The sequence below is a fragment of the Anaerobacillus arseniciselenatis genome (genome assembly GCF_001865995.1).
Classification (GTDB): Bacteria; Bacillota; Bacilli; order Bacillales; family Anaerobacillaceae; genus Anaerobacillus; species Anaerobacillus arseniciselenatis.
On the sequence record NZ_MLQQ01000006.1, the window covers coordinates 1 to 57,671 of the forward strand.

Below are 57,671 nucleotides of genomic sequence, written 5' to 3' on the forward strand. Positions count from 1 at the left end.
CCATGAAGCTCCAAAGATTATCCGGTATTAGCTTCGGTTTCCCGAAGTTATCCCAGTCTACAGGGCAGGTTGCCCACGTGTTACTCACCCGTCCGCCGCTAAGTTTTAAAAGCAAGCTTTTAAAACTCCGCTCGACTTGCATGTATTAGGCACGCCGCCAGCGTTCGTCCTGAGCCAGGATCAAACTCTCCATAAAAGTGTTTGATAAAGCTCAAAATAAAACATTGACGAGATTTTTATATCTCTTTTTAAAGTTTCAGACCTCACTATTAAGTGCTGTCTTCCACCTTTCTTAATTCGCTTGGCTGTGTGTTCAGTTTTCAAAGGACGATCTGGTAATTTATAAGCTTCAAATCTCTTCGCTTCTAAATCCACTCGCTGTCATTTTCAACAACAAGAATTTTATTATATCAGGATAACTTAATTGCGTCAACAACTTTTTCGAGTTGTTTTCAAAATCAATTCAATCACTTGTTTTAGCGACAAAAATTATTATAACAAAATATTCAATTCTACGCAAGTAGTTTTTTAAAAGGTTTTTAAAAGCTCCCGAAAAGAAAAAGCTACTATGTTCGCTGCTCAATCAGCGGTAAAAAATAATATACCATAATAAAAAAAGTAACACAACATTTAATTCCAAGTTTTTAAGGTAATAAATAGAAGAAACTCGAATTAAGTATTTCGTTTACAGCTATTATTATCTAATTTGATTAATTTATGACACATTCCCCATTGCGTAGGGTGAGAATCCTCTTTTAAAAGAACAGTCACTTGTCGTTTCTCTCTAAGTTTAATGAATTTCGTAATTCAACTCAAATATTCAGGTGATAATTCATTGCCAACAAGAGATGCTTTTACTAATTCTGCAAAACATTTAGGCATCGTCTAATCGTTTTAATTCCGACTTATTTGCTACAACATATTTATAATCTTCGTTTTCCTTCTTTATCTCTACTTGACCGTTATTATAATCATGAGCAATTATGTAAATATTATCTTTGTACAAAACCTTTACCCCTACATCCAAAACTCATCTCTCCTTTCTTGTACAAAATTCATATTTATAAATGAAGTTAAGTGAGTCAATGAATGAATTTCATAATTCATTATTTCCGCCACCGAGATCGATATATTGAATTATGAAATTCATTAAATTATAAAATTCACTCGAATAGGTTCGTAAACATTATTTTATCTCCTATCTGTCCAAACTTCCTTTATACTACCATCTTTATGATAAAAGGGATGTGAACCGTCTAAGTCGTTTAAAGCTACTACCTTGTTATCTATTAAAGAGCAATATAATACTAGACCTGTATGTATTAGTTTTGTGTCTACTTCTTTTTTTGGAACTGGGGTATTTACCTTGTATAACTCTCCCATTCTCTCGATCTCTTCACTTGATAATTTTCTTTCTGCCAATACTAACGTAAACATTTTTCCACCCACTCCTAACTCCTACACATCTATTATTCCAGACGCAACTTCTCTCGAACAGCTTTGTGTAATAATGACACTTTTGTATATTTTACCACCGATAACCACAAACGGGGGTTAAGGCCACCTAAAAATAACTTAAACTTTTGTTAAACGCCGGATCGTGGCACAAATACCTTAACTTATTACAATGTGTTGTGGACAGACAATTATGCTACCCGATTATTATTTTCATCAAGAATAACCTAAAATTAATGTCAAAAAATCCCTTTTTTGCGTTAGTTACAAAAAAGGGATTGATTTCGTATTATACTGTAGGAGTTAACTTACCTAATGCTTTTAAAACCTTTTCCGGAGTTATCGGTAAATCTGTAATTCTAACACCGATCGCATCATATACTGCGTTGCTAATCGCGGCGGCTGTAGGAACGAGTCCGGACTCTCCGACACTTTTTTGTCCGTGTGAAGATGATTTAGCTGCAGCTTCAACTACAACGATATCAAAGTCTGGCATGTCTTCCATTGTGAAGACTTTATAGTTTACTAGGTCTGGATTTAAAACTCGACCGGTTTCTTGACAAATTTGAACTTCTTCCGTTAAGGAATACCCTAAACCGTGTTGAATCGCACCTTGGATTTGCCCGTAAACAAGGTTCGGGTTGATCATTACGCCCGTATCATGGGCGGCCACAAAGTTAACCACTTTGATTTCCCCTGTTTCGACATCCACTTCAACTTCAGCAAAGTGAGCCGCATAAACGGGGGGATTTCCTGGTGGGTTTTCACTGCATGCTCCCCAAATTTGTTTACCGTCATGTCTAAAATGCGCTTCAAGGTTGGCGTCCGCATGTGTAACGAATTTTTCTGGATCTTTCTTTACAAAGATCTTTCCTTCTTTTGCATCTAGTTCGTTCGGATGAACTCCTAACATGGCAGACGCTACTTGAAGTAATTTTTCTTTTGCTTCAGCAGAAGCTTTTTTAACAGCGTGACCTGTAGAGTAAACTTGACGACTTGCGTGTGACCCTATATCAAACATCGTATAATCAGTGTTTACATTTTCTGGGACAATGACGTCCTCATAATTGATCCCTAATTCCTCTGCGCAAATTTGCATTAAAGCGGTATTACACCCTTGGCCAATTTCGGCGGACCCAATTAATAAATTAGCCGTGCCATCTTCATTAAATTTAACGAAAGCGCTTGATAGTTCGTGAAGAATTGGCTTTGCTCCACTTACATGCATCATTGTAGCGACGCCCAAACCTCTCTTTTTGACACCGTCGTTTTGTTTGTTGGCACGCTTTTCTTTCCAGCCGATGATTTCTTCCCCTTTATCGAGACATTCTGGTAGCCCACAGCTTTCAATTGGATAGCCAGACCAAGGCCAAACATCTCCTTCTTGGAGCATATTTTTTCGTCTTAAATCAATCGGATCGATATTCAGCTTTTCAGCGATTAAATCCATTTGTTGTTCAACAGCCCAAACCGATTGCGGATTACCATATCCTCGATACGCTCCGTTGTACATTGTATTTGTAGATGTCGTAATTCCTTCATACCGAACATGAGGCGTTTTAAACATCGTTAGTCCCCAAAGTCCAGCTAATATTCCGATTGATGGACCGTGTGTTGCATAAGCACCCGTATCTACGATTGCTTTCATATCATGACCAATCAACGTTCCATCTGCTTTTGCTGCGGTTTTTATTTCATAAGTGATTGGGTGTCTTTGCTCCGTATTTTCTAAAGATTCTTCCCTTGTATAGATGATCTTCACGGGTTTCCCTGTCTGCTTCGATAATAAAGCAGCAATCGGTTCACAAGCAACAACTCCAAGTCTGCTTCCAAAGCCTCCACCGACGTGAGGTTTGATCACTTCAATATCGCCAGGTCTAACATCTAACGCTTGAGCAAGTATTCGGCGAACGAGATGTGGCATTTGCGTCGGAGAATAAACAACGAGTCTTTTCATATCATTCCACATTGCAACAACGCCACTCGATGGTTCGATCGAACACTGGTATGCTTTTTGAGTTGTGTAGCGATTTTCAACGATGACATCAGCTTCTGCAAACGCTTGGTCAACATCTCCCCACGCTAACGGAAAACGACTGATGACGTTTCCATCTTCTTTGATTTGAACAGCATCATCTTTAATCGCTTCGTGCCGATCAATCACATGAGGTAACACTTCATACTCAATGTCGATTAATTGAAGTGCTTCTTCTGCCACTCTCTCGCTTACTGCAGCAACGGCACAAATCGGATCGCCTACATAAAGCGGATGGTCTGTAAGGATCAATTGGTCTTGCGGAAGTGGAAAGTCTTCACCTGGTGGAAAGCCCGCCATATTAAATTTTGTTTCTGGACAGTCTTCAGGAGTAACAATTCCAATAACGCCTGGTAATTCTTTTGCCCTCGTTATATCAATACTAAGTACCTTCGCATGAGCGTGTGGGCTCCTTAATATTTTCCCGTATAACATATTGTCAAACTTAAGGTCGGCAACGTATTTTGCCGTTCCTTTTGCTTTCGGCAACCCATCTTGTCTATGATAATTTTTTCCTATCACTGAGAAGTCCATTATTTTACCTCCTCTGCTTTTAAGCTTTTTACTGCTTCAAATATTTTCGTATAACCGGTACATCTACATAAATTGCCCGATAATCCTTTTTTAATTTCTGTATCTGTCGGATTCGGTTCTTGATCTAAAAGAGCTTTCGTTGACATCATCATACCTGGTGAACAGAACCCGCATTGAATCGCCCCTTGATCCATGAAGGCTTTCTGGATGTCATGAATTTCACCTGGTTTTGAGGCTAATCCTTCAATGGTTGAAATTTCTCTTTCATCCATATCAACAGCAAGAACTAAACAGGAATTAATACTTCTCCCTTCGACAATCACGGTACAGGCTCCACATTCCCCTACTCCGCAGCCTTCTTTCGTTCCTGTTAAATTTAAATTTTCTCTTAAAACGTTGCTTAACGTTTGATGAGTGTCTACTTCACCTCGATATACATTTCCATTAACATTTAAAGTGATTTCTTTTTTCATATTAATAGTCTCCTTTACCACAACATGCTAGAATTGCTCTTTTCGTTAACACACATGTTACATAGCGGCGATATTCACCCGTACTACGCACATCATCAATCGGCGAAATTTCTGATGAGATAGCCTCCAAAATAAATGCCAGGTCTTCATCTCCTTGAACCTTTAAACCTACTAATTTTGTAGCTGTTTTTTCCGCTAAAATAGGAGTCGGCCCCACCGATCCACACGAAATATGCGCTTCCGTAATTTTTCCATTTTCATCAAAAGAAAGATTGACAGCAACACTTACGATAGAAATTTCGAGAGCTTTTCTTTTTCCATGTTTAATAAAAAGACTTTTACTATTTTCATTTGGGAAAGGTAAAATAATTTCAGTGACAATATCCCCTGGAACTAATACTGTTTTTCTCGGACCTAAGAAGAAGTTACGTAGTTCAACTTCTCTCTCCTTGCCTTGATTCATAATTTTTAATGCCGCACGATAAACAAGTAAAGGCGGAGCAGTATCAGCAGCAGGCGAAGCATTACATAAATTCCCAACAACCGTTGCACTGTTTTGAATATGTCTAGAACCTACATTTTCTGCAGCTTTTAATAAGGCTGGGAAATTCTCACGTATTAAATCTGATTCAATTAAATCTGTCATCGTTGTCGTAGCACCAATTCTAACAACATCTTCATCTTGCTCCACATACGATAGACCCGGAATTCCTTTGATACTTACCATTTTTTCAGGGGAAATCAATTTTTTGCGAAGCGACGGAATAATATCTGTACACCCAGCAGCAATTTGCGCTCTCCCTTTTTCCTTAGCTAAAATTTCACTTATTTCTTCCAAACTGTTTGGCTTAATAAAGTCAAAATCTTTATAAGCCTTTTGTAAACTGTCTGTTTTCATGGAAACTTCCATAAATGCCACCTCCGTTAGTCTAAATATTCTAATATTTCTAAATAAACTATAAATAAAAAAAGCCCCTTATTTTTAAATAAGGAACAAAAAGGCTACTATAAGGAATGAACGGTCTATTATTCTTATAAAATATGCTTAGGTAATTCCAATCGACATTTAAAACGTTCATCAGTTAAAGAGTAATTCACCTGGCCCTCAAGCTTTTCTACTAAATTTTTGACAATTTTTAAACCTTGGCCTCTACCTTCACCTTTTGTAGAAATCCCTTTATTGAACGCTTCTTTTAAAGAAGGGGATATTAGACTACTATTTTCAATCGTAATTAAATAATCAAGAGGATCTTCACTTATGTGTATACATAGTTTTTTATCATTGGAAACTTCACTAGCATCGATGGCATTGTCCAATAAGTTGCCAATAATCGATATTAAGTTGATGATATTCCTCTTTTTTTTACAATGAAAATCTGTCGTACATTTTAAAGTGACAGTAATATCTTTTTTTTGCGCAAGATTAATTTTAGAATATAGCAATATGTCCAGTTCTTTTAAACCAGTATCAATTGAAATCGGAACTTTATTAATTTCATTTATGTACTCGGCTAAATACCTCTTAAGTTCAGTTAACTTCTCTTCTTGAGCTAGTACACCTAAAACATTTAAATGGTTCAATAAATCATGTTTATGACGTTGGTGAATTTTACTTTGCTCTTCGATGTGGGAATACTTTAGTTTATTCACTTGATACATATGCTTCTCTACCGCTTTTCGATACAGCTTCTTTACAACAAATATAGAATTTAAACAAAAGGAGAATATGATAACGACTAGAATAATCTCGATAAATTCATTTGTTTTTGAAGGGACATAAACATGGTCTTTCATAAAACTATGAGTGACATAAACGGAAAGAAGCATCAATTGCACCGTAAAAAGTAATATAATTTTATAATACTCTTTAATCACGTTATCTTTCTTCAACATCTCGCCCCCTCTTGTACATCGTGAACTATTCATCAAAAATAGATAACTTAAAATTTCTAATGATATGGTAAATACATAAAGCTAATAAAATTTGTACGGCAAAAATGCTAATTCTTAGTGGGGTATTTTCTAATGTGATCGGGTCAATGACCATGTTTAAAGAAAGAATTTTTAGACAAATGTATTCAAGCATAAGCACAATACTAAATGTAATCGCTGTACAAATGGATATTTCATAAAAATCTGCCGCTTTAATAAGTTTCAGCCCACCAACCACTAAACTGTAAAGCACTAATATGACAATGATGTAATTTCCAGTGAAAACCCCTACCGTATACATGACCGTCCCAAAAACAATTCCCATCGGCAAGATCTTTTTCCATTCCACTTTCACCCCTAAAAGTGCTAACGGAATACATAAAGTAAGAAGCGCTTCTGGAATATAAATAAACATCGTTATTAATACATGTTTTGTTAGCACAGCATCCACCCTTTGGGCTAAAAATATTTTTTTATACTACTTCTGAATTCTTCATAGCGATTTTTGGATAAATAAGCGACTAAATCCTTATTTTCAAAGTTAATTTGATAAGATGTTCTCGATACAGGTTCAATCCCTCGAACTTTCTTTAAATTAACGATATGAGAGCGGCTTGATTTAAAGAAATAGTCTTCTTCAAGGAGGTCTTCCACTTTTTTCAGCGAATACGTCGATTCAATTTCACCCTTGTCCGAAACTACGATCGTTTTCTTTTTATACGCTTCCACATAAAATAAATCTGACGCCTTGACCAAATGAATCGAACGATCGAATTTAAATTCTATTAATTTATCATCTGTTAAAATTCGCTTTTTGATCCTATCTAAAGTTTCTAAAAGCCTCGTTGTGCAAAGAGGTTTTTCAATAAAATCGAAGGCATATAGCTTGACAGCTTGTTTAATAAATTCGTTAAACGATGAAATAAAGACGATTTCCGTTTCTGGTATTTCTTCTCTAAGCGCTTTAATCGCTTCAACCCCTGTCATTCCAGGCATATCGATGTCTGTGATAACGATATCGGGTTTGTATTTTTTTAATAAATGAAACAACTCATTACCGTTATTGGTAGAATAGATGACTTCAAATTCATCTAAAGTGGATATTAAGTCAACGAGTTGAAACCTTAAAACATCTTGATCCTCTGCTACTACGACTCGTAACAAAAAACTCCCCCCAGTAAAAATATTGTAAAATAAGATTGCAACTATAACATTCTGACCGTCGAAATGTTACTATATTAATAGTTTATCGTTTATTGTAAGCGCATTCAACAACGTATACTAAAATTGTCGAAGATTGTTATAAGCGAGGTTTTTAAATATGAACTTTTTTCAAGCGTTAAATATAAAGAAGCAAACGTTAATTTCATTGGTAGGTGGTGGTGGTAAAACAACGACCATGTTCGCCATCGCCAAAGAAGCAAAATTAAAAGGGTATAAAACTGTGCTCACAACGACGACAAAAATTTTTTATCCTGACGAACAAATCCACAATGTTTTACTTACGGAAAGTTCTTTCAATTTATTGGCCGATATTAAAAACAAACTTAGGGCTTCTAATGAAATCGTTGTTGGTACTAGTCGAACAGACGATGGTAAATTACTGGGGATTAACGCGAATTGTATGTCGTTATTTTTTGAAGCTGGTGCTGACATTGTATTATGTGAAGCGGATGGTTCTGCAGGTAAATCTTTTAAGGGTGAAGCCGACCACGAACCAGTCATTCCATCTATTTGTGACACGATTATTCATGTCACCGGTGTCGATAGCTATAATCAACCGATAAGCCACGAATACGTTCATCGTCCAGAAATTATCGCCAACGTTGCCAACGTTCCTATCGGAGCCCCTCTTAACGATGAGGTCATTTCTACATTATTAGTTCATTCTAAAGGATACAAAGCCAGTTTAACTAATCAATGTCAGTGGGTGCCGTTTATTAATAAAGTTGAATCATCCGATCAGCTCGTAACTGCTCAAAAAATCGCTGAGTGCCTAAGAAAAAAAACCGTCTGTAAAGTGTTAATTGGTGCCGCCGTCAATAGCGATCCAATCATCAAAGTTTTACGCTGAAAATGAATATGTCTTCTACTCTAGTTTCACTCTAAATATTATAATTGTATTTAACATTTACCTTCAAAACATCGGAGGCTGTCCAATAAGTTTCGGATTGCCTCTGTCAATTCACTCCTAAAAAACACACTTTTGTTCTCCTCTTTTCATCTGCAAACCTTTTCTAGTATAGAATATAAATATACTTAATATTCTAATTATTTATACATCTCTTGGGGGTGACCTCTTCTGATTACAGCCATTATTCTTGCAGCAGGTAAATCTAGCCGTTTAGGAAGCCCGAAACAACTTCTTCCTTTTCATAAAAAGTCTTTAATTCGTGTAGTTACAGAAAACTTGCTTGAAACCAAAGTAGATAAGGTGATAGTAGTCCTCGGTCATCAAGCGGATACCATTTCAAACGAATTACAAGGTCTCCCTGTTCGTGTCATTATTAATCCCGAATATGAATTAGGCCATAGTTCATCGATGATTGCGGGAGTTAAAGCTGCCAATCTCAATTCTAGTCTTATGTTTGTTTTAGGAGATCAACCTTTAATTAAATCTGAGACAATAAATCATCTTGTTGACTTGCATATGGAATCAAGAAAAATAGTCGTTCCATCTTATCAAGGCAAGAATGGACATCCCGTTATATTCCCTAAAAAATTTAGGTCAAAGCTACTTTCCCTTCAAGGAGACATTGGCGCAAAACATATCATAGCTGCAAATCGAAATGAAACTTTATTTAACGATGTAAAAGATCAAGGAATTATTCTAGATATAGATACCTGGAATGATTACCAACTTCTTAGTAGGAGGTTTAATCTATGTCTAACGGACTAGTTGTCATTAAAGGAGCAGGAGATCTTGCCACAGGTGTCGCTCATCGACTTTTTCAATGTGGCTTTTCTATACTAATGCTTGAAGTTCCAAAGCCTACAGTCATACGAAGAACAGTTGCATTTGCAGACGCTGTCTATAACAATATAACAACGGTTGAAGGAGTGACTGCGGTTTTAGCCGAAAACTATGATGAAATCAATCAAGCTTTATCCTTAAATCAAATCCCTATATTCGTTGACCCTGAGTGGAAATCAATTCAGCACTTTCAACCGATCGTTGTCATCGATGCGATCCTTGCTAAAAAAAACTTAGGTACTTCATTACAAGACGCTCCACTCGTGATCGGTTTAGGACCTGGATTTACCGCTGGAGAAGATGTGCATGCAGTAGTTGAAACGCAAAGAGGCCATTATTTAGGCACAGTCATTTACTCTGGCGAAGCAATTGCAGATTCAGGAGTCCCCGGTGAAATTGGTGGATATAGTAAAGAACGACTAATTCGCTCACCCGCTAAAGGAGTTTTCGATTCAGAGAAACAAATTGGAGAAACAGTAACCGCAGGAGAATTAGTGGCAAAAGTAGGTAATGACCCAGTATACGCTCCTATTTCTGGAATTTTACGAGGACTACTTCACTCAGGATTAGAAGTAAAAAAAGGGACGAAAATTGGCGATATCGATCCTCGAGATGTAAGTGAACATATTGATAGTATTTCTGATAAGGCCCGTTCGATTAGCGGGGGTGTATTAGAAGCCATTTTAAAAACGGCGAAAAATAAGGGGGAAGAAAATTGGATACTAAATTTACTAAAATATTAAAGCATGTTTGTAATGAAAATATAGCTGCTGCATTAGTAACGATTATCTCAGCAAAAGGGTCTACCCCTCGTAGTCCGGGGGCGAAAATGCTTATTTTAAACGACGAACGAATCTTTGGCACGATTGGAGGTGGTTGCGGAGAGGCCTATATTATCGATGAAGCCAAAACTGCCCTTATGACACTTACACCGACGCTTCGAACCGTTGATATGACCGATGATGTCGCTGAAGGTGAAGGAATGGTTTGTGGTGGGATTATGGAAGTTTTTATAGATATCCTCTTACCTGGAAAAAATGATTCCAATCATATATTACTAAAATATATTGATGCATATGAAAAAAAGCAATCTCCCGTTCTTTTAGTATCTGTAAATGAAAATCACCCTACTTGTCCACTTGGCAGTAAAATGGTGATCACCTCTAATGGTGAAAAGTTCGGAAACCTATTAGGAGACAACGACGAGGAACTACTCCAATTTTTAGAAATAAATAATAACACAAAAAATAGTAAGATCGTCAGTTTTGGTGAACATCAACTTTTCATAGATCAACCTGACACTACCGTCAATCTTCTCATCCTTGGTGCAGGACACATTGCTCTTCCGCTTTCCAAGATGGCAAAAATGATTGGTCATCATGTAACCGTCGTTGATGATCGACCACAGTTTGCGAACCGCGAACGCTTTCAAGAAGCAGATGAAGTCATTTGTAATCGATTTGAAGATAGTTTACAAGAAATCGAATTTACACCGAACACTTACGTTGTGATCATTACTCGTGGTCATCGTTTTGATAAAATATGCCTTCGAGAAGTGATCCAACAACCGACAGGATATACGGGAATGATCGGTAGTCGTCGTAGAGTTAGAGCTTTAAAAGAAGAACTCGTCGATGAAGGATTTCCTCTCGATCACTTAAACAAAGTTTATTCACCTATCGGGTTAGATATCGGTTCAGAAACCCCTGAAGAAATAGCAATCAGTATTTTAGCTGAGCTTATAAAAGTTCATCGTGAAGGAAAAGTTCCATCACTGAAATTAACGATTGATGAGCGGCACGAGCCAAGGAAAGCAAAAGAATTATTGTACACTAAATGATATGATTTAATAAACAAAACTAATTTAACTTTCTATACAGAATCAAACTTCTAAAAACCTCGTTTCGAAAACTGCTTTAAAACAAAAAGTCAGGTGCCTCCCGATGCTTTAAAATGCTGAAGGGGGCACCTTTCATTGTTTTTTAGCAAAGTTTAACAAGATTCGGGACAAAACAAAGTGTGAGACACCGCTAGGCACCAAATATAGACATATGATAAATCTGTACGTCTTTATTTAGTAGGACCGCGTGGCGTCAGACACTTTTGTCCCACCCTCTTTTAACTATAAATTTCACAAAAAAACAACACCCTAAAAATTTAGAGTATTGTTTCAGAGTTTATGCTTCTACAACGTTGCGTAGTCCATTATTTAGAAGCCCTTCCCAGCCCATGTCCATCGTATTTCTAATTTGTAAGTTTGTCATATCCGGGCCTGGACCTGGAATTTTCTCATCTGGCGCTCCCCAACCTGAGTGAACTAACGTAACTTCTGTTTTGTCGTCACCTAAATCTTTTAATTCAAAGGAAACGACCCAACCTGCTTCTCCCCACGTAAGTACAACTTCGTTCGGTTCTTCGATTTTTACAACTTTACATGCAGTTGGTCCAAAAGGAGATTGAATCGTAAATTCATGCCCTTCTGTTGGTTGAAAATCATTTTCCATAAACCAAGAACGAATGCCTTCAGGCGTAGCAACAGCATTCCAAACTTGATGTATATTCGCATTTAAGGTAATCTCTTTTCGAATTTCTGGTGTTCCCATTTAATACACTCCTAAAATTTTTTATATGTATGAGAGTGAATTTCATAATAACCAGGTAGCATCTTAGTCGCGTTAATGAAGCATTATGAAATTCTCTAACTAAAAATACTTTACGTATTTTTAGCTAAGTTGTCAAAAGAATACAGTTGGTTTCCAAAAAAAGTTTGAATTTCTACACCGACTCGGGTTGCATTATTGGTTGTTCGGGATCATCAGTTAGCGCATCAGGTATCTCTATTTCCATATTTCTTACTCTAGGATGAAGATAGATTAACATAGTTACCACTACAAATAACGAACCAATAAGTATAAATAATAAGCCGATCCCACGACCATCCCCTGATCCGATCAATTGACCGATACTATTAGCTAGTATTCCATTTTCCGCCATTAGCGGATTAAATACTTTGTCAACTAATGGTCCAGCAATAATAATTGCAAGCGGATATAACGAAATACTAAACATCCTTCGAAGTGTAAAGACTCGCCCTTGGATGCTAGGCTCAACTTTACTTTGCCAAACAGCCTGGCTACAGGAATTGACCAATGGTATTAAGAATAAAAATAAGCTAAAACATACTGTAATAAACACAATTGACGTCGTAAAACCAGCAAGAGATATCAATATTCCTGCCATTCCACATCCGTAGAATATTCCCTTAATTCGTTGTTTCGGACCTCCCCAAACGCTTATAAAAATTCCCCCTAACAGCATCCCAAATCCTGATATCGACAATACGACCCCGAGAACTTGTTCTGAAGATAAGGTGATGATTAGCGGCTGAAGTAACACATTAACAAAACCTAGCAGTAAGTTAATACTCGCTGAAAAGATTAATAACCACTTAAAACCAGGTCGACTCATAATATAGTTCCAACCTTCTTTTGCTTCTACAAGGAACTGTTGGATATTTAATTTTGTTGTTGCCTTCACTTCCAATTCAGGAATTTTTGCGAAAAATAAAGTTGTCACCGCAATAAGAAAAGCGAATAAATCAATGAAAATGATTGCTTGTAATCCATGTAAATAAAGGAGAAGTCCTGCGACAGTTGGCGCAATGATTATTGACGCTGATTCACCTACTTGGATCATTCCATTTGCTCTACTTAACTGTTGCTTCGGTACTAATAAGGAAATCACCGATTGATAGGTCGGCATCAGGAATGTGTTAAAAGTCGACGCTAACGCTGAAGTCACGTAAATATGCCAAACCTCCAGACTATTTGTTAAAACTAAAACGAGAATTATACTTGTTGAAAAAGCAGCAACACAGTTACTCATCATCATTAATTTTTTTCTAGAAAAACGATCGATAATAACTCCAGCAAAAGGAGAGATAATCACGGTAGGAAGAACGACAGATAAAATGATCATCGAAAATTGTGTAACAGACCCGGTTTCCGTCAACACCCAAAACCCTAATGCAAAAGAAGTTAAACTCGTCCCGATGACCGAAATGAATTGCCCTGCCCATATTAAAAGGAATGTTCTAAAACTTTTATTGTGCATTTTTAGTACCTGCTTTCAATTTATTATTTGTCACAAAAAACAACAATCGATTTGTTACCTTTATGATATATTTCTAACAGCAGTAACAAAACGTGCTAAAGCTTGATTTATATTCCGCCTCTAGACTGAATTTTAGGGTTCGCCCTTTGAAAAAAACGTCTCTTATTAATGAACGAACATATAATGGTGCGTGTAACATCACTTATTAACCCATTTATTTCCAAGATAATTTCAAATTACTGGACTCCCTAAGTAAGCAACTGCTCAAAATAAAGTGACAACCCCCGTCACATAAGGTATCATTTACTTCAATGACAATTTGAAGGAGTAAAACACCATGAAAAAATTCAACAAAGTTTATGTTGAAATTACAAGTAGTTGTAATCTCGCATGTTACTTTTGTCCACCGACGGAAAGGGCAAAGCAGTTTATCGAAGTGGAGCAGTTTAAACACGTGTTAGATCAAATCAAACCACATACGGACTATATTTATTTACACGTAAAAGGAGAACCCCTCCTTCACCCAAAAATCGATGAACTATTAGACATTAGTGCCGAAAAAGGGTTTAAAGTGAATATCACGACAAACGGAACACTCCTTAAAAAAGCAAAAAGTAAAATTTTTATGAAAAAAGCTATACGTCAAATGAACTTTTCATTGCATAGCTTTGATGGTCATCCTCATTCGACGGATCGTCTACAATACATTACAACTATTCTCTCGTTTGCAAAAGAAGCGGTTGCACAAAGTAAAATGATCGTATCGTTACGACTATGGAACTTAGATCAAAACAATGCTACGAACGTTGAGAAAAAGCGGAATCGTGAGGCACTTGAAATTATTGAAAAAGAATTCGGGCTCGATTATCAAATTGAAGAAAAAGTGGTTCCTGGTAGTGGTGTAAAAATAGCGGAACAGATTTATTTAAACCAAGACCATGAATTTAAGTGGCCTGCTCTCAACGAGCAAGAGGATGAGGGGCACGGATTTTGTCACGCGTTAAGAAATCAAGCAGCAATCCTTACTAACGGCACCGTTATCCCTTGTTGTCTTGACGGAGAAGGTGTCATCAATTTAGGGAACGTGTACGAAATGGATTTTTCCGAAATTATCGAAAGTAACCGCGCAAACGAGCTTTACGACGGATTTTCGCGTAGACAAGCCGTCGAAGAATTATGTAGAAAATGTGGGTATCGGAAACGCTTTGGCTAAAAAAGAGAACAGCTATAACACTGTTCTCAACAAAATCTAACATTGATTCACTTGGGCTATTTCCGCTTAACCTCTTTTGCCCACTTTTCGAGTCTTTCAGCAATTCTCCAGTTGACGCGCTTTTCTAATGATTTTAAAGAATGTACCGCTGATTTAAGGGACTCATTCACACTTTGTACATCGACGAGTTTCGTTTCATACTCAATTACAAAATTTTCAGCATCTTGGTTAATATAATCGATTAACTGAAATTCTCCCTTACTCTGTATTTCTTCAAGTAAACATTGGATAAAACATTGCATCGACACAACCTCATGTGACCAATACTTTTTGTTAAAAGTACTCTCTATATTGGCGATCATCCCGTCTTCTGCACGAATTAAATGAAGGTCAGGAAATGAAGGGATGATATACTGTTCATCTTCTTTGTCAATCGGTTGAATTCTTTCATTCATTGGTAATTGTTCAATGGATAATTTTTTCAGTTCAAAAATCGGCACGTGAAATCCACCATTCCAATCGTATTGCTTACCGTTCACAATCCAAGATTCTATTTCTCCAAAGTGATCAAAAATTAAATCGTCATCCATTTTTTATCACTCCCCCTAAAAATCATTGTTCTATCATAAGTGAATTTCATAATTACAAAAATGAACCATATTAATTGCTATTTAGTTGCGAGTGATTTTACGCATTTCCATATAAATACTTAATGAAGTGAATTTCATAATTACGAAAAATGAGCCACATTAAACAATATATAGTTTGCTAATGGTTTTGACGTAACTATATATTGATCGTAGTGGCGAAAATAACGAATTATGAAATTCATTGAATGGCAAAAATATTGAATTATGAAATTCATTATCTCATAAATGTTGCAACTGCTATCAGATTGCAAGCGATAATTGTATCCTATTATATTAATTGACTACGGTTGATAGAACAAATTGCGGTTAATTTTCTTATTTCAGGCCACAAGGTTACTACAACTAGTTGAGCTAAATCGTTCTCAAACACGCCCACTTCATTACTTATGTTACTATAATACTATACATATTTTTTATGGGAGAGGATGCACAATGAAATTAACAAAACTTCGCGAAAAATTAAATGCCGAAAATCTGGACGGTATTTTAATCACAAACCCTTATAATCGAAGATACATGTCTGATTTCACAGGAACCGCTGGCGTACTGCTTATTTCTTTATCAGAAGCAAAATTAATCGTGGATGGTCGCTATATTGAGCAAGCCCACGCGCAAGCACAACCATTCGAAATCGTCGAGCACCATAAAAACCTTTTAGAAGTCATCGCACAGCAAGTAAAAAGTATGAATATTACAACGCTTGGGTATGAAGCCGATCATACGAGTGTAACTCAATTTAACCGCTATCGTGAAAAACTAAATATCGAATTACAGAATACTGCAAATCTAGTAGAATCGCTAAGAATTATTAAAACTGAGGACGAATTAGTGCAAATGCGAGAAGCGGCCAAAATTGCAGAAAAAGCATTTCAACACATTTTAGGCGTGATTAAGCCTGGAGTAACTGAACGAGAAATATGCGCAGAATTAATTTTTAAAATGCAAATGCTTGGTGCTGGTGGTTCTTCTAATGACCCAATTGTCGCTTCCGGGTGGAGGTCAGCTCTTCCCCACGGACGAGCTACCGATAAAGTGATTGAAAATGGTGATATGCTGACATTAGACTACGGAGCCGTTTACAACGGATATCTTTCCGATATGACACGCACTGTCGCAATTGGTGAACCACCTTCAGAGCTAAAAAAAATATACGAAGTCGTCTTCGAAACTCTCGAATTTTCCAAAGAAAAAGCAAGACCGGGCTTATCAGTGAAAGAATTTGACCAACTTGGTAGAGATTATATTGAAAAGCACGGCTACGGTAAGTATTTCATCCACGGCATCGGTCACGGCCTCGGTCTAGAACTTCACGAAGCGCCAACTGTCGTAGCAAACGAACGTTTAGAAGAAAACATGGTGTTCACCGTTGAGCCAGGCATCTACATTTCCGGCTTAGGTGGCGTCCGTCTCGAAGACGATGTCGTCATTAAAAAAGATGGCGTCGAAACACTGACACCATCAAGCAAAGAACTGATTATTTTATAGGGGGTGCCTGTTTGTCACGCCCGAGATCCTCAATTTGGCATTGAAATGTTTCGCATAACTATCGCACCCGTTCAAGATGGATATTGTACAGTATGGGGGGAAGTGCGCAATAGTTGGTCCCTTATGGGAGGCACTTCGTTCGGTAACGCGAGAAGTTCTCGCGCGACCTTTTGACGAGTGTGGTACTCGGTTGGGGCACTCGTGAAGGGCTCGCGTGACCTTTTGATGAATGTGGTACTCGGTTGGGGCACTCGTGAAGGGCTCGCGTGACCTTTTGATGAATGTGGTACTCGGTTGGGGCACTCGTGAAGGGCTCGCGTGACCTTTTGACGAATGTGGTACTCGGTTGGGGTACTCGTGAAGGGCTCGCGTGACCTTTTGACGAATGTGGTACTCGGTTGGGGTACTCGTGAAGGGCTCGCGTGACCTTTTGACGGGGGTCGTGCTTGGTTCAGTCACTTATACCGGGGTGAAGTAACCGAATTTGAATGAAACATTTGTTTTGATACGTACGTTTTACAGTTACTGTAATATCTGTGCGTCAATTGGCGTTTTGATACACGAATTTTACAGTTACTGTAATTTATGTGCATCAATTGGCGTTTTGATGCACGTATTTTACAGATACTGTAATTTATGTGCATCAATTAGCGTTTTGATACACGCATTTTACAGATACTGTAATTCATGTGCATCAATCTGTGTTTTGATACACGCATTTTACAGATACTGTAATTCATGTGCATCAACCTGTGTTTTGATACACGTATTTTACAGATACTGTAATTTATGTGCATCAATCTGTGTTTTGATACACGTATTCTACAAATACTGTAGTTCCTGAACGTTAACTGATGTTGTGTTGGGCACTCTCCCATTTTTGCGGATATGAGAGGTCTTATTTCATAGATTTGTTGAGTTTTGGCTATTTGGAGGACACTCCAGAGCCCCGATCCCCTCTAAATCAGCATTTTTTTACTTCGTTTTTTGACAAATAAGGGCTCTGTCCGTTAATTCTTAAAATCATGTTCCTTATTTACCTAACTGAATTCTACCTGTCCGTTCATCCATATTTCGTCACTAACCTAGACTACGGTTATTGTAACAAAGTAAGCTCATACCCCTTTTCCCTAACTTGGTCAATCAGTGTAGGTAAAATAGACACTGTCTGCTCTAATTCATGCAACAAAATAATAGACCCTTCTGAAATATGATTAACCACATTGCAGACAATTTTTTCTGGAGTATCTTTATTCACCCAATCGTAAGAGGATATATCCCACATAATCGGTGTAAGACCGAGTTCATGTAAGATCGTCATCGTATCTTCGTTATATTGACCGAACGGTGGTCGAAAATAGGTGACCTTGTTATTCGTGATCTCTTCAATTTGCTCGACACTTTTATTAATCTGTTTGTATTGCTCTTCATAGTTTAAGTTCACTAAATTTTTATGTTTTAAGGAGTGTGCACCGATTACGTGCCCTTCATCTAAAACTCTTTGCCAAGGCCTTTCTTTATAAAGGAGCTTTGATTGCCAGAAAAAGATTGCCGGAACATCCTTTTCCTTTAAAATGTCTAAAATCGCCTCAAGGTTTCGGCTAGGTCCATCGTCAAATGTTAAAATGATTTTTTTGCGAGTGGCTTTCAGTTCATTCGCATTTTTAATCCATCTGTCGTCTTTAAGATCGTACACGACCTCATCATTAACTACTCATGGGCTTCGCATCAAACTTCACCTCAACTTTTATATTTAATTTGATCTTCAAAAACTAACTGCTGATCAACATAAACTATACTCAACTGCGAAAATAATGATAAAAACCGTAATCAGTATTAATTTTTAGTTCGCCCCATTGATCGTGATCAGAACTAAATCATTTTCAGATAACGAATATTGTTCGAAGACACTCTCTTAATCTACTGCAAATATTTAACCATACGATAGTATTCCGTTTTATAGCCTAGCTTTTCGTTTAGTTTGATCATATTTTCATTAGAATTTGTGCTATAAAATTTAAGATATCTACATCTTTACTCGTCAGTCTTTTCATTTTTCTTTGTCCTTTCATTTATTAGAATGGTCTATCATTGATACAGTACCATATTTCACTTGATATTTTAACATAATTATCCAGTGTTTTCTCTGTTATTCTCTATACATGACATGCCTCTTAACCATGCTAAATCTTTTGCTAATTCAAAAGGGAAAATATTTTATATATAAAATATAAAAAAAGTAGGAGGAATTGAAATCCTACTACTTTTAACAGCTGCTTTTTATCGATTTTAAAAGGGATGCTATAATTTTAATGAAATTTACATCCATGGGCTTCGCATCAAACTTCACCTCTATTTTAAAATTTAATCCATCCTCCAAAAATAATGTTACATTTTATATAGATTTATTTCTCTCGTTTACTTTCCTTTTTTAACGATAGTTTCCAATTTTTCGATAAGATTTTTATGATTAATAAGTTGAATTAAGTCTAAAATCGCTGTTAGTAGCCGCTTTCTCTCAAGAGAATCACGCTTTCCTAAACCTTTACCTACTCTACGTTTTTTTTGATGTTGTTTTAATAAACATACGATTTTTTCTATTAATGCTTCAATTTTTTCTTCTATTTGTTGAAGAAGTTCTCTTAGAGTATCTAGATCAATTGTATGTGGCAAAATCGTCTCAGTATTAATATTTAATAAAGATTTTACGTCAAGCTGATTTCCTAGATCTAAGTTTACTAGATTGGCGTTTCTAGAACCTTCTAATAAAGACTCGAGTAAAGAGCGGACTTTCGTATCAGACTGCCCCCCTAGTAATTTTAATATTTCTTGAACAGTTGCTTCTAATCTTTCCTCCATTTCATTTTCTCCTTCCTAAAAAAACATATATTTTTTACTAATGTATTCAAGCTTAGTAACTTTGTTCTGAAATTGATTACTTTGCCTCCTAGTAAGAGAACTACTTTCATGGGACCACCTAAATACATTAATCAACTCTTTTTGTTAAATAATAAATTTAACGCTTGATATAAAGAGGTTTTTAACATGACATTCGAAGATTATCGTAAAGAGGCAACAAAAGGGAATTTACAGATAGGAATTAGTAGTTCGGTTGCACGAAATTTTTTTCTTCAAGCGAATATTAAAAGTTTGCAAAGAAAATTTGGCGGAAGTTTTTTATTCGAAAAAAACATCGTCAGTGCGTGTAACCTATCGGCACTTCTTTTTTTATTATTAAACACAGTTTTGTATCTCGTTGCAATAAAATGGTGGAGTATCATCGTCATACCATTAACTTTTTATTTCTTCTTAATATGTGAAATGTTGGCTTTTAAAGGTGAAAACAATTTTAAAATAAGTTCCTGGATAATTATAATTGCGATTTCGGGTGCGTTTGCCTTTAGCCATCATGGAATAGTAGTAGTTTTATGGATAGTATCGATACCTTTACCAAACTTTTTTCTTTATGTTAGTTATTTTCTTGCATCAAAACTCCTTAAAGATTTATCAGTTAAAAATAAGAACCTTTATGAATGGCTTAAAGGAGAAGAGTATCTATATATTTTTTAGTCGATCTTGTGATGCCAGGTAAAATGTTTCACAAAGGTGGGGCACTGTGATTATTTCAACTTACCGGACAAGATGTCCGCTCCGCCTTTTAAAATAGGCTTTTTAAAAGAAATAAGGGATCTCATGTCCGCGCGTGCTCACAACGAGCGATATATATAACAAAGACATTTATGGCGCTTATGTTCATTGTGACGCTCCTATTTGCTGACCAGCGCACCTAAAAGTTAAGTAAACCGTCGTAGATTTTTACAAGTGCGCCTGTATGTCCTTTTAAAACACGCCCTTACTTATCCTCCATTTACGCCTTTATCAATATTCATCGTATATGTCGTCGGCATTTTTGAAACGAATTTCTTCTGAATTTAACGTTCCCATTTTATCACTTCGGTCTTCCCTATCACCTGGCAAAGTGCCTTCTGGAACTAAATCTTGATTATCTCTAAATACTGTTTTTTGTCTTTTCTTATCATTTGGCATGATTTTTCCACTCCTATTCATTGTCATTAAAATTATTATGCCCAGTGCTTAAAACTCCATCCTTTCCAAACGCTACTCTCGATCCAACTAATGGGGCATTAGCCAAGCTAAAGGGATCCTACGTTATAAGCCAGCAACGTTTTTTTCCTCACACCAAAAAAGCGACCACCTTAATTGGCAATCGCTTTCGTCCTTTAAATGAAATTAATCTATATTCAAGAAATTTCCAGATGCTTTAATTTACAAAAACTAACCTAAAAACTTAATAAAGGCCATTTCTTTACAAATCGATCGCCATGATCGACAAAACCTAAACTACGGTATAAGTTATGAGCGCCTATGTTTTCTGTATCGTAGCCTACGACAATTTTTTGGGCGTTTGGCAATTTAGCCATTTTTTCTAACATTAATTGAGTTGCTTTTTTTCCAATACCTTTACCTTGATATTGTTGAACAAGCAATTGATCGCAAAGTTTAGAGCTTTTAATCCTAAATTTTTTGTAGTTGGTCACAAGCACCAATCATGAGCGTTTCGTATGTAAAAGTTGGTTTGTTGATTTGTTGGTTCGGTAGACAACCCACCTGTCTTTTACATGTTAGATGAGGATGAGGAAATTGTCATGAAGATTTGTATAAAATGTCCGGCCGATTTCTCGAGTGAGCCTCTAAAACTCGATAGAGGTTTACAGAGAAGTGAGAGAATTCGGCCGGCATTTACTTCTTAGATCATGACTGTTACCGTCATGCTAGTTTTGTATGAAAATCGCCCTCCTTTTAAAGGGATGCTCCTACGTCTCCTAGTAACGCTTCGAAAAAATTTCATAAGATAGACAAATAACTCCTATTGATTTCAGGAGAAATTTATGGTGAAATTACTATAGAGATATATTTAAGTATAATTATACTTAGAGATAGAAAATTATAGTTTAAAAGATTATAATATTTACATCTAGACTAAGCCAAGGTGGTGAATACAGTGAAAGTAAAAATCTTAGCAGTTATTGGATTGTTATCCGCACTACTAGTAGTAGGTTGTTCCGCTGATGGAAACGACGAAAGTAATGCAGAAGTTAATGAAGTGGATAACATTAAAGAATTAGTGCATGATCACAGTATGGGTAACATTGAAGGTCAAGTGGCTCGCATCAATTCTCACCAACTCATTGTAACAGAAGGTGACGAAAACGAGTATCTCTATAACTTACCTGAAGATGAATTTTTTGTCTCCATTGCTCCTTATATCAATTTCACCCATCCTTGAAGCATTCATAACCTGACAGGTTGTCAGGGCGAATTGGTGAATGAAGACTTCGAAGTATATATTGAGGACAACGAAGGTAATGTCGTACTAGATGATACTGTACAATCGCTTCCTAACGGATTTATCGACTTGTGGCTACCACGAGATAGAACGTATCAAATTACAATTGCTTACGATGGAAAAACTGCAGAATCTGAGTTTTCAACATTCGAAGGCGACGACACTTGCATTACAACGATGCAGCTTTCGTAAAAACTGAACTGATTAGAAAAAGCACCTTAGCGGGTGCTTTTTTGATGTATAACAAATGAAACTGATTATTAGACCATCACTAATGCCTAAAACCTAAATAAAAACATATACAATAGCAGTAGTGCAAACGTTGAAATCCCAGAAATGGTGATCATTTTACGATTTTGTTTTTTTACACCTGCGCCGACCATAATTACCGCAATCAAGATCAACAACGTAATGATAATTTTCATCGATATGTACCTCCATGTTATATTAACTATAGTGTAACACACCAATTTCACGCCATACAAACATTAGCACTATGTAAATGTTTACAAACCTTCTCTCAACAAATATCGTTCTTTTTAATTTATTTATTCATAGGATTCAGTAACAGATTCTTTTTATAGGACGAACTTAAGGGGTGTGCGTCATGGAGAAGCAAGCAAAAGGGGAACAACTGACAAACACAGAGAAAGTTTTATATTTGTTCGGTGGGGTTGTATTTTTAGTCGCTTTTTCGAGTACATTTTTTTTAAGTAGCGGTTTATCTCCGCTCCACATTCTTCAATTACGTTTAACGTTTGTAGGGATTGCACTCGTCTACTTTTTAGCGACTCATTTTTATGGTCAACGATTACAAAAATTAATAGAGAAAATCCTTAAGAAATGTGCACAAGTGAAGGTTAAAAACCAATTATCCCTTTCTAATATTAAAAATAATACTGAGGTAAAAACTTACGGTGAAATTGTTTTTTCAAATAACAATCAAGAACAATTCCCAGAGTTAGTAGAAGGTTATATCGAGGATAAGACTAGCATAGCATCTGTCGTTCGTATTGATCAAAAGATTATTAAAACGACGGTAGTTCATTTTAACAAAAAAATTATTGAAGATATATCTACGATAGATGGTGAGAAACGCATTCTTGAAGCTCTCGATGTTCATCCCACAGCACTCACGACCAAAAAAGATGTTGAGCAAGAGCTTATCAAACATTCTACTCGTGAAGTGCGTAATGTTTTAGATGATAAAACTACCACTGAAAAGGTGATTGAGGAAACACCAATCGATCGCCATAATCACGAAGATGTTGATATTCCAGTCGAAAGCCGACCTAAAAAAGTAATTCACATTCAATCAGCGGCTGCACTCACCAAACAAAAGCAGTCTAATAAAAAAACACCTAAAGTAAAAACAGGTACTGAACGGGAACGAGGTAAGACTAGTACGAAAATGGTGCGAAGTAAAAACGATCAAATCACAATTTGGTTTAACGGCTCCGTCCATGGGAAGAAATGAAGTTAAGCCACGATAGTCAATTCTAGATTTTTCATCAAAAAAGCGTTCCATCAAGTAATGGGAACGCTTTAGTTGTGCTACAAAAACAAAATGTTTGGCGAGGAATATCTATCCGCAAGACGGCTGCAAAAATCATCCAGACATTAAACTAATTAATGAATTCTATCCTTTTTTAACCTTCATGAATAAATGAAAAGTTCGTTCCATAGGACTTCCTCTACCTTATTGAAATTTTAGCAACTTCATCTAAAAATGTTGCTTTTGCATAAGCTTCAATATATAAAAATGTTGGCACAAAAGGTTCTTCACCTTCTTGCCAATTTACTTCAATCGTTTGTTCCGTAGAAAAAAGTTGATATTCGTGTTGTGGTGCTGGAGCGTGGAATTGTTGTTGTGGAAGAGAAGCCACTGGATCCTCATGCATCACACCTTCACGATCAAACCAAATTGTTTCTATATTGTGGTCAACAATATAATAGGTGAAGTTATCGATTCCACCACTATGACGATAGTAGTTCAAATCTAATAGTAAAAAATTATAAGAGCGGTCTGCGTCGACGGCTTCTTTTATCACTAATGTTGTTGTATAATCCTCGATCTTTACTGTCTCAATTGTGATCGGCTCACCGATGTATTCAAATGTGTACGGCAAGTCCGTAACATCAAAGTCGATTTTGACTTGGTTATTTACGTATTGTTCCATCTTTCCAAAATGAACTTCGATACTTTTTAAATCTTGAAAGTACATTCCTTCAAATATCGCGGTTTGAATATATGGCAATTCAAAATCTACGACACCGCGCAGATAGTTTCTTACATCATACTGCTCACCATTGGCAACAAAATGAGATAGTTGAATTTCACGATTGTGTTCATTACTAAGATCTCGTTTATAACTGTATTTTAACTCAGTGCTCGTCGGGCTAAGCACTAGCTCGAGAATTTCAACAGGAACTCCTTGAACATCGATCACTTCATTTAGCTCATACGTTTTCGCCTCATATTTTTTTACCGGTACTTCAAGTTGCCAGCTGCCTTCAACGACCACCCGATTGCCTCGATCAAACCAATCTTCTGTTTCGAGTTCTGCATCCGAAGTAAAAAGCATCTTAATTTCAATGCTCAATGTTTGCTCATCGTCTTCGATCGGCGCTAAATGAATTTGCCCTTTCGTAAGCCCGGGAACAACTTCCTCTATATTTCGAACTAATATACGCTCATTTGGAAATCCAACGGCTGTTTCTTGCTCATAAACCGCGGTCGGCTCAATAAAATAATGTTCGTCACTGTTCAAGTCTTCAACTTCAAAAAAAAGAATCGTTTCTTCGTTACTAGCCGCCACATGAGTAATCGTCAATTGAATATCTTCATTAACTGTATGAACGTCGACAGCTTCTCCGAACACCGCTTGATCACTACTCAAAAGTTGATAATAATAAACAAAGCCTGCAACCACGATCAAACTCAATATCATAACACTGATCATCACACGAGGTGACCGTTTCGATTTTTTCATAATCGGAGCGGGCACGTGTGGGGTTTCTTCACGAATGTGGGAGTTGGCCATTTTATCATATTTTTTGGCGCATTGTTTACAAGATGCCAAATGAGCTCCAACCTCTTTATATTCTTCTAAACTTAGCTTCCCTTTATGGTAATCGACTAATTTTTTCTGAATGTCACTGCAGTTCATATGATCACCTCACTTCTACTCCAGATTGAAATTGATAATTTCGAACGACCATCCCATTAGCTTCAACCATCCCTAGCTTCTTATAATATGGTTGCAAATTTTTATCACACAATAAATCGATCATATATAAACCTTCAAGCTCTTGTAGCATCCGTTTCATTAATTCCGTACCGATCCCTTTGTTTTGATACTCAGGCAAAACTTCAAGAAATGGAATGTAAGCTGACAATACATCGTCTGTAATTGCAGTAATAAAACCAACGACTTGATGGTTCTCTTCATCAATGCAAACAACGATTTTATCACTTTTTTGTAATAGTTCTAAATGTTTTTCTTCACTTGGAGGGTTTGGCCAACCAACAAAAAAAACTTTTAACATTTTTACAGTAATATCTTTACAACAATAATGGTAATTCATTTTATTCTCCTCCTACTATTTAATACATTTACAACTATTTTATTCTATAACTACTAACCAACTTTTCCATACAAAACGCTCAAGACGATATATCGTCACCACCTTGCATGTAAAATTGGTGATGGATTTTCTTTCCCTTCGCTGTAAACTTCTATCGAATTTTAGAGGCTCGTGAAAGGAAATCCATCACCAAGTATCTATTTGCATAAAAAACCCTCATGGTGGCATGCCTGCCGCCGCCATCTAACATGAAAAGTCGGGCGGGGGTCCTAACCAACAAACCAACTTTCATACAAAAAAGGCAGGGACGTTCCCTACCATGTTATAATTACTACTATTTTATTATCTAATTAATTCGAAATAATGAGTGTAATTTCATTTCCTATGTCATTAAAGAACACTTCGTTCACTACTTCAAACATAATATAAATACCTCGACCATTTTCTTCGAATAATGTCTCCTCAAGAAGCTGACGGGATCCTTTTTTATGTATTAAATCTAATTTTTCGTGAACTGGAAATCCATTTCCGCTATCTTTTATTTTGATTAATAAATCATCTGTCGATAATAGTTCAAGTTCAACAATGATTGGAAACTCTCCATGAACAACAGCATTATTAATCGCTTCGTTAAAGGCACACATTGCAGAAAATTGATTTTTTTCCGAACACATTGATTTGAGATGACGCTCTAGGAGATTATAGTTGTCTTTGTATTGTTCCAAACTTTCGATTTTAAACGTTGACGGGACAGTACATGTGGGCATAACAATCATCCTTTATATATTTTTTATTTTATTATTTTTTGTTGATATTGATTCAAGAGATTATCTAACTTTTGACTCAGCCTAATAGTTTCAGGGTGATCAATTCCTTTAGTCTGACCAACGTATACCATTTTCTGACGCAATGTCTCTATTTTTTCACACGATTCGGGATTGGTTTTCTCTCTTTTAAGCATAACTTTCATAACTTCTCCCCTCTCGTCACAAAAATAAATTCAAATTATCACTCAACACAATTTAACATATCCGTGTAAAATTCGTTAGAGATTCGACAAACTTTCTATTAATTCGACACCGAAATTTTACAAGATAGATCAAAAACTTATTGAAATCTGCTATTCTCAGTTTTTTAATCAAGAAAAGCCTCGACCTTACTTGTTAGTGGACATTTATTCTTAAATGTCCGCAAGCACCTGAACTCACATTGATACACTCACACAAAACAAAAAACAGCAACAAATTTCTTGTCGCTGTTTTCGGCTTACCTATGATCCTAATTTATTTTTCTCCACAAGTAATTGCTTGATTTCACTCAGATCTTTCTTCAAATCTTCGTTTTCTTTGAACAATCGATCCATTTGTTCATCTCGTTTTGCGTCATCATCCTGACCTAAATAGCTTAAGATGACGGCGACGACTAGGTTTAAGATAACTAATGCCCCGATGATGATAAACGAAACAAAATAGGCCCATGCCCACGGTACTTCATTAATTATTGGCCTTGCAACTTGGCTTGCCCACGATTCAAATGTGACGACTTGCATCAACGTAAACAGTGCTGTGTGAAAACTTCCGAAAAACTCATACGGAAGAATTTCACTAAAAAAGGTCGTTCCGATAATTGCATAAATCGAAAAAAGCAAGATCGATAGACCTAATATACCAGTCAAAGCTGGAACAGATTTCATTAATGAGTCGATAATTTTTCGTAGCGCAGGAATTGCCGGGATCATTCTAATTAAACGCAATACCCTAATTAACCTTAGTACGCTTACAAAAGGCGTTGAGTAAAATACTAAACTAGCAACGACAATACTAAAATCAAAAATATTCCACCGGTCTGAAAAATAACCTCTAAAGCCGAGTCCAATGATTTTCAAAAATAATTCTAGCACAAAAATCCAAACAATGATTTTATCTAAAGCTAGTAAGATACTATTTCCAGTAAAATACGTCTCACCGACGATAATAAGCCCATTAAAAAGAATTATACTAATAACAATCGGTTGAAAATATTTATGCTCTACTATTTGTTTAAACATCGTCTTTAATGAGCGATTATTACGATTAATTTCTTCTTTCTTTTTTAACTCCATTGCCTTAACCACATTTCCCTTCTATTCTATTGCTGTACTTTGTCTATCATTATATCAGAATTTTGCTTAAAGGTAATTGAATTGTTACGTTTTTCCTTCTCTTTTTCACGCTTATAATAAAAAAATGGAAGAGCACCGTTTTAAGCACTCTTCCCCAAAATATTCGACAGTCTTCTTAACAGTCCCTGCAAAATAGCTTCTCCACGATGGACGGTTTATCTATTTTGGTAATTCACTAACATGGAATTCGCCTATTTTCTTCAGCTACTTCACAATCATCACCGGACAATTCGCTCGTTTCGCCACTTTATGACTGACACTTCCTAAGACGAACCCTTGTATTCCATCTAAACCTCTACTTCCGATAATCAAAAGATCAACATCATTATCATTGGCATATTTAATAATCGATGGACCTGCTTCTCCTTGTAAGATTTGAATAGTGTACTCGACACCTTCATCTGTCGCTATCTTCGTAACTCCAGTTAATAACTCTTTTCGCTTTTCCTCGAGACTCATCGTGTTCCAGTTATTTAACACATCATGTTTTGCCTTATTAGAATCAACAACATAGACAATTTCGACCTTTGACTCACTATTGCACTTTGCAATTTTGATTGCGTTTTCCGCTGCACGTTTCGAATGTTCCGACCCGTCATATGCTAATAAAATCTTCTTGTACACATCAGTCACCTCCGTTTAATGTCCACCTAACCTATTTGCTAGTTTTTCGACTAACTCTGAACTTTCTTCATTTAACCCTGTAACATGGGCCTCAATTCCGTTTTCTTTAAATTTATGAACAATTTTATCGATCGCCACAACGGCTGAATCATCCCAAATATGAGCCCTTGCTAAGTTAATTTCCACTTCTTTGACATCATCTTGATACTCAAATTTTTTCAACAAATCTGTTACAGAAGCAAAGAACAATTGACCCTTTATTTTATAAACTTTTTTGCTTCCTTCAATCTTACTGTCCACCTTTACATCTGATATTTTCGCTGCAAAGAAGATCCCACTTAACAAAATCCCTGCAAACACACCGATTGCTAAATTATGCGTTACAACCACCGTTATCACTGTCACAAGCATCACCGTTGCATCTGTTTTAGGGACTAGGTGTAGGGTTCGTAATGAATTCCAATCAAATGTACTAACCGAAACCATGATCATTACACCCGCCAACACAGCCATCGGGATTAAAACGACAATATCACCTAACACAACGATCAAGAACATTAAAAAAGCACCCGCAACAAAAGCAGATAACCTACCTCTTCCTCCTGATTTTACGTTAATGACTGATTGACCAATCATCGCACAACTTGCCATTCCACCAAATAACCCAACAGCGATGTTGGCAATTCCTTGTCCGCGACTTTCTACGTTTTTTTCACTATCGGAATTGGTCATATCATCAACGATTGATGCGGTTAATAACGATTCGATAAGACCGACGACCGCTAAAGCCACCGAATAAGGTAAAATAATCATCAACGTTTCTAAATTAAATGGAACTGCCGGTATCAAAAATTCAGGTAAGGTTCTCGGAATTGTCCCCATATCACCAACGGTCCATGCTTGAATATTCATTACTACAGCCAAAGCTGTGACGATAATGATTGCTACAAGCGTTGACGGTACCGCTTTTGAAATATAAGGGAATATGTAAATCACCAATAATGTTAAAGCAACTAACGCATAAATCATCGGCCTATGACCGATAAAGTATTCAAGCTGAGACATAAAAATAAGGATCGCTAACGCATTCACAAATCCAACCATGACTGAGCGTGGAATAAATTTCATATATCTCGCTAATTTAAATACACCAAATAAGATTTGAAATATGCCAGTCAAAATCGTCGCTGCCAATAAATACTGCAATCCATGATCAGCTACTAATGTAACAATGACTAAAGCCATTGCACCCGTTGCAGCCGAAATCATCCCTGGCCTTCCACCGACAAAAGCAATCACCACTGCCATCACGAACGATGCATACAGACCTACCATCGGATCTAGCCCGGCAATAATTGAAAAAGCAATCGCTTCTGGAATTAAAGCAAGTGCAACAACAATTCCTGCTAGAATATCTCCTCGAATATTTCCAAACCAAGATTGTTTATAATTTACTTCGTTCACCCTTTCCCCTCCTACATGAGTGAATTTCATAATTACCTAAGTTGAGCCATATCAAGCTATAAGTAGTTGCGAACGAATTAACGTAACTACTTATAGCTACTTAATGGCGATAATATAGAATTATGATATTCATTAATATAACAATAACTTTTCCATAAAATTAGTATTTTTCCTAAGTTGTTTTATATGTGAAAAGGGGTTCTGTTTTTGATATGTAAAATATGGAAAGGGCGGGCTGTTATGAAGTGCCGCGGACTCTACAATCATTCATCTCTAGTCATCTTCAACCTCATGTAAAAAGATTTTTTCTTGAAAGCCACCTCGTTTTTTAACTTTTTCTTTTCGAATTTCCTCGATTTCTTCAAATGTTGAGCCGTGATGAGCCGCTAATGCGTGAATAATTTCAAGGACATCTGCTAATTCTTCTAATGCTACTGTATCGTTAGCTGCATACGTATATTCCTCGAGCTCCTCGAAACCTTTATTTTTTAATTCTTCTATGTATTGTTCGTCATTTAAAATGGAGCTTGTAAATTGTTTCCCTGATTTTTCAATAATCTCCGGAATGCGATCACGGACTAGTTTATTGTAGATTGGCATAAATTTCCCTCCTATGTTGTCTTAAGTCATTTTTCTCTGTAGGAATTATATCATACGTTGTTTAAGTGTTGGACAGTTGGTTTGTTGGTTTGTTGGTTTGTTGGTTTGTTGGAAAGCTGAAAGTTGGAAAAAACAATTAAATTACATTTTAGATGGTGACGGTTACCATCATGAAGGTTTTGTATGAAAAAGGCAGGTGCTTTTGCGAACGAACGTCTGAGATTCAGTAGAAGGTCAAGGTGAAGTGAGGAAAAGCACCCGCCTTTTTCATCTTAGTTGGTGACGGGCTACCGTCATGAAGACATGTATGTAAAAACTACTTAAACAGTGAAATGGTTTCATTAACCTGCTAAAATTAAGAAGACAAAACAACAAAGGAAAAAAGAAAGGGGAAACCATGATCATTAGACAAGCAAACGTAGAAGACTGGAAAGGGATTTCTCGTGTTCATGTGGATTGTATGCAACAAGCATACCAAGGAGTTTTACCTGCAAATATTTTAGATAAATTTACATATAACGATCGCGAGAAGCGCTGGCAAAAAGACCTCCCAAATACGATTAGTGGTGGCACGATGAATTTTGTGGCCTTAGATGACCAAGGTGAAATTGTCGGCTTTGCCTTAGGTGGGACGATGAGAGATGCTCGATTGAGAATAAAATATACTGGAGAAATTTACGGATTATATGTTCATCCGAGCGCAAAAGGAAAAGGTGTTGGGAAAAAGCTATTTGAGCGCCTTAGAGAGCATTTAGCTTCTCTGCATCATTCATCGGTCGCACTATGGACCTTCAAAGACCACAATTCTTGTCAGTTTTTCAAACAGCTAGGTGGCGAAGAAGTATATGATAAAAACACAACAATTGCCGGAAAAGAACTGAAAGAATTAGCCTTTGGATGGGAATCATTTACAAAAAAAAAAAAAAAACTAACACTTACTATTTTAATGTACAATCGAACCCTCTAATTTCATTCAATTAATTAGAGGGTTCCGTTAATAATCAGTACTACGTATTTAGTAACTACCCCTGATTTTTTATCGGCAACCCTCAAATTCATTTTATCGCCCATTCTCCTCCAAAATTTCTTTTAATACAAGTGCGAACCTTCCTGGCTCCTCAAGAATTGGGCTATGAGCAGAGTTTTCACCAAAATCTTAACGAAGCAGCTCACTCAATGATTTGTTTTTAAGATAATATTTATAAAAATAATAAGCTCCGATAATAATTACAGACAATATCCCTAATATGTAATAATCCATTTCCAAAGTGACGATCCCCATTGGAATAAGCCCTAACATAAAAAAATAAATCAAATTTCCGACAGTCGTTGCTATAAAAAAATGTTTCAATTTTATCGAGCTCACACCACTAACAATATTAATCAAGCTCGTCGGTACAAACGGAAAGATTCTGCCGATGAACACAAATAAAAAACCATTCTCCTCCACTTTTTCTTTTAATGCAACATTTATCCTTCTAAGCAAAACATCTTGAAAAAAGTATCGTGTTGCGATAAAAACGCTCACCCCACCAATAATACTTGTTACCCAACTCCAAATAACCCCATAAAAAAATCCAAATAACATGATATTAAGTGTAATTAAAATGATGAGAGGTATAATCGTAAACGTATTTTGAAGGATCATCATCATTAATGTAATAAAAAGAATATAAACGATATTTTCATTTAACAACAATCGTATCGCATCAAGATCCCCGTTCATGACTAAGGTGAAAATATCCAATCTTTGAACCACTACTATACTAATTGTTATTAAAAATCCGAACAAAGCTATTTTCACCCAAGGGTTCATATTCGACACCAGATTTCCCCTCCCAATATTATGTAATCGTAGTATTCACTATTGGAATAACAATTATGATATCTAGGGAGTATTGGAGAGGTCCGTCTAGCCGCCTGAGCAGCGCGCCATTTTACTTTTAGCTCCAAACCCCCAGCAAAAACACTACCAATTACCCTTTACTTTAAAATTACTGTCATTTTTTTAGAACTATTGTCGAATCTATTAAAAGTTCTCTAAATCTACTATAAAATAGTTTTATTGTCTAAGTTGTTTAATTCAAAGAAATTCATCATGCTATATTATCTCCATTAAGCATCTATATGTAGTTGCGTTAAACCTCCCGCAACTACATATATTTTGATATGACTCAATTAGGTAATGTTGAAATTCACTCAATTATATTATTAGGAGCTAAGGTTATGGAAAATTGTGAATGTATAACAGAAATTAAAAGCAAAATTAGTCGGCTACGTAAACATATGATTTACATAGCACAATTAAAAGGGATCAACCATTCTGACACGATTAAATGTAGTCAAGAGCTTGATTTCTACTTAACCAAATATCAAAAAATAAAAGTAGCAGAAAAACAGTCTCATTAGCATCTTTAATTCATAATGCTTTCATTATTACACTGTGATGAAAATACTTTTCCTAGCCTTATGTAATTATTATAAACTTTTGCAAGCTCATCATTTTGTTCCCACAAAAACAAAAAGCGGAGGATTTCTCCTCCACTCTTCTGTGTTCAGCTTCTATAATAACTCTTTTCTCAATTGTTCAGGCGATTTAGGAGATAAGTATCCAAACGGAATATCAAATACTGTTTTTACACCTGTAAAACCTTCTTCAGCAAACTTATAAATCGCTCTAGCATAGGCAACCATGACACTTGCTGTAAACTCTGGATTGCTCTCTAATGTAAGGCCGAATTCGAAGATTTGCTTACTATTTTCACCCGTTTTTCCACTACGTAATACGACACCACCATGTGGCATTTTCGTATGCTTTTCTTTAAATTCTTCTTCAGTAATAAAGGTTACACTAGTTTCATAGTCCGCAAAATAGTTAGGCATCGTCTTAATATCGTTTTCGATGCGCGCTAAATCTGCACCAGCCTCTGCAACTACGTAACAATCTCTTAAGTGTTTTTCTTTTGTCGTTAACTCTGGTTCTTCACCGTTACGAACCTTGTTTACAGCTTCTTCCATCGGTATCGTATATTGCACACCGTTTTGAACACCTTCAACACGACGAACCGCATCTGAGTGTCCTTGGCTTAAGCCTTTGCCCCAAAACGTGTACTCTTTTCCTTCTGGAAGGATCGACTCTGCTAATAAACGGTTAAGAGAGAATAACCCTGGGTCCCAGCCCGTAGAAATCACACACGCATGGCCGTTATTTTTCGCTACTTTTTCGACAGCGCTGAAATATTCAGGAATTTTCGCATGTGTATCATAGCTATCGACGATATTAAACATTGAAGCAATGTATGGCGCTTGCTCTGGTAAGTCAGTGGCAGAACCACCGCAAAGCAACATAACATCGACTTTCCCTTTATAATGTTCAATTTCAGAAATATGTATCATGTTTTTATTTTGACCTACAGCATCAGGTTTTCGTCTTGTAAAAATCCCTACTAACTCCATATCTTCGTTTTGCTCGATCGCCGCCTCAACGCCACGACCTAAATTTCCGTAACCTACAATCCCCACTTTAATCTTGTTCATAAATAACTCCTCCAATATTATTTTTTAGCTCCCCGCTAATCTTTTATATAGATTTACCAGTTTAGTTCTTTCGACACAAATATCCAATAATCCTTTTTATGCGCCACATTTTCATAAAATAGTCACCCAAAAGTCATTTCCACGGCTTTTGATTTCTCTTCTTAAGCCCCCGCACCACCTAACCAACCATCCAACCATCCAACTAGCCAACAAAAAAAGAACAGGTCGCCCCATTCTCTAATTCTCAGCTAATTTCGGGTTTAATTCTTTATTCACTTCGACCTCTTCGATCGGGTCTTCCGCTGGCTTTGCCCGCTTTATGAACATCGCTAGCACAAGAGCAAACGCCGAAAGATAAACAGAAACCAAAAACGCATCATTAATCCCTTCGAGCATTGCTAACATCATCAATTGATCACCTGCTGCAATAGGATCAGGCGTAACAACACCTGGTGATGTCGTAGCACCTAAATTTGTAGCGTGTGTTTGTGTTCGAATCGACATCACCGTGATTAGTAGCGCAGTACCGATCGCCCCTGACACTTGCTGCATCGTATTGTTCATCGCCGTTCCGTGTGGATAAAACCGTTTCGGTAATTGATTTAGACCATTCGTTGACACAGGCATAAACACCATCGACATTCCAAACATTCGTATTGAAAACAAGAGCATTAAAGTCATATAACTCGTTTCTAACGTTAAATTACTAAACATATAGCTCGTTACAGTAATCAACGTTAAACCAGTAATCGCTAAAATACGGCCACCAAACTTGTCAAACAACCGACCATTAATCGGTGACATTACCGCCATTAAAATTGCCCCCGGCATCATTAACAAACCGGCATCAAACGGAGAAATCCCCCTTAAAGTTTGTACGTAAATCGGAAACAAAATCATCCCAGAAAACATCGCCATCGAAATAACCATCGAAATCGAAGCCGATAACGAGTACATTGGGTACTTAAAAATTTGGAAATTTAACATCGGTTTTTCTTGTTTCAATTGCCGGCGGATAAATGTGACTAAAGAGAGCCCACCAATGATAATCGGCGCAAAAACAACTGGACTTTGCCAGCCTAAGTTCCCAGCTGAACTAAACCCGTATAATAATCCTCCAAAACCGACGCTCGATAACAAAAGTGAAATTTTATCAAGACGAAGATTCACGTGTTCTTTTTTATCTTTTAATAAGAAAAAGCCAATGAAAAAGACGCCAACCGCTACAGGACTGACAAAGTGAAACAACATTCTCCAACCGTAGTTTTCTACTAAAAACCCAGATAAAGTCGGACCAATGGCCGGTGCCCCCATCATAATTAACCCGAAGAAGCCCATCGCCGTTCCGCGTTTTTCAACTGGAAAGCTAACGAGCATCACATTCATTAACAACGGCATCAAAATGGCTGTGCCCGAAGCTTGGGTCATTCTCCCTATTAATAATAATGGGAAAATATGAGCAAACCCCGCTAAAAAAGTCCCAACCGTAAATAACCCCATTGCGACTAAAAATAATCTCCGAACCGAATATTTTTGGATTAAAAAAGCCGATACCGGAACTAAAATTCCACTAACTAACATAAACCCAGTCGTCAGCCACTGTACGGTCGCAGCTTCCACTTTAAATTCAGCCATAATCGCTGGCAATGCTATATTAAGTAACGTATTATTTAAAAATGCGATAAATGCTCCAATCATTAGGACGGCAATAATCCCATATGGTGGGCGATTTGTATCGAATGATTGATTCATGCTGCCCTCTCCTTTGAACACTAAGTTCAACTTTTATACTTATGTTCCAACACTTCATATATTAAATCATCACACCTGATAGTGCAATAAAAAAATGTTACCAACCTGTTTTCGAAAGGGGTGTCCCCCAAAAAAAGTGTAGCCTTGTACTTAGTGAAAAAATGAGATACGATTTTATACAGAAAGTATAATGAGGATACAGGTGATTAAATGAATGAACGAAAGCAGCACGTCATTAATAAGACTCACGAACTCTTTATGAAAAAAGGGTATGAAGCTACGTCCATTCAAGACATTTTAGCTTATAGCGAAATATCAAAGGGGACATTTTACAATTATTTTTCATCAAAAAGTGAGTTATTGATGGCCATTATAAAAAATATATATGATCGCTTAGAAAAAGAGCGAGCTGATCTATTAGTTGGTAAAGATCCAGCGAATGCGGAAATTTTTATCCAACAAATCGACCTCCAAATCAAAACGAACAGAGTCAATAAGTTAATTCCTCTATTTGAAGAAGTACTCGTTTCCAATGATGAGGAGCTAAAACATTTTTTAAAAGAAAATCAATTTAAAATGCTCCGCTGGTTAAACAGCCGTTTCATCGATATTTTTGGTGAAAGTAAAAAAACTTATTTACTCAATTGTGCAATTATGTTTATGGGAATTTTACAATATAATTTGAAGTACTCTACTCTTTGCTATGGGGCGAATTATGAAACGGAAGAAGTCGTACGTTATAGTTTCGAGAGGATTAGTGAAATGGTTACTGAAGTTGCAAATGCAGACGTTCACTTAATCCCACCAGAGGCGCTTGAAAATTTACTATCAAATAAAACTAGTACTAACGCTCACAGTGGGCAACAGCTTAATGAAGCAATCACTAAGTGTAAAAATGCCTATTCGAACGCTAAAGAGCCCGCAAAATACTATGAGTTATTGGACTTTATCCAGGACGAACTCAGCAGCGATAGCCAGGCTCGAAGATTTTTAATCGAAAGTGCAATTGCTTCTTTAAAATCTGGGGAAGAAACGGAAGGAAAGTTACTAAAAGAGTTGGAGGCCATCGTTACGGACCAATTATTAAATTCATAGAATTAGCGACGCCCATAAATTTTTAGGCAACAGTATTTATTCATGAAAAAAGGAGGATTAGTTATTATGAATATATTAATTTTAGGTGCAACCGGACGCGTAGGCAGTCACATCGTCCGCTTTGCTCTTCAAGACCATCACCATGTCACTGCATTAGTTCGCAGTCCAGAAAAACTAGAAGTATCTAATGAACATTTAACTGTTATTCAAGGAAATGCGTTAGTTTATGATGATATTAGCCGAGCCATCAAGGAGACTGATGTTGTGATTAGCGCCCTAAATACAGATGGCACAACGACTTTATCCGATAGTATACCTTTAATTATCAAAGCAATGGAAAACGAAGGCGTTCAACGAATCATTACGATCGGTACAGCTGGTATATTGCAAAGTAGAACAGAGCCTAGCTTACTCCGTTATTTGTCGAGCGAATCAAAACGTAAATCGAAACAAGCTGCCGAAGATCATCATAAAGCATACGACATTCTTAAACTGTCTAATCTTGAATGGACGATCGTTTGCCCTACATACTTACCAATGGGACAAGAACTAGGTAAATACCGCGTCGAACGTGATGTTTTACCAGAAGATGGCCGTGAAATTTCCGTCCCTGATACGGCAAAGTTCGCCTACAATCAACTCGAAAGTACGGAATATATAAAATCACGCGTTGGCATCGCTTATTAAACAAGGAACGGAAGCGACTAAGTTAGCCTAGCTAAAAATCAGTGCACAATTCGTCAAATAACGGGCCACATGTCCGCAAAATCACTATACATTGCCCACACTAATTTGCGGACAATCACCACATAAAGGAATTTGAATCGTTACCGTTGTTCCTTCTCCTTCTTCACTGTCAAGCAAAATCGCTCCCCGGTGATTTTCAATAATCTTAAAACTAACCATTAAGCCTAACCCTGTCCCCTTTTCTTTTAATGTATAAAAAGGCTCTCCTAATCGATCAATAAGATGCTTCGGAATACCGCAACCGTTGTCTTTAAAACTAATTTCAACAAACTGGTTATTCTTTTTCTCGACAAATATTTCAATTTTTCCTTTTTCACTCGTAGCCTCGAGTGCATTTTGCAACACATTGATAAACACTTGCTTCAGTGAGCGTTTATCACAACAAATAAGCAATGTTTCTTGAACTGATTTATATTCAATTTCAATGTTTTTTAATAATGCATTGGCATTTTCTAAAGTTACGACTTCTTCTAATATTTGAAATATATTCTCCTCTTTAAAAATGGTCTCCTTATGTGGTTTTGCCAATGTCAAAAATTCATAAATAATCGCTTCGACACGGTCAAACTCACTATTAATAAGCTGAAAATATTGTTCATAACAACTATGTTTGGCTTGAAACAACTGAATAAAACCTTTGATCGTCGTTAATGGATTGCGTATTTCATGGGCAACACCCGCTGCCAACTCACCGACTACATTTAGCTTGTCCGCTTTATGAATAAAATCTTCATACTTTTTTTGCTCGGTATAGTCGCGAGCGATAAACTGAACAGCAGGTTTACCCTCATATATGATTTTATCCGTCATCACTTCAACATCGCGAATCGACCCATCGCAACGTTTCACCTTATAATCAACTAGACGATTAGTAAACGTATTTATTTGTTCAAATTCAGCCATTCTTCCATCAAATTTATCTCGGCCTTCTCGTGTAAGAAAATTATGTATTGGCTGACCAGTGACATCTTTTATACCTAATTGTTTCAGCGCTGATGGATTTGCATACACAAGATTGCCTTCGAGATCATGGATCCCAATTGCATCTATAGAAGACTCAACGATTGTACGATAACGTTCTTCACTTTCTTTTAGCTTAATATCATTCATGACATGATCTGTACAATCACGTGAAACGGTGATAATCTCTTCTAATTGGTTAGTGGCTTTATTAAAAATTCCTTTTGCAGTTGATTCAAGCCATGTATAAACTCCGTTTTTTTTACGGATGCGATAGCGAACTTTAGTTATTTTGCCTGTATATGATATTTGTTGATGGCTTGCAATCGTCAGCCTTAAATCATCAGGATGCATAAACGTATTATCATAAGGAGAAACGCCCATTAACTCTTCAGGCTTATACCCCAAGATTTCTTTTGCAGAGGGAGAAATACAAAACGCTTTGCCACTCGGATCGTGACGCATAATTAAATCTGTACTATATTCTGTCATTAAGTGATAGTGTGCCTCTTTTTCTTTGTAAGTTTCTTCCTTTTGTTTTTGTGCAGTAATATCCTTTATTTGAGCAATTAATATATTTGAATCTTTCACTTTTGAAATATTCGTGACTGTCCAAATAACGTTACCTGCTCTACTAATGTACTTTTTTTCAGTTTGATAGTTAGTAATTGCACACTTTTTCAACCTAGAAAAAAAGGATAAATTGTCGGCTACATCATCCGGATGCGTGACATCGTGAATCGTCAATGATTTTAACTCGTCACTTGTATACCCTAATAATTGACATATCGTTTCATTCACTTCTAAAAATTGGCCTTCTTCATTCATAAGCGATAATCCGATAAACGCTTGAAGAAAGGTTTGCTTAAAAAGTTCACTGTTATCAATTTCCATACCAATGTTCATCGTCTGCCCCCTACCTATACGCTTTTACGTTAACACCATTGTATAGTTTTCTGAATTTTAAAACAATATTTTTAACTAAATGAATTTCATTATTCAATATTCTCGCCACTAAGATCAATATATAGTTGCGTCAAAAACGTTCGCAAACTATATAATTCGTGATGTGGCTCATTTTTGGTAATTATGAAATTCACTCAACTAAAAAAAGTGCAAAATCTGTGAAAGGCTTTTACACCTTCTTGCATTCACCGAATGGAATTTTTGCGAATTCAGTTATCCCTAAACATTGACATAAACTTCAATAGTCCCTGATCCGTGAAGGTAGTTTGTGTAGTTCGATCTATAACCTCCGTTTTTCATGCATGAACTTCATCCATTTTTTCAACTTCATACTAAAAATAAAATAGCCGACACTAGAAAAAACGGATATCCCTACAGAAAGCTGAAAAATAAGGGAATGAGAAGTGTATATCCCTGTTGCAATCCCAATCAGGCCGAGTAATGTTAACTGAAATGATTGCTTTTTATAATTTTCATAAATGGTAAATTGAAAGAACCTTCTCTGTTCTACTTCTTTCAACGTTTCTAGTTTTTCAGGTACTTTTAAAAACTCTGTCAAATTATGTAACGTTTTAAAAACTGGTTGTGACTGCAACCAATGCCAGATAAATGACCATTTATTATTTCCTTGTGTTTTTAACCATTCGATAAATACAGGTTTTCCGATCTCTAGCAGTTCTTCGTCAGATGCCAAGCTACGGACAATTCCTTCAATAGTTACGAAAGAGCGACCTAAAAACACAAACTTTGTTGGCACTTGGATCGGAAGGGCTTGAATTATATCGTTCATTTCTAATTTTAATGCCATAATGTCCATTTCCTTAAGTTGAGCAGGCTGGAAAGCCATTAATTCCGCTAATAATCTTTCCATCGTTCTTGAATCAGCCTCAGGTAGTAAAAAACCTAAATGAGTCAAGCATTCTACCGCTTTCGCATAATTCTTTGAAAGAACACTTTCTATTAATCCTTGAAAATACGTTGCATCCTTTTTAGAGATCCGTCCAGTCATTCCGAAATCCAGTAAAATAATTTCTCCTTGTTTTGATACTAGTACGTTACCAGAGTGAGGATCGGCGTGGAACGTACCAGGCTCCAGCCATTGAGGTAAAAAGACTTCGATCAACCGTTGTGCCAATTCTTTACGGCAAACATCTAACTGACCTAACGCTTCGGCATCTGTTAGTCTGATTCCCTCGACCCACTCCATCACCAAAACCTTTGATGTACTAAGCTCTGGATATACGTCTGGTATTTTTACTGTATCGACATTATTAAACCGTTTTTTAAAATGAAGTAAAGAGTCCTTTTCTTGTACAAAATCAAGTTCTCTTTCTATGACTTGTTTTAGTTCATTAAATAGTACTTTGAAATTGATAAACCCTTTTGGCATAGGGACAAAAAAATCAGCAAACCAAATAATGATCCTTAAGGTGCGAAAATCTGTTTGAACAATCGATTGAATGTCTGGACGTTGGACTTTAATCGCAACTTTTTGACCATCCTTTAAAACAGCTTGATAAACTTCACCAATGGACGCAGAAGCGACCGCCTTTTTATCAATATGTAAAAAGTGCTGCTCAAGAGACCCTCCCCACTCAGTCTCGAGAATTTTCTGTATATCTTTCCATTCAGAAGGAGGTACTTGATCAGTGAGATCTTGTATTTGTTGTATAAAGGGGTTAGGCAATAAATCGGCACGAATGCTTAAAATTTGACCGATTTTAATGAGTAATCCTTCTAATTCAAATAATGTTTTCCGAAACCTTTTCCCTATTTTCTCCCATAACTTTTCCCAGTCTTCATCCGATTTTTTTCTAATTTTGTACCAGTAAATTTGAATGAAAATGAGAAAAGCCATCGATAAAACTTTAAACATTCGCCTTAATTTACTCTTCGTCTTCATCTACACAAACCCTCCATTCCTTTTCCGCATCACTTTATTGCTCATAAAAATATTGTAGCATTTAAACTTGTGGAAATATGTATTTATTTGTAATTGAGTAAATTTCATAATTACCAAAAACGAGCCACATCACGCAATATATAGTTTGCGAATGGTTTTGACGCAACTATATATTGATCTTAGTGCCGAGAATAATGAATTATGAAATTTATTAAATTGATTGAATTTCTTAAAGACCACATATTTCGTTAACTTATTCAATAGTGCTCCGTTTTTTTTTGTTATTTGCTTACAGTATAGGAGGGGTGATGCGTTGTATGGGGGGAGTGCGCAGTAGAAATGCGCATTTTCTAACACTGGATTTCTCTTCTCTGGTTTTGAGTCGAGAAGAGTAATCATTCGAGTGTTTGGATTACTCTTCTCCTGTTTTCAACTCAGTAGAGTAATCATTCCGGCGTTTCGATTACTCTTCTCCTGTTTTCAACTCAGTAGAGTAATCATTCCGGCGTTTCGATTACTCTTCTCCTGTTTTCAACTCAGTAGAGTAATCAGTTTTTTTCGCATAAACAGATTATCGTTAGAAGGTGGGGGTGATTTGACGCTTACAGCTAAAGGGCACGTAAGGTGATCTCGCGTGCCCTTACAAAGCGTCACTTCACCCATAAGGGAACACAAGACCTTCTCCCGTGCCCGTACGAAGCGTCATTTCACCCAAAAGGGAACGCGAGATCTTCTCGCGTGACCGTACGAAGCGTCGCACCACCCAAAAGGTCACGCGAGACCTTCTCCCGTGCCCGTACAAAGCGTCACTTCAATCAAAAGGTCACGCGAGACCTTCTCCCGTGCCCGTACAAAGCGTCACTTCAATCAAAAGGTCACGCGAGACCTTCTCCCGTGCCCGTACAAAGCGTCACTTCAATCAAAAGGTCACGCGAGACCTTCTCCCGTGCCCGTACAAAGCATCACTTCACTCAAAAGGTCACGCGAGATCTTCTCGCGTGACCTAACCGAGTGCCACACCCATCAAAAGGGAACGCAAAATCCTCATCGTGCCCCACAGTATAAGTCCGCCCAACTACTGCACACTCCCCACACTCTGTCACATTCTCAATTAGTGATTTCATCGTGAAATGCCTTTTATTGTTGTTACATAGCTTTTTCATCTTGAACATACTGCCTCGTAAGATTAACATCAGAGTGCCCTGCTAGTTGGGCAACGACTGAAAGATCCAGCCCTTTTCCCACTAACTCATAACAAAACGTATGCCGAAGCTTTTTCGGGTGAACACCGTATTGTTGCAATGTGTGCTGCACAGTTCGCACAGAAAGTGGCTTTTTACTTTTCGATAAAAATAAAGCCTCATGTTGGTCATCTCTTGAATCGAGATATTCCTTAACGTGTTGAATACATTCATTTGGAAGGGGGATTACCCTTTCGCCATTATTATTGCGAACAATGAGCTTTCCAGTTTGATTGCTCAATTGAATATTAGACCGGTGTAGGGCACAAAGTTCTGACACACGCACCCCGGTGTGCCGTAATAAATAAACAATCGCAATATTACGCTTATTTCCATCAGTTTTTATTTTCTCTAAGAGTTGTTGCAAACTATTTTTATCTAAAGGTTCAGGAGGATTAGATTCCCTAGGGTCTTTTTCAATTCGTTGAATTTCATTCATGATTTCAGACTTGTTGATCGACTTAGCAAAGGTGTTAATCGTGTTGTAGATTTTATTAATTGTCGAAGCACTTCGTTGTTCTGTTTCTAAATAGTTCATATATGCTTGAACATCTTGGCTCGTGACGTCGACTAAAGACCTATCGTTTGCTTCCAACCATTGTGAAAACGTACATAGAACACCTACATATGTTTTCAGTGTATTTTCTGATCTACCTTTTGCCAATAAATAATCCGAAAAAGAATCTATTATTTGTTCGGTGTGATCATTTTTTCTTAATCCCATTCTATCCCTCCTGACTATTCTGACTTTTATTATACTACTTTTGGAAGAGAAAGTAAATTTCTGCGCAATACACCCTTTTACAATCGTGCTCGCCCTCCTAACTACTATCCAACTAAGAGGTGTATTTCAACTTCGAAGTAAATATGTCGAATAACACTATCTTAAAAGTAAAGGAATATAGTATGATAAGATATAGATAATAAATAGGTTGTGGAGGATTTGATGGAATGTAAATTAGATGGGAGAGGATTTGATGGAAATATTAGTAGCTGCACTCTTCGGCACATTATTTATGTTCGGAATAACCTATGTGTTATCTCAGTTATTCATCAAAAAATTTATTAAGTATATACCTGCCCTTCTTCTCATAGTGATAGGTTCATATTTGCTTATTACAGCTAGGCTTTTGGGATCAGGTGGATTTGATAACTTGATTATGGGAATTTGGGCAGTCATGTTATATTATGGAGCGATTATCGGTATTATTAGTTCGGTGGCGATAGATTTTATAAGGAGAAAGAAGAAAATTTCTTAGTACTAATAGAGTTTCATTAAGACTCCAGAATATAGTACTAATAATCATGAGGATTTAATTACTTGGGGATTCCTCCGTATACTAGAACAATGGTGGACCCTGTAGGACTCGAACCTACGACCAACCGGTTATGAGCCGGTTGCTCTAACCAACTGAGCTAAGGGTCCTTATTAGCAATTTACAAGAAGAAATCTATCATAACACACAATAAAATTCCGCGCAACTATTTTCAGAGAGTTTATTGCTAGCTAGTTATCTACTTACTGTATATCGCTAATTAACACTCTATCGCAATAGCATTTTCGCAGCAAGCTTCATTTATCCTTTTTACAAAGATTTTTGGAGCTATTAATTACTTTCCACATTAATAAACTTCGAGTTTACCCCTCTCTTGCCTTTACCTTTTCACGGATGCTTTCTAGTTCTTTCAACGAAAGTTCACTTAAAGATTTTTTTATTTCCTCCTCAATCTCTTTTCTATTGTTTTCTCGATATTGATCCCACCACTCACGCAAACCTTCCGTATTTTTTAGGAGGTATTCAATATCGATCTCTTCTACATCATCGTCCGACAAATACCTCAACACAGCCCCTAACAAGCGATTAAGTTTTGTGATCTCCTCTTCTTTACTATCTTTTGTAGTTGACTGTAACCCTTCGGTTTCCTTATCTGCCCTCTTACCAACTTGAACGACTTTGCGTGGCATTGTCTTTCCTCCTTTTAACTATGAAAAAAATAAATTTTGACACACATTTGTTTGATTACCATCAATTTGCTTATTTTTTAGTATCATTAAAAATTGCAAAATTATACAACGTATATCAGTTCACACACCGATGAAACTTTGTAAAATCAAACTTTCCTTTGTAGGTACAAACATATACGCACAAAAAAATTACGCATACGCTATGATAAGGCACAATTGATTGGAGGGGGGGGCTTTGCGAAAAGATCAACTCCAGAAACTAAGTTACGAACAATTTCAAAATTCATTAGAGACGATCACTAAAGAAAGTAGATACGGTTTTACTTTGCACGAAGCTGAAGATTTTCTTTGGGTAGAAAACTTATTTATAAAACTTATGAGTAACCGTAAAGCTTTCGGTGCGATCCTGCAATTAAAAGTTCTTGACGATTATAGTTATTTGCACTCGATCGACACATTTATTTTAGGCGCATTATTTGCCAGAAAAATAAATTTAAAAGACATCGAAACATTTGCTCTCGGGTGTTTATTGCACGATATTGGAAAACTAGAAATCCCTAAAAGCTTACTACAAAAAAAGGAATGCTGACTACTATAGAGTACAAAGAAATACAGAAACATGTTATTTACGGCCATCAGTGGTTAACGAAACATCAATTTCCTAGCTTAACTTAGAACAACCACTTCCGCTCGACGATTTGCTAAACTTTTTAAAAAATCATCATATAGACAAATTAGGTATATCTATTTCCATCGACGAAGCCCTTCCAACGCTTCACCAAATAATTCTAGATATAAAAAAGAGCAACGAAAATATCACTATCATCGTTGGTGGGCGAACCGCAAAAACACACCCAATAAAAGGGGCTGACATCGTCGTCACCGATATGAACGAATTCGATAAAATCGCTTTTTAAAAGTCGCACTTCTCTAAAATCGCTACACCCTGAGTTTCACCAATACCGCCATTGCCGTGAACTAAGCCGTACTTTCGAGTACCTTCTTTTAACTTCTGATGTATCTCGATGAGTGCATTTAAAGCGGGATTGTTCCAAGGGGCTCTTGCGAAATTCATTCCCCCGGTGATCGTCACTTCATACTGCTCTAAAAAGTCAGAGAGTTGTTCGATGTGATCGATCATTCCTGTCGCTAGTAAAAATGCGATCGGAATAGGTGGATAACAACTGTATACTTCAAGGTACAAGTTTTGATTTTTGAATTGCTCAACAGCTTGAATACTTGCCTCGTCTTGCGCTTGTAAAAATGCTTTTCTCAAATGCGGAAATACGTCTTCTTTTTTGCCTACAATTTTATCAATCTTTGTCGGGCAACCTTCTACCATGGAATATTTCACTCCTGAAACTGATATTTTCTCTTTTTCAGGAATTTGTAAAAAGCTTGCGGTACTGTCATTCGCTACAATAATGCCACCTGAAAAGTTAATATTCGGATTCGCACAGTCCGTTAACTTAAATAAATCAGCACCAAGATCATCTAATCGTCGCCCTCTTTCTCGAGGAACTTCGGAATTTGTGGCACGATTATATGTTTTATGAAAATTCAGAAACAATTGATCAAAAAAACGAACTATCTCTTTTTCTGATAGCTCTAATTCTTTTCTAAGCCTATGGCCAATTTCGTTATAACATTGAAGAATGCTTTTATCTTCAAAAATGCTCATCGCTTTTGTCATTTCTTCTTTTCCGTATAGATGCTTATTCGTTAACAGCGGTTCATGGCCAAAAATCAACACCGCATCGTACAAGCCAGAATCAACTAACTCCTTAGCATCTGATAACGCTTGGATCGGACTAGCTCCGCTTTTATACGTTTTGATTTTCTCGATCGTTTCACATTCAAAGATACTAAAGTAAAATTGATTGGCTGCTTCAAACGCGTTAAGTAACGGATCAATGAAAAAGTAGGCGATCCTTTTATCAGCTGACAAAAGTTGTTCATGTATTTCGGTCGCTTCTTTGAAGGTTTCTTTCAATTTTGGATTTGTAAGTTGCCCACCGTGGATGTCAGTAATTTTACCTGAATAGATGATATTCACTATCACTCACTTCTTTCCAAAAAAATTCTATCTGAGTGAATTTCATAATTATCTTTAATGAGCCATATGAAACTATGTAGTTGCGAGCGGTTTAACTCAACTACATATGGATCTTAATGGCGATCAAATTGAATTATGAAATTCATTAATCTCACTTCTTAAATATCTTTTCTACAGAGTAGTGCTAACTCCTTTTTTAAAAACAGCTACACTATTGAAACCAAATTGAAGATGAATTTTTTGAGAAAAAAATCACATCCATTTTAATTTCTTTGCTTCGAGCCTGTCTTGCAGCAACGCTTTAAATTGTGATATATCTTCTTTCGTTTGAAAATACCTTTTCGGCAAAATTAATGCGGATGTCTTTGTCACGTATAATAAAAACATATCCCTATATTCAATCGTAGATCTTATTTCTTCCCATGAATATTTTGATTGTAACTGTTCACTGTTAAGCCTTATTGTTTTAGTACTAATTACGTATTTCATTTTTTGTTTTAACATTGGATTTTGATCGTAGTGACGTTTATTTATCATTTTTAATATAAATTTTAAAAATACAAAGCCGATGTAGGTGATCGACAGCGGTAATGCCACGGTTAGAAACCAGCCAAACTCTTCAAACATCGTTATGTAAATCGCAATAAACATAATTAAAAATACACTTATAAAATAACGCATCAAAATTTTCTTTGTATGATATTCACTATATTGTTTAAATTCTTCGTACGTAAGTTGCCCTTCGATGATGATTGTCATGAGTGCCTGTCACTCCCCGAATTTTCCAAGGGCGCAATAAATCGCGCCCTACCTTAGTTTCGTATATGAAATTCAACTACTTTGATTTCCCTATTTTTACATAGCTACAAGTTTGAGTCTGTCCAATTAATCACTCGATTTCGTCCTTTATCTTTTGCAAGGTATAATAATTGATCGGCACGATCTACCCATTCTTTGATCGTCATGTCTGTTTCATACTGAGCTACCCCGGCGGAGAAGGTAATTGTAATATTTTCGTTTCCTACTTTTGCTAACGGTAACTGACGTATCTCTTTTAAAATCCGGTCTAATATTAACGTCGCATCTTCTTCATTTGTATTTGGCATAAAAATGATAAATTCTTCACCACCATAGCGAGCAAGCAAATCCGATTGTCGTAGTTGTTTTTTTACCTCTGCTGTTAAGCCTTGCAAAATAATGTCGCCTACTGAGTGTCCGAAGCGGTCATTAATTAATTTAAACCGATCGATATCAAAAACTGAGATACACATGTTTGCAGGAATTCTTTCTAATCTTTGGATTTCGATCATCATTTGATTTTCTAAATATCTTCTGTTAAAAACTCCCGTCAGAGGGTCATAAAATGCTAATTGCTCGAATTCCTTTGCTCTTGTTAAAATACGGCATACCCTTGCGTTCACTTCTTCAAATTGAAACGGCTTTGTTACGTAATCATCAGCTCCTAATTGCAAGCATTTAATTTTATCATTAACATCTGAACTACCTGATAAAACGATTAATGATATCCATTTTAGTTGCGGGTTATCTATTAAAAACTGAAACAATACATAGCCAGATTCTGGGACCATCATTAAATCTAAAATAATTAAATCGTATTTATTATTCAATAACTTTTGCTTTGCAACACTCACATCATGCGCGTCATCGACATTAAAACCTTTTTTCATAAATTTCCTTACAAGCAAATTTCTTAAATCATCGTCGTCATCAATAATGAGTAGAGATGAGCCGTTGATTTCGTCTGTTATAATATGAGGTCGAATTTTTTGTTGTTCATTCTTATCTTTATTCATAAATAACCACTACCTTATTTAAATAGTCCTCTAAGGCTCCTAATTGTTGTTCAATTGCTACTTTATCTTTATTTTTTGCAGCAATTTCTATGAAATAACCAATCTCAGAAATTTGATCAAACCCGTAACCACTACCGTTCCCTTTCATACTATGGCCAATGAGCTGAATTTGTTCAAAGTCGTCTTTCGTTAAGGCTTTTAAAATCTTCTCGATGTCTTTCTTTCGATTGGTCATATAACCCGGAATTAAGTCTACTAAATCTTCATCAATATAGACGTAAACCTTATTTTTCCCATCATTGTTAGACATTGATATTCCCCCTACCCATTAAGAGCTGTACTTAGCGATGAAATCTAGTAACGTTTGTTTTTTTATTGGTTTTGATAAATAATCATCACAACCAGCCTTTAGGCATTTTTCACGATCCCCTTCAAAAGCGTGGGCTGTTAAAGCGATAATTGGTGTGCCTTCACGCTGCGTATCCGCTTCCCACTGACGAATTGTTTTCGTGGCCTCATACCCATCTAAAATCGGCATTTGAATATCCATAAGCACGAGGTCAAAATCTTCATTTTTATATTTATTAACGGCTTCTTGACCATTTTCAGCTAATATAATTTGATGATTTGTCTTTTTTAAGAACGATTTAAACAATAATTGGTTATCTTCATTATCTTCAACGAGAAGAATTTTTAACGAAGCTTGATGGGTTTCAGCTGGAAGCTTCGGTAGTGCTTCAGCTCCCTCTGCTCGTCTCAGTGATAAAGACGAAACATTAGTCGCGCTTCCTTCATGAAGTGGCACATAGAAATAAAAAGTACTTCCACTTCCTTCTTTACTTTCAACACCGATTTCTCCACCCATGGCATCAACAATTTTTTTCGATATCGCGAGCCCAAGTCCAGTTCCACCGTACTTTCTTGTCGTCGACGAATCGACTTGAGTAAATTTCTCAAATATTTTCTCTTGCTTCACTTTCGGAATACCCACGCCTGTGTCAATAATCGAAAATAATAAGCGTTGATCCGTTTGTGACGCTCGCTCGACACGAACAATAATTTCCCCTTGTTCCGTAAACTTTATTGCATTTCCGATAAGATTAATCAAAACTTGTCTTAAACGGTCTGGATCACCTTTTAAATATTTCGGAACATCAGGACTTATATGAGTAATCAGTTGTAAGTTTTTACTATGTGCTCTTAAAGCTAAAAGTTCAGTTGTTCTTTCAACGGTATCTTCCACTGAAAAATCAATATTCTCTAATTCTAAATAACCAGATTCTACTTTTGAAAAATCTAGAATATCATTAATTAGAATTAATAGATTATTCCCTGCTTTTCTAAAGGTTGAAACATACGTCTTTTGCTCTTCGTTTAAACTCGTTTCTTCTAATAACTCAGTCATTCCGAGAATTCCATTTAGCGGCGTACGAATTTCATGACTCATTGTAGCAAGAAAATCTGTTTTTGCTTGATTTGCAGCTTCTGCTTTTTGCTTTGCTTCGTTTAACTCTTTTAATAAAACTTCTTGTTTTTCTTGTTGCTCGGTAATCTCAATGTTTTGGGCAATAATCTCTTCGTTTTGTGCCTCTAAATTATCCATCATATCACGTAAATTTTCAGCCATCACATTGGAGGCTAATGCTAACTTCCCGATTTCATCACTATGAAACTTATCCTTTGGAATACTAACATTAAAGTCGCCTTTTGATATTTTTTCTATTAAGTTCGTCATTTGTGAGAGCGGTTTTAATGAATTTTTTATACCTAAGGAAATAACGATCATAACAATAAATAATGTTACTGTAGCAATCGCGACAATCCAATAAATAACATAATAAAAACTTTGTAAAATAAACTCCTTTTTCACATTGCTTTCATAAAACCAGTAATTACCAAAGCCTTCAACCGTAATAGGCTGAAAAACTCTTAATACCTCTGCATCCATATATGGCGAGTGGTCATAAAATAATATTTCGTTTAATTCATTAGGATCAGAGAATAAAAGGTCACTTTTTTGATAATATTGACCTACTTGCCTGCTATCGTTTCCGTGGACGATATAGGAACCATCTCTAGTCAGTAGATTACTCGAACCAGACTGGGGTCTATTTTCTACAATCATACTTTGAAAAAATTCCATGGAATAATCGAAACCAAAAACACCGAGGAATTCACCTTTTTCATCTAAAATTGGTGTAATAAAGGAAGCAACCAACACTTCTTCACCAGAAATTGGATATATATACGGGTCAAACATTATCGGTTGTTTCGTTTCTTTCGGTAAAAAATACCATTCAGCATTTCGGTCGTTGTAATCCAATATTTGCTCAAAGCTTATCTCATCATTATTTCGTGACCACCAAGGAATAAATCTCCCTGTATGATCGTGAAATGGTTCGTTTTTATAAGCGATATCTTGACCATCAAAAGCATCGGCTTCCCAAACACTGTATACATTTAAAACTTCGGTGTGGTTTTCTAAAAATGTTTTATAAAGCTCGATAACATTTTCTCGCGTAACCGCATTCATTTCTCGTAAACTTAAAATATATTGATTTAAATCATTGAATGATTGACTAGAGTGACCGATCTTATTTGAGATATTTTCCGCGTGCACAAGCGCATCTCTCTTCGCATAACTTTCTGCATTTTCGATACTAGTATTATAAATAATATTGCCGATAATAAAAACGGCTACGGTAATAGCGATCGTTAGTACCAAAATAGTTAATATATTAATACGATTTGCTAACTTTAAATTCCTAAACATAGTGCCTCCTTTTTTGTGAGTGCCTGTCACTCCCCGAATCTTCTTGTTTCACGCGAATGTTTCACACAATAGAAGTATATAGGGCACAATCATATGCGCCCCATCTTAAACTTGAATGAAGAGCGGCCATTTTTTTGATTTTCCTTCACTGTCCGCAGTTTCCTTCAGTCGCCTATGTGAATGCATCTTATGTTAACTGTTGTTCAGCAAATTCACGATACAACGCATGCCCGTTCACTAATTCTTTATGTGTGCCGACTCCGGTAATTTCACCTTTTTCGATAAAAATAATTTTATCGGCATTGACAATCGTTGATAAGCGGTGGGCAATCACGAAGGTTGTCCGACCTTCCATAAGACGTGTTAATGCTTGTTGAACGATTTTTTCGGACTGACTATCTAAGCTTGCGGTCGCCTCGTCCATCATTAAAATTTTCGGATCTCTTAAAAACGCGCGTGCAATGGCGATCCGCTGCCTTTGTCCTCCTGAAAGTTTAATACCACGCTCTCCTACTTCTGTATCTAGCCCGTTCGGAAACTGCTGAATAAATTGTTCGGCATAAGCCATCTTTGCGACTCCCCACAAGCGTTCATCGTCAATATCCGTTTCGATACCGTAAGTAAGATTTTCACGAATAGTCCCAGCAACCATCGGACTATCTTGTGATACATAACCTATTTGACTTCGCCACGATGCCAAACTGATTTCATTGATCGGCGCATTTCCAATTAGAATTCGCCCCTCCTGTGGCTCGTAAAAACGTTCTAGTAACCCAAACACCGTCGTTTTTCCTCCACCACTAGGACCTGCGAATGCCACCATCGTACCTGGTTGAACCTCGAAGGAAACGTTTTGTAACACCGACTCCTCCTCATTATAAGAAAAAAAGACATTTTCAAAGCGAACTGGTTGATTTGTAATTTCCATTTCGATGCCATCTGGCCCTTGCTCTTCCTCAAGCTCTAATATTTCAATCATCCGTTCAGTTGCACCTTTTGCTTTTTGCAATTGTGTAAAAAACATCGTAAATACCGTAAGTGGCATAATGATTTGAAACAAATAAAGGATAAAGGCGACCAATGAACCTGTTGTCATTGTACCTTCTGCAACGCGAATCCCGCCATAACCAATGATTACCACAAGGATTCCCATGATCACTAATTGCATGAGTGGTCCAATCAGAGCTAAAATTCTTGATTCCTTTAACCCATAAGCCAGTAGGTTACTAATCCCTTCGGTTCCTTTTTGCTCCTCAGCTTTTTCAGCATTGCTCGCTTTCATTAAGCGGACTTCACTGATCGTTTGTGTGATTTTTCCTGAAAATTGAGCGGTTTCATCTTGTAGCCCATGCGAAATTTTCCGCATTTTTTTACCGAGAGGACGCATAATAAAAATCGTTACCGGAACAACGGTTAGCATTAAAACAGTCATTTTCCAATCCATAATAATTAAAATGATGACAGCACCGATGATTGAAATGATACCGGTAATAAATTGGGGAAAGTGCTGCGAGATTAAATCTTTCACAACCCCAGTATCATTAACGATACGACTGACCGATTCCCCACTCGTTTTACGATCAAAATAACTCACTGGTAGTCGAATAACTTTTAATAACATTCTTTCACGAAGTCGAGCGACAATATTTTGACCTACATATGCGAGGAGATATCTAGACATAGCATCCAACGCAGCTCTAACAATAAACACAACTACGATGATCACGATCAACGTGATACTCATTGCTTCAACAGAGAATCCATCGACCATTTCTCTCGTTAATAAGGGGATCGATAGCCCAACGAGTGTAGTTATTAAACTCCCGATGATCCCAATAGTAAAAGCTAATTTCGGAATTTTAGTTGCTAATATAAGCGATATAAATGGCTTAAATGTATTTTTTGATTGATCTTCCACGGTATAACTCCTTATATGTATTAAAAACTAGTTGATTTTGCGCTAGTTAATTTTAATATTTCCTATTATTGTTAAGTAATGATTATGTATTCGAACAAAATCGACAAAAAACACACGTACCTGAGTTAATTTCATAATTACCAAATCGAGCCAAACTATATGTAGTTGCGAACGACTTAACGCAACTACATATAGTTTGATATGGCGATATTTTGAATTATGAAATTCATTAACCTAGAACATTTTATCTGTTTTCTTGTTAATTGAAAAGGAAAAGTATTATTTATACTAGATTAAATTACGATTATTCTCAAACGAAGAAATCGTTACTTCGTTTTCTTATATTATCGACAAACGAATTTATTTATTTAGTCAAGAGAGTGTTGCACGGTATGGGGAGAGTGCGTAACAATTGGTTCCTTATATCGGTCAGGTATGCGAGAAGATCTTGCGTTACCTTTTGGTGAGTGTGACGCTTTGTTCGGGCACGCGCGAAGGTCTCGCGTTACCTTTTGGGTGAGGTGACGCTTTGTTCGGGCACGCGCGAAGGTCTCGCGTTACCTTTTGGGTGATGTGACGCTTTGTTCGGGCACGCGCGAAGGTCTCGCGTTACCTTTTGGGTGAGGTGACGCTTTGTTCGGGCACGCGCGAAGGTCTCGCGTTACCTTTTGGGTGATGTGACGCTTTGTTCGGGCACGCGCGAAGGTCTCGCGTTACCTTTTGGTGAGTGTGACGCTTTGTTCAGGCACGGGAGAAGGTCTCGCGTTACCTTTTGGGTGAGGTGACGATTTGTTCGGGCACGCGCGAAGGTCTTGCGTTACCTTTTGGGTGAGGTGACGATTTGTTCGGGCGCGCACTGGAATCGCATTATCCCTAAAATACACGTAACAAACACGAATTGGCTTGCACGGTTTACAGTATATGTAAAACTTGTAAAACGCACGCATGAAAAACCAGGATTGATGCACTGAAATTACAGTATCTGTAAAATCCGCGTATCAATACATGTATTGACGCACAAATGATTTCTCTTCCTAGTTCAAAACAGGAGAAGAGAAATCGAAATGCCAGAATGATTACTCTTCTCGACTCAAAACCAAAGAAGAGTAATCCAGTGTTAGAAAGGACGCATTTCTACTGCGCATCATCCCCCACACTATTCATAAAAAAACAAATCACATAAATCCGTCAAACTTCTACTCCTCCTCATTCCCAAAAAGAAAAAAACCTGATACGAGGTTCCGACTCCGCATCAAGTTTTATTATTAGAGCTTTTGAGATCAAGCCCCTAATTAATTCAAACTATTTTTCTAAGCTACACCCAAACCACATAAACGGTAATTTTCGATCAGTAATTGTGGTATCCACCCACCACGACCTATATAAAACTTCAACCAACAATCACCAAGACCACTAAGCTCGGGACCACTCCGAAGAAATATCGACACCCGCTGCCTTCAATGTTTGAAAAATGGGGCAACGTGCATCTGATCGTTCGCAAAGCTCTTGAATACGTTCGTCACTTTCACTCGTACGTATTTTCGCTTCGATTTTAACCCAATCAAAGTATGTGCGAACAGACGGATCTCCCATCAGCCCTCTTAAATCTAGCTCTCCAGTAACCTCGTAATCTATTCCTTGCAAATCAAAATCGATTTCTTTGGCAACAAAATTAGCAACAATATTTTCACAAGAAGCTAAAGCACCTAATAACGTCGATAGCGGGTCTGCCCCTTGATTCGTACCACCGAAATTTTCCGGCTCATCAATTGTAAAAGAATGCTCTCCAGCCGTCACATCTGTTTTCATTTTCTCACTTTTACCATTTACTTTTACCGTCATTTTTGACATCATTTACACCTCTCCGGCTTCAACTAATTCACTTCTTAGTTGCTCAGCGGCTTTCCTCATATTGATTAATTTTTGTGTGGCGATTTCTGGAGTGTTCATCGGCCTTTGCGCAAACGTGCCAAAACCACAATCAGGATTTAAATACATTTTTTCGATCGGGAAAAATTTCGCCGCCTCTTTCACACGTGCAACAATTTCTTCCACCGTTTCGATCTCTGGCGTTCGCGGGTTGACAATCCCTAAGCCAAGTTCAACATCTTTAAGCTTTGCTAACTCACTCAACGCATGCAACTCTCCAGCTCTTGGTGTTGCGTATTCTAACACATACTGGTCTACGCTCATTTTTGCTAAAAACGGCATGAGCGGGTAATACGGTCCTCGAAGTAATGTTTCTTCTTGAGTGCTCCAGTTACCACGACATACGTGAATACCAATTTTCGAACCACGGCCACGCATTTCGTATGTAAGTTTGTTCATTAATTCAGTGGCAAAATTGAGCTCTTCTTCGGCATCCGCTTTCCCCGTTAAAGCGCCACACATGAAAGTGCGATTCGCATTTTTTTGCGTAAAGACAAGTTCGGTTAAAACCGGTTCATCGATTTGAATAAAATCAACACCGGCAGCAATTAAATCTTCTATCTCTTCTCTTAAAACCGCCACAATATCGACCGCTAAATCTTCTTTCGTCGGATACGCTTCTTTGGACAAACCGTCGACCCACATTGCTCTCGTTAACAAGTAAGGACCTGGAATTGCCACCTTCATTTGTTTGTTCGTTTGTTCTTTTAAAAATTGATATTCATCAGCAGCAATTGGTTTTTTACGAGAGATTTTACCGACAGCCGCTGGATTCGTTAATGAGTACGCAGGAACATCTAATGTACCGAGAATTTCTTCAAAACTCGCTTTGTCCTCGACATACTCTAGTAAATCGGCCACTGATAACATTTTCACATTATCAATCTTATCAGCGACAAATGAAATAAAGTTATCGCGACGTTGTTCACCGTCCGAAACGATGTCTATCCCGGCCACTACCTGACTTTGAACACATTCTATAATCGCTCTATCTGCAATCTCTTCAAATTGTTCTTCTGTAATTCGTTCCGCACGTACATCGCGTAATCCGCGCAAAACTTTGCGAGTGCGAGGCCAACTTCCTACGACAGTTGTAGGTAAGATCGTGTTACTCATTTTATATCTAACCCCTTAGTAAAAAATATTATTAAGATCTATCTCTTATAAAACAACTTGAAACTTTATATTCATCGAAACGGACGTTTGCAATGTTCGAAAAATCGGCGAGCGTGCAACCGTCACGTTCCAAACGTCGTAAAGCTCTTTTTCTTCACTAGGTGACGTTACGTAAAAAACACCGCTAATTTCCTCGATTTTCGGACTACCCTCATCTTCAATTTCCATATGATAAAGGATGTTTTCAAGCTTTCCTTTTAACGTCAGTTCCATCTCATCAATTTCGATATTCCGTCTTGACGCATGAGCTTTAAAGCCAACGACAAGACATGAGCCTAACGACGTAAGAAGATAGTCAATCGCACTAGGTGCCTCTACTTTCGGGCTAAAATCAGCCGGTTGACCTGATGTTAACGTATGATTTCTCGAAAAAGCTTTTGCCGAAAGTCCTTCGTCTTCTCTCACTCTAATACTCCACTGGTAACCACGTGCAGCTTCTAAATCAGAAGCGACACTGTCAGCGCTTCCACCTTTACGGACAAAATAACTCGTATACTGTTCCTGTTTTTCAGAACCTAAAAACTCGTGATCTACCATCCGGCACCATGCCGGGAGATCGTCAGCAAACGTTCTCTCTCGACTTCTAATTTCTAACACTTGCCCTGATGCGAGTGGATCGATATTTTTTTTAATAATTAAAAGCAGCCCCGAACCACAATCTAAATCTCCGCCATCACACATTGCCTCTGGCTTTTGAAAAACCATTTATATTCCTCCTAATACGTAATTGATGCTGCTCCTTCTGATAAAAACTCAACGACTTTTGCACCACCAACAATCGTTGCCCCTTCGATTAAATTTTCCTCAGAAAGTTCACGTTTTTTATGACATGGGCTACATACCCAAAGCACGCCACCCGCTTCTACAAATTGATCCATTAAATCTTTTAGTGGTGCAAACCCTGATTCATGAATGTCGTCAGCATATCCTTTGTCTGAAAGATAAGCTCCGTCAATATTTAAGAAAACAACAACCTCTTTCCCAGAAGCTACTGCGGCATTTGCGACAACGAAACCTACCGTCGCGCGATCTGTATCACTTTTCCCATTCGTTAAACTTACTAAAAATTTGTTTGTCATTATCAATCTCTCCTTTTAATTTTTTTGAATAATAAAGTGGGTCATTAATAATCCTTCTTCATAAACGTCTAATAACGTATAACCTTGCAT

The 57,671-nt window shown here is 37.0% G+C and carries 57 protein-coding genes, 1 tRNA gene and 1 rRNA gene (1 of these 59 running past the window's edge); 15 read left to right on the forward strand and 44 right to left on the reverse strand.

The genetic code is table 11. The features are described 5' to 3' along the window. The 9 genes from BKP35_RS06355 to BKP35_RS06390 all read right to left on the reverse strand — a co-directional run. A 16S ribosomal RNA gene (locus BKP35_RS06355) occupies positions 1-196 on the reverse strand; the annotation flags it as partial. 678 nt (positions 197-874) lie between these two features. Beyond that, entirely contained in the window at positions 875-1,027 is a 153-nt protein-coding gene (locus BKP35_RS19410) for a hypothetical protein (RefSeq protein ID WP_169819152.1), read from the reverse strand. A gap of 164 nt (positions 1,028-1,191) precedes the next feature. Then, positions 1,192-1,437, reverse strand: a complete 246-nt coding sequence (locus BKP35_RS06360; protein ID WP_139192816.1) for a hypothetical protein — start codon at positions 1,435-1,437, stop codon at positions 1,192-1,194. Positions 1,438-1,744: 307 nt separating this feature from the next. Beyond that, complete coding sequence (locus tag BKP35_RS06365) at positions 1,745-4,024, reverse strand: xanthine dehydrogenase family protein molybdopterin-binding subunit (RefSeq protein WP_071312540.1); 2,280 nt, start codon at positions 4,022-4,024, stop codon at positions 1,745-1,747. After that, entirely contained in the window at positions 4,024-4,497 is a 474-nt protein-coding gene (locus tag BKP35_RS06370) for a (2Fe-2S)-binding protein (RefSeq protein ID WP_071312541.1), read from the reverse strand. Before BKP35_RS06370 ends, BKP35_RS06365 begins: the two co-directional genes overlap by 1 nt. Position 4,498: 1 nt before the next feature. After that, positions 4,499-5,407 (reverse strand): FAD binding domain-containing protein, encoded by a 909-nt coding sequence (locus BKP35_RS06375; RefSeq protein WP_084031492.1) that lies wholly within the window; start codon positions 5,405-5,407, stop codon positions 4,499-4,501. A 122-nt stretch (positions 5,408-5,529) separates the two neighbouring features. Continuing rightward, positions 5,530-6,387 (reverse strand): sensor histidine kinase, encoded by an 858-nt coding sequence (locus BKP35_RS06380; protein WP_169819153.1) that lies wholly within the window; start codon positions 6,385-6,387, stop codon positions 5,530-5,532. Positions 6,388-6,415: 28 nt separating this feature from the next. After that, positions 6,416-6,871 (reverse strand): hypothetical protein, encoded by a 456-nt coding sequence (locus BKP35_RS06385; protein ID WP_071312542.1) that lies wholly within the window; start codon positions 6,869-6,871, stop codon positions 6,416-6,418. A 17-nt stretch (positions 6,872-6,888) separates the two neighbouring features. Then, positions 6,889-7,593, reverse strand: coding sequence for a LytR/AlgR family response regulator transcription factor (locus BKP35_RS06390; protein ID WP_071312543.1), 705 nt, complete (start codon positions 7,591-7,593; stop codon positions 6,889-6,891). A gap of 157 nt (positions 7,594-7,750) precedes the next feature. Here BKP35_RS06390 and yqeC point away from each other — a divergent pair, with 157 nt between their 5' ends. The 4 genes from yqeC to BKP35_RS06410 all read left to right on the forward strand — a co-directional run bounded on the left by yqeC (position 7,751) and on the right by BKP35_RS06410 (position 11,243). Beyond that, positions 7,751-8,503 carry a selenium cofactor biosynthesis protein YqeC gene (gene yqeC / locus BKP35_RS06395; RefSeq protein WP_071312544.1) on the forward strand — a complete coding sequence of 251 codons (753 nt, stop codon included), beginning with the start codon at positions 7,751-7,753 and terminating at the stop codon, positions 8,501-8,503. 243 nt (positions 8,504-8,746) lie between these two features. Beyond that, entirely contained in the window at positions 8,747-9,328 is a 582-nt protein-coding gene (locus BKP35_RS06400; RefSeq protein WP_245741895.1) for a nucleotidyltransferase family protein, read from the forward strand. Beyond that, positions 9,313-10,146 (forward strand): selenium-dependent molybdenum cofactor biosynthesis protein YqeB, encoded by an 834-nt coding sequence (yqeB, locus tag BKP35_RS06405; RefSeq protein ID WP_071312546.1) that lies wholly within the window; start codon positions 9,313-9,315, stop codon positions 10,144-10,146. Before BKP35_RS06400 ends, yqeB begins: the two co-directional genes overlap by 16 nt. Further along, positions 10,119-11,243, forward strand: coding sequence for an XdhC family protein (locus BKP35_RS06410; RefSeq protein WP_071312547.1), 1,125 nt, complete (start codon positions 10,119-10,121; stop codon positions 11,241-11,243). The genes yqeB and BKP35_RS06410 overlap by 28 nt, the downstream gene beginning before the upstream one ends. 337 nt (positions 11,244-11,580) lie before the next feature. Here BKP35_RS06410 and BKP35_RS06415 read toward each other — a convergent pair whose 3' ends face one another. Next, complete coding sequence (locus BKP35_RS06415; RefSeq protein WP_071312548.1) at positions 11,581-12,006, reverse strand: SRPBCC family protein; 426 nt, start codon at positions 12,004-12,006, stop codon at positions 11,581-11,583. 172 nt (positions 12,007-12,178) lie between these two features. Next, on the reverse strand, positions 12,179-13,516 hold the full coding sequence (locus tag BKP35_RS06420; RefSeq protein WP_071312549.1) for an MFS transporter: 1,338 nt from the start codon (positions 13,514-13,516) through the stop codon (positions 12,179-12,181). A gap of 337 nt (positions 13,517-13,853) precedes the next feature. Between BKP35_RS06420 and BKP35_RS06425 the strand changes: the two genes are divergently transcribed. After that, positions 13,854-14,729: a radical SAM/SPASM domain-containing protein gene (locus BKP35_RS06425; protein WP_071312550.1), complete on the forward strand. Its 876-nt coding sequence runs from the start codon at positions 13,854-13,856 to the stop codon at positions 14,727-14,729. 56 nt (positions 14,730-14,785) lie between these two features. On the opposite strand, the gene BKP35_RS06430 is transcribed toward BKP35_RS06425, so the two are convergent. Beyond that, positions 14,786-15,319, reverse strand: coding sequence for a hypothetical protein (locus tag BKP35_RS06430; RefSeq protein ID WP_071312551.1), 534 nt, complete (start codon positions 15,317-15,319; stop codon positions 14,786-14,788). A 492-nt stretch (positions 15,320-15,811) separates the two neighbouring features. Here BKP35_RS06430 and BKP35_RS06435 point away from each other — a divergent pair, with 492 nt between their 5' ends. Next, complete coding sequence (locus tag BKP35_RS06435; RefSeq protein ID WP_071312552.1) at positions 15,812-16,864, forward strand: M24 family metallopeptidase; 1,053 nt, start codon at positions 15,812-15,814, stop codon at positions 16,862-16,864. A 1,096-nt stretch (positions 16,865-17,960) separates the two neighbouring features. Here the strand turns inward: BKP35_RS06435 and BKP35_RS06440 are convergent. Next, complete coding sequence (locus tag BKP35_RS06440) at positions 17,961-18,560, reverse strand: polysaccharide deacetylase family protein (protein ID WP_071312553.1); 600 nt, start codon at positions 18,558-18,560, stop codon at positions 17,961-17,963. Positions 18,561-19,282: 722 nt separating this feature from the next. Then, positions 19,283-19,723 carry a hypothetical protein gene (locus BKP35_RS06445; protein ID WP_071312554.1) on the reverse strand — a complete coding sequence of 147 codons (441 nt, stop codon included), beginning with the start codon at positions 19,721-19,723 and terminating at the stop codon, positions 19,283-19,285. A 186-nt stretch (positions 19,724-19,909) separates the two neighbouring features. Here BKP35_RS06445 and BKP35_RS06450 point away from each other — a divergent pair, with 186 nt between their 5' ends. Beyond that, positions 19,910-20,434 carry a hypothetical protein gene (locus tag BKP35_RS06450; RefSeq protein ID WP_071312555.1) on the forward strand — a complete coding sequence of 175 codons (525 nt, stop codon included), beginning with the start codon at positions 19,910-19,912 and terminating at the stop codon, positions 20,432-20,434. A 309-nt stretch (positions 20,435-20,743) separates the two neighbouring features. On the opposite strand, the gene BKP35_RS19415 is transcribed toward BKP35_RS06450, so the two are convergent. Continuing rightward, complete coding sequence (locus BKP35_RS19415; RefSeq protein WP_169819155.1) at positions 20,744-20,911, reverse strand: hypothetical protein; 168 nt, start codon at positions 20,909-20,911, stop codon at positions 20,744-20,746. A 254-nt stretch (positions 20,912-21,165) separates the two neighbouring features. Then, entirely contained in the window at positions 21,166-21,372 is a 207-nt protein-coding gene (locus BKP35_RS19140; RefSeq protein ID WP_071312556.1) for a GNAT family N-acetyltransferase, read from the reverse strand. A gap of 515 nt (positions 21,373-21,887) precedes the next feature. On the opposite strand from BKP35_RS19140, the gene BKP35_RS19820 reads away from it, so the two are divergent. Then, positions 21,888-22,424, forward strand: a complete 537-nt coding sequence (locus BKP35_RS19820) for a CueP family metal-binding protein (RefSeq protein WP_211274600.1) — start codon at positions 21,888-21,890, stop codon at positions 22,422-22,424. Positions 22,425-22,510: 86 nt separating this feature from the next. On the opposite strand, the gene BKP35_RS19420 is transcribed toward BKP35_RS19820, so the two are convergent. Then, positions 22,511-22,657, reverse strand: a complete 147-nt coding sequence (locus BKP35_RS19420) for a hypothetical protein (RefSeq protein WP_169819156.1) — start codon at positions 22,655-22,657, stop codon at positions 22,511-22,513. Between the two features lie 182 nt (positions 22,658-22,839). Between BKP35_RS19420 and BKP35_RS06470 the strand changes: the two genes are divergently transcribed. Next, positions 22,840-23,709 (forward strand): hypothetical protein, encoded by an 870-nt coding sequence (locus BKP35_RS06470; protein ID WP_071312559.1) that lies wholly within the window; start codon positions 22,840-22,842, stop codon positions 23,707-23,709. Between the two features lie 217 nt (positions 23,710-23,926). On the opposite strand, the gene BKP35_RS06475 is transcribed toward BKP35_RS06470, so the two are convergent. The 8 genes from BKP35_RS06475 to BKP35_RS06510 form a co-directional block, all read right to left on the reverse strand. Then, positions 23,927-25,402 (reverse strand): zf-HC2 domain-containing protein, encoded by a 1,476-nt coding sequence (locus tag BKP35_RS06475; RefSeq protein ID WP_071312560.1) that lies wholly within the window; start codon positions 25,400-25,402, stop codon positions 23,927-23,929. Positions 25,403-25,406: 4 nt separating this feature from the next. Further along, positions 25,407-25,820 (reverse strand): GNAT family N-acetyltransferase, encoded by a 414-nt coding sequence (locus BKP35_RS06480; RefSeq protein ID WP_071312561.1) that lies wholly within the window; start codon positions 25,818-25,820, stop codon positions 25,407-25,409. 350 nt (positions 25,821-26,170) lie between these two features. Next, positions 26,171-26,587 carry an ATP-binding protein gene (locus BKP35_RS06485; protein ID WP_071312562.1) on the reverse strand — a complete coding sequence of 139 codons (417 nt, stop codon included), beginning with the start codon at positions 26,585-26,587 and terminating at the stop codon, positions 26,171-26,173. A 23-nt stretch (positions 26,588-26,610) separates the two neighbouring features. Continuing rightward, on the reverse strand, positions 26,611-26,790 hold the full coding sequence (locus BKP35_RS06490) for an aspartyl-phosphate phosphatase Spo0E family protein (RefSeq protein ID WP_071312563.1): 180 nt from the start codon (positions 26,788-26,790) through the stop codon (positions 26,611-26,613). 300 nt (positions 26,791-27,090) lie between these two features. Then, positions 27,091-27,921 carry an ion transporter gene (locus BKP35_RS06495; protein WP_071312600.1) on the reverse strand — a complete coding sequence of 277 codons (831 nt, stop codon included), beginning with the start codon at positions 27,919-27,921 and terminating at the stop codon, positions 27,091-27,093. 264 nt (positions 27,922-28,185) lie between these two features. After that, positions 28,186-28,605: a universal stress protein gene (locus BKP35_RS06500; protein ID WP_071312564.1), complete on the reverse strand. Its 420-nt coding sequence runs from the start codon at positions 28,603-28,605 to the stop codon at positions 28,186-28,188. Between the two features lie 15 nt (positions 28,606-28,620). Then, positions 28,621-30,069, reverse strand: coding sequence for a SulP family inorganic anion transporter (locus BKP35_RS06505; protein WP_245741893.1), 1,449 nt, complete (start codon positions 30,067-30,069; stop codon positions 28,621-28,623). Positions 30,070-30,342: 273 nt separating this feature from the next. Further along, the gene (locus BKP35_RS06510; RefSeq protein WP_071312566.1) at positions 30,343-30,669 is read right to left on the reverse strand and encodes a nucleoside triphosphate pyrophosphohydrolase; all 327 of its coding nucleotides are present in this window, start codon (positions 30,667-30,669) and stop codon (positions 30,343-30,345) included. 397 nt (positions 30,670-31,066) lie between these two features. Between BKP35_RS06510 and BKP35_RS06515 the strand changes: the two genes are divergently transcribed. Then, entirely contained in the window at positions 31,067-31,636 is a 570-nt protein-coding gene (locus BKP35_RS06515) for a GNAT family N-acetyltransferase (RefSeq protein WP_071312567.1), read from the forward strand. A 189-nt stretch (positions 31,637-31,825) separates the two neighbouring features. Here the strand turns inward: BKP35_RS06515 and BKP35_RS06520 are convergent, their stop codons facing one another. Then, on the reverse strand, positions 31,826-32,485 hold the full coding sequence (locus tag BKP35_RS06520; protein ID WP_071312601.1) for a TVP38/TMEM64 family protein: 660 nt from the start codon (positions 32,483-32,485) through the stop codon (positions 31,826-31,828). 410 nt (positions 32,486-32,895) lie between these two features. Between BKP35_RS06520 and BKP35_RS06525 the strand changes: the two genes are divergently transcribed. After that, positions 32,896-33,078 (forward strand): aspartyl-phosphate phosphatase Spo0E family protein, encoded by a 183-nt coding sequence (locus BKP35_RS06525; RefSeq protein WP_071312568.1) that lies wholly within the window; start codon positions 32,896-32,898, stop codon positions 33,076-33,078. Positions 33,079-33,231: 153 nt separating this feature from the next. Here BKP35_RS06525 and BKP35_RS06530 read toward each other — a convergent pair whose 3' ends face one another. Both BKP35_RS06530 and BKP35_RS06535 read right to left on the reverse strand, forming a co-directional pair. Next, positions 33,232-34,206, reverse strand: a complete 975-nt coding sequence (locus BKP35_RS06530) for a diaminopimelate dehydrogenase (protein WP_071312569.1) — start codon at positions 34,204-34,206, stop codon at positions 33,232-33,234. 237 nt (positions 34,207-34,443) lie between these two features. Then, a complete protein-coding gene (locus BKP35_RS06535; protein WP_071312570.1) occupies positions 34,444-35,958 on the reverse strand; it encodes a DHA2 family efflux MFS transporter permease subunit in 1,515 nt (504 codons plus the stop codon). Between the two features lie 210 nt (positions 35,959-36,168). Between BKP35_RS06535 and BKP35_RS06540 the strand changes: the two genes are divergently transcribed. Both BKP35_RS06540 and BKP35_RS06545 read left to right on the forward strand, forming a co-directional pair. Further along, positions 36,169-37,053, forward strand: coding sequence for a TetR/AcrR family transcriptional regulator (locus BKP35_RS06540; protein ID WP_071312571.1), 885 nt, complete (start codon positions 36,169-36,171; stop codon positions 37,051-37,053). A 66-nt stretch (positions 37,054-37,119) separates the two neighbouring features. After that, on the forward strand, positions 37,120-37,740 hold the full coding sequence (locus BKP35_RS06545) for an NAD(P)-dependent oxidoreductase (RefSeq protein WP_071312572.1): 621 nt from the start codon (positions 37,120-37,122) through the stop codon (positions 37,738-37,740). 84 nt (positions 37,741-37,824) lie between these two features. On the opposite strand, the gene BKP35_RS06550 is transcribed toward BKP35_RS06545, so the two are convergent. The 3 genes from BKP35_RS06550 to BKP35_RS06560 all read right to left on the reverse strand — a co-directional run bounded on the left by BKP35_RS06550 (position 37,825) and on the right by BKP35_RS06560 (position 43,594). Further along, the gene (locus tag BKP35_RS06550) at positions 37,825-39,666 is read right to left on the reverse strand and encodes a PAS domain S-box protein (RefSeq protein ID WP_071312573.1); all 1,842 of its coding nucleotides are present in this window, start codon (positions 39,664-39,666) and stop codon (positions 37,825-37,827) included. Between the two features lie 340 nt (positions 39,667-40,006). Beyond that, positions 40,007-41,629 (reverse strand): ABC1 kinase family protein, encoded by a 1,623-nt coding sequence (locus tag BKP35_RS06555; protein WP_071312574.1) that lies wholly within the window; start codon positions 41,627-41,629, stop codon positions 40,007-40,009. Between the two features lie 1,146 nt (positions 41,630-42,775). Further along, the gene (locus tag BKP35_RS06560) at positions 42,776-43,594 is read right to left on the reverse strand and encodes a tyrosine-type recombinase/integrase (RefSeq protein ID WP_071312575.1); all 819 of its coding nucleotides are present in this window, start codon (positions 43,592-43,594) and stop codon (positions 42,776-42,778) included. Between the two features lie 253 nt (positions 43,595-43,847). On the opposite strand from BKP35_RS06560, the gene BKP35_RS06565 reads away from it, so the two are divergent. Beyond that, complete coding sequence (locus tag BKP35_RS06565; protein WP_071312576.1) at positions 43,848-44,129, forward strand: hypothetical protein; 282 nt, start codon at positions 43,848-43,850, stop codon at positions 44,127-44,129. Positions 44,130-44,219: 90 nt separating this feature from the next. Here the strand turns inward: BKP35_RS06565 and BKP35_RS06570 are convergent. Beyond that, positions 44,220-44,296 (reverse strand) — tRNA-Ile (locus BKP35_RS06570). A 213-nt stretch (positions 44,297-44,509) separates the two neighbouring features. Beyond that, positions 44,510-44,836, reverse strand: a complete 327-nt coding sequence (locus BKP35_RS06575) for a hypothetical protein (protein WP_071312577.1) — start codon at positions 44,834-44,836, stop codon at positions 44,510-44,512. A gap of 235 nt (positions 44,837-45,071) precedes the next feature. Between BKP35_RS06575 and BKP35_RS06580 the strand changes: the two genes are divergently transcribed. Continuing rightward, entirely contained in the window at positions 45,072-45,425 is a 354-nt protein-coding gene (locus BKP35_RS06580) for an HD domain-containing protein (protein ID WP_071312578.1), read from the forward strand. A gap of 324 nt (positions 45,426-45,749) precedes the next feature. On the opposite strand, the gene BKP35_RS06585 is transcribed toward BKP35_RS06580, so the two are convergent. From BKP35_RS06585 to BKP35_RS06635, 11 genes are all read right to left on the reverse strand, one after another. Next, positions 45,750-46,892, reverse strand: coding sequence for a hypothetical protein (locus tag BKP35_RS06585; RefSeq protein ID WP_211274601.1), 1,143 nt, complete (start codon positions 46,890-46,892; stop codon positions 45,750-45,752). A gap of 252 nt (positions 46,893-47,144) precedes the next feature. After that, positions 47,145-47,651 carry a YcxB family protein gene (locus BKP35_RS06590; protein ID WP_071312579.1) on the reverse strand — a complete coding sequence of 169 codons (507 nt, stop codon included), beginning with the start codon at positions 47,649-47,651 and terminating at the stop codon, positions 47,145-47,147. Between the two features lie 104 nt (positions 47,652-47,755). Next, positions 47,756-48,706: a GGDEF domain-containing response regulator gene (locus BKP35_RS06595; RefSeq protein ID WP_071312580.1), complete on the reverse strand. Its 951-nt coding sequence runs from the start codon at positions 48,704-48,706 to the stop codon at positions 47,756-47,758. After that, the gene (locus BKP35_RS06600; protein ID WP_071312581.1) at positions 48,699-49,016 is read right to left on the reverse strand and encodes an Hpt domain-containing protein; all 318 of its coding nucleotides are present in this window, start codon (positions 49,014-49,016) and stop codon (positions 48,699-48,701) included. Before BKP35_RS06600 ends, BKP35_RS06595 begins: the two co-directional genes overlap by 8 nt. Positions 49,017-49,034: 18 nt before the next feature. Further along, positions 49,035-51,479: an ATP-binding protein gene (locus tag BKP35_RS06605; protein WP_071312582.1), complete on the reverse strand. Its 2,445-nt coding sequence runs from the start codon at positions 51,477-51,479 to the stop codon at positions 49,035-49,037. Between the two features lie 187 nt (positions 51,480-51,666). Continuing rightward, positions 51,667-53,397 (reverse strand): ABC transporter ATP-binding protein, encoded by a 1,731-nt coding sequence (locus tag BKP35_RS06610; RefSeq protein ID WP_071312583.1) that lies wholly within the window; start codon positions 53,395-53,397, stop codon positions 51,667-51,669. Between the two features lie 1,413 nt (positions 53,398-54,810). Further along, positions 54,811-55,251, reverse strand: a complete 441-nt coding sequence (locus BKP35_RS06615; RefSeq protein WP_071312584.1) for an OsmC family protein — start codon at positions 55,249-55,251, stop codon at positions 54,811-54,813. Continuing rightward, on the reverse strand, positions 55,252-56,442 hold the full coding sequence (locus BKP35_RS06620; RefSeq protein ID WP_071312585.1) for a cobalamin-independent methionine synthase II family protein: 1,191 nt from the start codon (positions 56,440-56,442) through the stop codon (positions 55,252-55,254). A 45-nt stretch (positions 56,443-56,487) separates the two neighbouring features. After that, a complete protein-coding gene (locus BKP35_RS06625; RefSeq protein WP_071312586.1) occupies positions 56,488-57,207 on the reverse strand; it encodes a sulfurtransferase TusA family protein in 720 nt (239 codons plus the stop codon). Positions 57,208-57,218: 11 nt separating this feature from the next. Continuing rightward, on the reverse strand, positions 57,219-57,581 hold the full coding sequence (locus BKP35_RS06630; RefSeq protein ID WP_071312587.1) for a DsrE family protein: 363 nt from the start codon (positions 57,579-57,581) through the stop codon (positions 57,219-57,221). Between the two features lie 15 nt (positions 57,582-57,596). Next, positions 57,597-57,671, reverse strand: partial view of a sulfurtransferase TusA family protein gene (locus tag BKP35_RS06635; protein ID WP_245741894.1) — the 3' end only. The gene runs 177 nt beyond the window's last position; only the last 75 of its 252 coding nucleotides appear in the window; its start codon lies off the right edge, out of view — the gene reads right to left on this strand; the stop codon is at positions 57,597-57,599.

Excerpts from the sequence above, each read along its gene's own strand:
- BKP35_RS06435 (WP_071312552.1), top strand. The coding sequence starts at position 15,812 with ATGAAATTAACAAAACTTCGCGAAAAATTAAATGCCGAAAATCTGGAC.
- yqeB (WP_071312546.1), top strand. The coding sequence starts at position 9,313 with ATGTCTAACGGACTAGTTGTCATTAAAGGAGCAGGAGATCTTGCCACA.
- BKP35_RS06490 (WP_071312563.1), bottom strand. The coding sequence starts at position 26,790 with ATGAAAGTTATGCTTAAAAGAGAGAAAACCAATCCCGAATCGTGTGAA.
- BKP35_RS06540 (WP_071312571.1), top strand. The coding sequence starts at position 36,169 with ATGAATGAACGAAAGCAGCACGTCATTAATAAGACTCACGAACTCTTT.
- BKP35_RS06430 (WP_071312551.1), bottom strand. The coding sequence starts at position 15,319 with ATGGATGACGATTTAATTTTTGATCACTTTGGAGAAATAGAATCTTGG.
- BKP35_RS06520 (WP_071312601.1), bottom strand. The coding sequence starts at position 32,485 with ATGAACCCTTGGGTGAAAATAGCTTTGTTCGGATTTTTAATAACAATT.
- BKP35_RS06530 (WP_071312569.1), bottom strand. The coding sequence starts at position 34,206 with ATGAACAAGATTAAAGTGGGGATTGTAGGTTACGGAAATTTAGGTCGT.
- BKP35_RS06370 (WP_071312541.1), bottom strand. The coding sequence starts at position 4,497 with ATGAAAAAAGAAATCACTTTAAATGTTAATGGAAATGTATATCGAGGT.
- BKP35_RS06600 (WP_071312581.1), bottom strand. The coding sequence starts at position 49,016 with ATGTCTAACAATGATGGGAAAAATAAGGTTTACGTCTATATTGATGAA.
- BKP35_RS06485 (WP_071312562.1), bottom strand. The coding sequence starts at position 26,587 with ATGCCCACATGTACTGTCCCGTCAACGTTTAAAATCGAAAGTTTGGAA.
- BKP35_RS06420 (WP_071312549.1), bottom strand. The coding sequence starts at position 13,516 with ATGCACAATAAAAGTTTTAGAACATTCCTTTTAATATGGGCAGGGCAA.
- BKP35_RS06625 (WP_071312586.1), bottom strand. The coding sequence starts at position 57,207 with ATGGTTTTTCAAAAGCCAGAGGCAATGTGTGATGGCGGAGATTTAGAT.
- BKP35_RS06595 (WP_071312580.1), bottom strand. The coding sequence starts at position 48,706 with ATGAATAAAGATAAGAATGAACAACAAAAAATTCGACCTCATATTATA.
- BKP35_RS06475 (WP_071312560.1), bottom strand. The coding sequence starts at position 25,402 with ATGAACTGCAGTGACATTCAGAAAAAATTAGTCGATTACCATAAAGGG.
- BKP35_RS06450 (WP_071312555.1), top strand. The coding sequence starts at position 19,910 with ATGACATTCGAAGATTATCGTAAAGAGGCAACAAAAGGGAATTTACAG.
- BKP35_RS06555 (WP_071312574.1), bottom strand. The coding sequence starts at position 41,629 with ATGAAGACGAAGAGTAAATTAAGGCGAATGTTTAAAGTTTTATCGATG.
- BKP35_RS06550 (WP_071312573.1), bottom strand. The coding sequence starts at position 39,666 with ATGAACATTGGTATGGAAATTGATAACAGTGAACTTTTTAAGCAAACC.
- BKP35_RS06590 (WP_071312579.1), bottom strand. The coding sequence starts at position 47,651 with ATGACAATCATCATCGAAGGGCAACTTACGTACGAAGAATTTAAACAA.
- BKP35_RS06510 (WP_071312566.1), bottom strand. The coding sequence starts at position 30,669 with ATGCCAATCTACAATAAACTAGTCCGTGATCGCATTCCGGAGATTATT.
- BKP35_RS06515 (WP_071312567.1), top strand. The coding sequence starts at position 31,067 with ATGATCATTAGACAAGCAAACGTAGAAGACTGGAAAGGGATTTCTCGT.
- yqeC (WP_071312544.1), top strand. The coding sequence starts at position 7,751 with ATGAACTTTTTTCAAGCGTTAAATATAAAGAAGCAAACGTTAATTTCA.
- BKP35_RS06575 (WP_071312577.1), bottom strand. The coding sequence starts at position 44,836 with ATGCCACGCAAAGTCGTTCAAGTTGGTAAGAGGGCAGATAAGGAAACC.
- BKP35_RS06425 (WP_071312550.1), top strand. The coding sequence starts at position 13,854 with ATGAAAAAATTCAACAAAGTTTATGTTGAAATTACAAGTAGTTGTAAT.
- BKP35_RS06360 (WP_139192816.1), bottom strand. The coding sequence starts at position 1,437 with ATGTTTACGTTAGTATTGGCAGAAAGAAAATTATCAAGTGAAGAGATC.
- BKP35_RS19415 (WP_169819155.1), bottom strand. The coding sequence starts at position 20,911 with ATGCCAAATGATAAGAAAAGACAAAAAACAGTATTTAGAGATAATCAA.
- BKP35_RS06565 (WP_071312576.1), top strand. The coding sequence starts at position 43,848 with ATGGAAATATTAGTAGCTGCACTCTTCGGCACATTATTTATGTTCGGA.
- BKP35_RS06615 (WP_071312584.1), bottom strand. The coding sequence starts at position 55,251 with ATGATGTCAAAAATGACGGTAAAAGTAAATGGTAAAAGTGAGAAAATG.
- BKP35_RS06365 (WP_071312540.1), bottom strand. The coding sequence starts at position 4,024 with ATGGACTTCTCAGTGATAGGAAAAAATTATCATAGACAAGATGGGTTG.
- BKP35_RS06375 (WP_084031492.1), bottom strand. The coding sequence starts at position 5,407 with ATGGAAGTTTCCATGAAAACAGACAGTTTACAAAAGGCTTATAAAGAT.
- BKP35_RS06620 (WP_071312585.1), bottom strand. The coding sequence starts at position 56,442 with ATGAGTAACACGATCTTACCTACAACTGTCGTAGGAAGTTGGCCTCGC.
- BKP35_RS06470 (WP_071312559.1), top strand. The coding sequence starts at position 22,840 with ATGGAGAAGCAAGCAAAAGGGGAACAACTGACAAACACAGAGAAAGTT.
- BKP35_RS06535 (WP_071312570.1), bottom strand. The coding sequence starts at position 35,958 with ATGAATCAATCATTCGATACAAATCGCCCACCATATGGGATTATTGCC.
- BKP35_RS06605 (WP_071312582.1), bottom strand. The coding sequence starts at position 51,479 with ATGTTTAGGAATTTAAAGTTAGCAAATCGTATTAATATATTAACTATT.
- BKP35_RS06495 (WP_071312600.1), bottom strand. The coding sequence starts at position 27,921 with ATGGAGTTAAAAAAGAAAGAAGAAATTAATCGTAATAATCGCTCATTA.
- BKP35_RS06445 (WP_071312554.1), bottom strand. The coding sequence starts at position 19,723 with ATGGAGGAAAGATTAGAAGCAACTGTTCAAGAAATATTAAAATTACTA.
- BKP35_RS06525 (WP_071312568.1), top strand. The coding sequence starts at position 32,896 with ATGGAAAATTGTGAATGTATAACAGAAATTAAAAGCAAAATTAGTCGG.
- BKP35_RS06415 (WP_071312548.1), bottom strand. The coding sequence starts at position 12,006 with ATGGGAACACCAGAAATTCGAAAAGAGATTACCTTAAATGCGAATATA.
- BKP35_RS06545 (WP_071312572.1), top strand. The coding sequence starts at position 37,120 with ATGAATATATTAATTTTAGGTGCAACCGGACGCGTAGGCAGTCACATC.
- BKP35_RS06480 (WP_071312561.1), bottom strand. The coding sequence starts at position 25,820 with ATGAATTACCATTATTGTTGTAAAGATATTACTGTAAAAATGTTAAAA.
- BKP35_RS06630 (WP_071312587.1), bottom strand. The coding sequence starts at position 57,581 with ATGACAAACAAATTTTTAGTAAGTTTAACGAATGGGAAAAGTGATACA.
- BKP35_RS19420 (WP_169819156.1), bottom strand. The coding sequence starts at position 22,657 with ATGAAAATTATCATTACGTTGTTGATCTTGATTGCGGTAATTATGGTC.
- BKP35_RS06560 (WP_071312575.1), bottom strand. The coding sequence starts at position 43,594 with ATGGGATTAAGAAAAAATGATCACACCGAACAAATAATAGATTCTTTT.